A 56,302-nucleotide genomic window follows, 5' to 3' on the forward strand; every position below is an offset into this window, starting at 1 on the left:
CATCTTCACCCACAGGTAGCGCGGGTTCTCCAGGGGCCACTGCCCCGCGCCCAACTGGCGCACGAGGTTGGGGTGGTTCAGGCGCGCGCCCAGCGCCATCTCCCGCCAGGCGCGCTCGGCCCGCTCGGGGCCCTGGTCCAGGGGCAGCACCTTGAGGGCGGACACGTAGCCGCTTTGGCTGCGCACCCGGTACACCGTGGCGAAGCCGCCACGGCCCAGCACCCCCTCCACCACGTCTCCGCCAATGCGGGTGCCCACCGGCAGCGGCGGCGTGTCATCGGGCGGAAGCAGGGCGGCCACCACGCCGCGGACAATGGGGTGCTCGGGACTGGGGACGGGCGGATGTGTGGACACGCGGGGCTTACCTCGGAGGACCTCAACGTATCAGGTCACGCAGCCCGGCTGGGGCCCCGTCCTTTCCACCACTCGAGGATGGCCCTTCGTGCGTTTGCCGGCGGACTCAGGAGCGGTGGCGCTCGGCCTCGCGGTAGAGCTGGGTGAGGGAGTAATCCAGCAGCGACTGGCGGGAGCGCAGGTAGCGCCAGGCGCGCTTCATCGGCAACCAGACCCGGCCCCCGGCGAGCACCTGGGCCTCCATGAGCTTCTTGCGCGGAATCCACCGCCCGTCCAGGTGCTCCACCAACACCTCGCCCAGGTAGGCCCCCACGGCGGGCACCAGGTGCTCGTCGATGGCTTCCCTCGAGCGCCCCCGGGTGAAGTCGTCGCGCCAGAAGTAGGCGTCCACGTCCGTGAGCGACTCGGGGGTGGCCTTGAAGACGGAGGGCACCGGGGTGTGCAGCAGCGCCACCAGGTGCTCGGCGTGGAGGCGGTATTGCTCGAGCACGCGCTCCGGGTCCGCCACGTCCGGGGGCAGGGCGGCGTCCAGGGGCAGCCACTCCTCGGGCTCGGGCGGCCGCCAGGCGTTGAGCCCGGCGATGGTGCGCTGGCGCTCGTGGACGGCCGCCGCGTCCACCACGCGCGAGAGCAACGGAGCCAGGTCCGGAGGAAAGCGCGGCTCCACGGGGGCCAGCGTGGCACTGCGCTCGCGCAGGGTGCGCAGCACGGTGTCGAAGCCGAGGTCCGGCCGCAGGTGGGCATGTGCCCGGGCCTGGGCCATGCGGGCTTCCTCGCTGGCGAAGTCCGCCGCCGTGGGCCAGGTCACCAGCAGCACGCAACCATTGGGCAATTCCTCCACCCGCCATGCCGGCGTGGACAGCATGCGCTCGCGGCCCACCTCCTCCACCAGTCGGGGGCCGAAGACGTTCAGCCAGAACACCTCGTAGATTTTGTCGAAACCGTCTCGGAAGTAGGTCTGCTCATCACGGCCGAAGCGAGGATCTCCCGCCAGCACCCTGTCCGCATCGCTGTGGGCCACGGCATGGGAAACCGGGTAATGAGAGGCCCACGCACGCACCATCTCCACGAAGTGCAGGCAGCGCTGCTCATCCGCGAAGAAGGAGAGCGGCTGCACGCGGAGGAAGACCTCCAGTCCGGGAGGCTTGCGTGAGAGCCAGAGGTCGAAGCAACCGTCCAGGGCGGGCCACTCCGTGCGGTAGAGCCCGATGAACGTGTGGTTTCCCTCTCGCCGCTCTTCCAGGGCTTGGAAGAAGGAGGGACGGGAGTATTTTCGCTGCCGCTTGCCATTGACAACGTCCGGCATCCACCCCTCGGCGTTCTTCTCGAATGCATCCAGGAATGGCTCCAGCCTTTTCTTCAACGCGATCCGTGGCTTGCTGGCCCCTTCGAACGTGAGCAGCAGGCTGTCCTCCGGCTTCAAGTCATGCACGCTCAGCACCTTCATCGGAACAGCACCTCCACTCCTGGGACTGTCGCCTTGGTGGCGTGCAAGGCCTCCCTCATGATGCGCTCATCCCTGGGCTTGAGCGCGCCGCCCTCGTAGATGAGGCGGACCCGCCGCACCTTCACTCGGCCCTCGAGCCCAGGACGGCGGATGTTCAGCGTCTCGCCGTAGTACGCCAGGGCCGCCCTCGCGTCCGCGATCATCTGTGCTCGCACCGCGCCATAGTCCATCCCCGAGAAGTCGCGGCTCTTCTGGAGGCCGCGCGCATCGTGGCCCGGCACAGCCGCTCCCAGGTCACCATGTCGCGCACCGGGCCGGTCTCGGGCCCACACCCCCAGCAGCACCAGCGCCATCAGCGCCAGGAGCAACGAGCCCGCACCGCTGCCGACAGCGCTCCCACGGCTGGGAGGTACACGGCTCTTCACCATGAGGGCGTCCCCGGAAGACGAGTTGCCCAGAGGATACGAGTGCCCACTGAAGGAAAGGTGCCGACGCTTTGGACTGTGCACCGGCGCACGCCTTGGCGAGTCTTGGGCCCGTGAACACCCCGCCCGACACCCTGCCCGACCCCGACGCGCTCCAACCGCTGCTCTCCGCCGCGCTGGCCCTGCCCTCGCTGAAGCCCCAGGCGGCCCGGCTCGAGCGGCTGCGCCAGGACTACGCGCGCGGCCTGGAGCGCAAGGACGCGCCCCTCACCGTGGCCCTGGTGGGCGCCACCGGCGCGGGCAAGTCCACCCTGCTCAATGCCCTGGCCGGACAGGCGCTCGCGCGAGAAGGAGAGGACCGGCCCACCAGCACCGCCGCCACCGTCTTCGCCCCCGAGGGCGCCGGGCTGGAGGACCTGGCCCAGGTGGGCGCCCGGGTGGTGCGCTACACGCCGGGCCCGCGGGGCATGTGGAGCGGCCAGGTGTTCATCGACACGCCGGACCTCAACAGCGTGGCCACCGTGCACCGCGAGGTGGCGCGCGCGGCCCTGGAGCGCGCGGACGTGGCGCTGGTGGTGATGCACCGGGGCAGCGTGGCCGAGGCCACCCAGGCCGAGTTCCTCGCCGGCTTCGCCCGGCGCCGCGCGCTCGTGTTCCTCATCAACTTCGCGGACGAGCTGTCGGCCGACTCGCGCGAGGCCCTCAAGTCCCAGGCGCGCCGGCTGGCCGCGGAGCAGTACGGGCTGGCGCTGGAGTCGGTGCCCGTCTTCGCCATCAGCGGCCGGGCGGCGCAGCGGGGACAGGACCCCTCTGGCGAGTTCGGCGCCTTCCTCTTCCACCTCAAGTCCCTGGGCACGCAGGCGGTGGCCGAGCGGGTGCGGCGCTCCAACGCCCGGGGCGCGCTGGAGGAGCTGGCCTCACGGGTGGAGGCGGCACTGAAGGAGACGGAGGACACGCTGGCCCGGACGCGCACGGCGCTGGAGTCGGGCCTGGCGCGCACCTCGGAGGGACTGAGGACGGACTTCGAGGCGCGGCTGGAGCTGGCGCAGGGCCACCTGGCCTCGGAGGTGCGCACCCAGGCGGCGGGGCGCTTCTGGGGCCCGGCGGCATGGGGCATGCGGCTGTCGTACGTGGGGGCGGGAGGCCTGGGCGCGGCGACGCTGCTCGCGCGGCGCAGCCTGCCGGTGGGACTGGCGGTGGCGGCCACCTCCACGGTGCTGGACGCGGTGCGGGACAAGACGCGGGCCCGCGCGGCGGAGACGGCGGTGGTGGAGCCCTTCGAGGACGACATCGCGGTGGAGGCAGCGGCGCGCGCCGCGCTGACGGAGGCCCGGAGCCTCGCGCACGCGAGCGGCCTGTCCCCGGAGTCCCTGGGCCTGCCGGACGTGGACCTGGTGCTGGCGGAGCTGAAGTCCGCGCGGGCGAGCGCCTGGCGTTACACCGTCACCACGGCGGTGGGAGAGACGGTGGCCCGCTGGTGGCGCACGGCGCGCTGGCTGCTGCTGCCGCTCATCAACCTGCCCCTGCTCGCGCTGCTGGGGCACGTGGGCTACCGCGTGGTGCGCGCGTACGTCGAGGGCCCGCTGCTCGGCCTGGACTACTTCCTCAACGCGGGAGCCCTCTTCGCCCTGCTGGCGGGGGCCGGGGCGCTGCTGGCCTCGGCGAGCCTCGCGGGCACCACCCGGGGCGTGCGCCGCGCGGGCCTCGAGCACTTCCTCACGCGGCTGGGCGCGCTCGGCACCCGGCTGGGAGAGACGGTGCAGGACAGCCTGCGTCCCCCGCGCGAGGCCGCCCGCGCCCTGCTCGCCCTCACCCGGACGGCTCACACCGCCGTCCAGCCTCCGTCCACGTCGAGCACCATGCCGGTGGCGTAGTCGCACGTGGCCAGGAAGAAGGCCGCGTCGGCCATGTCGTGGGCCGTGCCCGGACGCTTCATGGGGATGTTGTTACGGTCAACACTGTTCCTGTACCGCGGACGGGGATAGGCGAGGAAGCAACCGTGCCCATCATGTCGGGAGTGTTGCCCCACAACGGACACGGAAGGCTCCCTGGGGTGCAGGTGGATGGGGATGGGCGGCTGGGAGGCCGGTAAAGCCAGAAGAGGGACATCCCATGTGCGAGCCCGCTGAAGCACGCCGCTCCCGCATTCACTGACAGCCCGGGCAGGAGCAGCATCCCCGGCACTCCATCTCACATTCAGGGCATCGGCCGGCACGAGGCCGATGCGGCAGGAAGCGTGCGTTCCCGTCTGGGAATGCCGCCTCGGGGGGTTGGCCAGACATGAGCAAGCACGCGAGCAGTGCCCTGCGCACCACGCGCACGGGCCTGGAGCCGGTGTCCCTGGAGGGGGGGCTCGCACCGGGCACGCGCATCCAGCATTACGAGCTCATCCGCGAGCTGGGCAGCGGCGGCATGGGCACCGTCTTCCTGGCGCGTGACACGCGGCTGGGCCGGCGCGTGGCCATCAAGTTCCTGCACACCGAGGACCCGGATCTCACCAAACGCTTCATCCTCGAGGCGCGGGCCACGGCGCGGTGCAGCCACGAGAACATCGTCATCATCTACGAGGTGGGCGAGCACCAGGGCAGCCCCTTCATGGTGCTGGAGTACCTCCAGGGCCAGCCGATGAAGAAGCTCATCGCCGGCCAGCGCCTGCCGCCCTCGCGCGCGGTGGAGTTGATGGTGCCGGTGGTGCGGGCGCTGGCGTGCGCCCACGAGCAGGGAATCGTCCACCGGGACCTCAAACCGGAGAACATCCTGGTGACGGACTCGGGCGCCATCAAGGTGCTGGACTTCGGCATCGCCAAGGTGCTCCAGGGCGAGGAGCCCTCGGTGGGGGCCGCCACGGACACCTTCGTGGGGCTCATCGAGGAGGATGGCGAGGAGCTCACCCGCCGCGGCGCCATCCTGGGGACCATGGCGTACATGTCCCCGGAGCAGTGGGGCAACGGGGTGGCCATCGATCACCGCACGGACATCTGGGCGGTGGGCATCATGCTGTTCCGGATGCTGGCGGCGCAGCACCCGCTGGGCAGCATGGGGGGACCGCAGCTGGCGGTGACGGCGCTGCTCGACGAGCCGATGCCGCGCCTGCGCGAGGTGATACCGGACGCTCCGCCGGAGCTGGCGGCCATCGTCGACCGGTGCCTGCTCAAGCACAAGGAGGAGCGCTTCCCGGATGCGCTGTCGCTGCTGCGCGCCCTGGAGCCCTTCCTGCCCGGCCGCTACAACCGCGAGCAGCGCATCGACGAGAGCCCGTACGCGGGCCTCAGCTCCTTCCAGGAGGCGGACGCGGACCGCTTCTTCGGCCGCACGCGGGAGATCGCCGCGCTGGTGAACCGCATCCACGACCGGCCGCTGCTGGCGGTGGTGGGACCCTCGGGAACGGGCAAGTCGTCGTTCGTGCGCGCGGGCCTGGTGCCTGTGCTCAAGCGCTCGGGGACACCGTGGGAGGCGCTGGTCATCCGGCCCGGCCGCAATCCGCTGTCGGCGCTGGCGAACATGATGGCGCCGCTGGTGAGCTCGTCGGACTCGGTGGAGCAGGACTTGAAGGAGCAGAAGCTCCTCATCGAGCACCTGCGCAACGAGCCCGGCTACGTAGGCAACGTGCTGCGCAGCCGGGCGAGGCGGACGCAGCACCACATCCTGCTGTTCGTGGACCAGTTCGAGGAACTGTACACGCTGGTGCCGGATGCGAAGGAGCGGCTGGCGTTCACGGCGTGCCTGTCGGGCATCGCGGATGACGCGACCTCGCCGATCCGGGTGGTGCTCTCCATCCGCTCGGACTTCCTGGACCGGGTGCCCGAGGACGAGGGCTTCATGGCGGAGCTGAGCCAGGGCCTCTACTTCCTCACGCCGCCGAACCGGGAGGGGTTGCGGGACGCACTGGTGCAACCGGCGGAGCGGGCGGGCTACCGGTTCGAGTCACCGGCGATGGTGGACAACATGCTGGAGCACCTGGAGTCGACCCAGGGCGCGCTGCCGCTGCTCCAGTTCGCCGCCACGCAGCTGTGGGAGTCGAGGGACCCGGCGCGCAAGCTGCTCACGACGAGCGCCTACGCGGCCATTGGAGGAATCGCGGGGGCGCTCGCGAGCCATGCCGACAGCGTGCTCACGGGGATGACCACGCAGGAGCGGACGCTGGTGCGCGCGCTCTTCCTGCGGCTGGTGACGCCCGAGCGCACCCGCGCGCTGGTGTCGGCGGACGAGCTGCGTGAGCTGACGAAGGACACGGGGGAGATGCAGCGGCTCATCGACCACCTGGTGCAGGCGCGCCTGCTGGTGGTGCAGACGGGAGGCGGGGCCACGGGCGCGACGGTGGAGCTCGTCCACGAGTCGCTCATCCACAGCTGGCCCACACTGAAGCGCTGGCTGGACGAGGGCCAGGAGGACGCGGGCTTCCTGGAGCAGCTGCGCAACGCGACCCGGCAATGGCAGGCGAAGAACTTCGACGGCAACCTGCTGTGGCGCGGCGAGATGGTGGAGGAGGCCCGGCGCTTCCAGCGCAGGTACAGGGGGGAGCTGCCGCAGTTGCAGCGAGACTTCCTCGAGGCGGTGTTCGCCCAGGAGGTCCGGTCCACGCGGCTGAAGCGGGCGCTGGTGGTTGGCTCCACGGTATTCCTGGTGCTGCTGGTCATCGCCGCGGCGGTGGCGCTGGTGATCATCCGCACCTCACAGCAGGAGGCCGAGCGCCAGGCGGAGGTAGCACAAGCAGCCGAGGCGGTGTCGCGCAAGGCGGAGATCATGGCGCGCGAGGCCGAGGCAACGGCACGCGAGGCCGAGTCGCAGGCCAAACAGCGTCTCGCCGAGGTCCAGACCAAGGAGCTGGAGCGCCTGAAGGCGCAGCAGGAGGCGGAGGAGTTCAGTGAACAGCTGGAGCGAGCCAACAAGAACCTGCTCGGGTCGAACAGCAAGCTGAAGTCAGCGCTGAGGAGCGCCAGGTTGGCTCAGCTGCGGGCCAAAGCCGCCAAGAAACGCGCCGAAGAGATGGCCCTGGAGGCGCGCCGGGCCAGGGATGAGGCCCAGAGGCTGCTGCAACGCGAAAAGAAACGCGTCGAAGAGCTGGAGCGGGACATCGGCGAGTTCATCAAGGAATTGAAGGACTGAATCGAGGGTGACCATGAGAAACCTCAGGAGAAAGACCAGACTTGGTCTTGGCATCGTGGTGACCGTGCTCGCGCTGTGGACAAATGGGGCGACCGCGCAGACCCAACAACTCGTGGGTGGGGCGAGCCACTGGGCCCAAGGTGTCAGTCAGGAGGACCAGAAGACCGCGCGCGAGCTGTTCTACGAGGGAAACGCCGCGCTGAGCGAGTCCATCTTCGCCGCAGCCACTGAAAAGTACGTCAAGGCCCTGCGTCACTGGAACCACCCGGCCATCCACTACAATCTCGCGCTGGCACTGATGAAGCTCAACCAGCCCATCGAGGCCCACGAGCACCTGACATCGGCGATGCACTACGGGCCGGAGCCTCTAGGGAAAGACAAGTTCGGGAGCGCCACCCAGTACAAGGAACTCCTGGATGCGCAGCTCGTACGGCTGACCCTCTCCTGCGATGAACCCGGAGCCCAGGTGACGTTGGATGGCCAGGTGCTCTTCGAAGCGCCTGGAAAGTACCAGGGACTGGTACGTGCCGGGGCCCACAGCATCCTCGCCTTCAAGAAGGGCTATATGACCTCGGACAAGAGCCGAGCATTGATGCCCGGGGAGAAGGTGACTCTCGAGCTGAAGCCGTACCTCATCGAGTACAAGAGGCGGTGGCCCGCTTGGATGCCCTGGGCCGTGATGGGTTCCGGCGTGGCCATGGCTGCGGGCGGTGGTCTTCTGCACCAGCAGACCAGCAAGGATTACAGCGTCTTTGATACCGGTATCCTGCAGTGCGGAGGCTGTGACCCAAAACCTGACGGTCTCGCGGCTACACGAGCGAGGGGAGACACCCTGCAGCGAACTGCGTTTGGCGCCTATGGCCTGGGTGGAGCAGCGCTCGTCACTGGCGCCGTGCTGCTCTACCTCAATCAGCCCCAGCCAATCTCCATGGACCCGGGCCAGAAAGAGGAGACGGTGAACCTCATTCCCCTCCTCGGCGGCACCAACGGCGTCCTGGCCATCTTCCGATTCTGAGGTGCACGATGCGACGAGAAAACCCCACCGCTGTTCGTCCTGGCCTCGTTCCCATCCTCGCGGTGGCATTCCTGGCCCTGCCACTCCAGTCCTGCCTCAAGCCTACGAGCGTGGATTGTGGACCCGACCTCGCATGCCCCGCCGGGTACAGATGCTCCGCCGACCACCAGATATGCATCAAGGGCAACTGCGGAGACGGCATCACCCAGAATGGAGAAGCATGTGACGACGGCAACCTGGATGATGGAGACGGTTGCAACAGCACCTGCGAGTCCAATGAGACGTGCGACAACGGATTCGTAGACACCATCAAGGGCGAGATCTGCGACGACGGCGACAATGCGGCACCAGGAGGATGCAGCATCGGATGCCGCTCCAAGGAGACCTGTGGCAACGGAGTCATCGATGCCGAGGAGAAGTGCGACGACGGCAACAACAGCAACGAGGACAACTGCCTCAACGACTGCATCCCAGCCCTCTGCGGTGATGGACATGTAGATCGCACGGAACCGCACGTCGAGGAGTGTGATCCCGGAGGAGAGACCCACGACTGTGACCTCGACTGCACGCGGCCCAGATGCGGCGACGGCATCGTCAATGTCAGCGCCGGAGAACAGTGCGACGATGGCAACGACAGTAATGAGGACAACTGCCTCAACAACTGCACGTCAGCCACCTGCGGTGATGGATACGAGGATCACGAGGCGCCGCGCATTGAAGCATGTGACCCTGGAAAGGAAACCGACGTTTGCGATCTCGACTGCACGCGGCCCGAATGCGGCGACGGCATCGTGAACGCCAGCGCTGGGGAACAGTGCGACGATGACAATGACAGCAATGAGGACAACTGCCTCAACAACTGCACGCTGGCCACCTGCGGCGATGGGCACGAGGATCACGAGGCGCCGCGCATTGAAACATGTGACCCTGGAAAGGAAACCGATGTCTGTGATCTCGACTGCACGCGGCCCGAATGCGGCGACGGCATCGTGAACGCCAGCGCTGGCGAGGAGTGTGACTTCCGTAGCGATCCCGAAAACTGCCTCACCACATGCAAGAAAAAGCCAATCATTTGCGGCGATGGCAACAAAGAAGGGGACGAGGCATGCGATGATGGCAACACGGACTCATGTGGCACATGCAATGCCACATGCACGCAAGCTCAAGACGCCGCCGTCGCCATTGGAGAAATCACCGCCATACGCGGCACTCTCATCAACGACGGCGAAATCCTTTCCATAAGCGACGGCTTCAAGCGATTGACTTTTGAATTCAACAGAGGCGACAAGCCAACCGTAGACTCTCGCCGCCAAATTTTTTTCCCCCCTGTCGACTTCGACTCAAAATCGGAAATGGCCTCCGAAATCACGGACGCCATCAATGCAAGCCGCGGTCCCCGAGGCTTCAAAATCACTGCGCATCACGATGGCGAGAAAGTCATACTCAAAAACGATGACAAAGGGGGCTATGGCAACAAGGCAATCATCTCATCGATAGAGTCAAGCGACTTCAAGCTAAAAGGAATGGACCAAGGCCGCGCCTATGACTGCCCAGTAGACATGGGCTGCACACGCGACAGGGATTGCGATATCAGCCTGGGCTTGAAATGTAAGAAAGATGGCGAGGTGCGAGGAACCTGCCAGAAGCCCTAGAAGCAGGCGCTCGAAAGAAAAGAACAGGCATCGTGGCATGATGCACGGCATCACAGGCTGAAGCGGAACAGCCAGGCTCCGTGTAGCTTCTCAGGGGAACCACCATGGACATCCAGCCTTCGTCTTCTCCCCATGCAACACCCGTCGACTACCCGCCCGCGCCGTGGACCCTGCGCGGGCAGGTGTACATGTCCGCCTGGAGCGTGCCCGTCCACCGGTGCTCGCTCCAGGTGGATCCGGTCTTCGAGCCCGTCGTCGTCGCGGGCCGCATGTTCGTCACCGGGGCCTTCGTGGACTACGAGCCCGGCGGCATGCTGACCTACGGCGAGCTGGCCATGGGCATCGTCGTGAAGCAGCGGGGCGCCCGGCGCTACGGCTCCGCCACGCCTCTCATCTGGGTGGACAGCGAGCAGTCCCTCCGCGGCGGACGCGCGCTGTGGAACCTGCCCAAGGAGATGGCTCGCTTCGAGCTCGACCGGAGTCCTCCCGGCGGCGGCTTCTCCGGCGCCGCGTGGGATGAGCGGGGGCGGCTCCTGGGGAAGGCTCGCTTCGAGCTCCTCCCCGGCCTGCCTCGCCGTGCCCGGCTGCCTTTCCTCCTGCCGGACCTCTATTCCATCCACGGTCAGGTCTGCGAGACGAAGGACTCCTTCTCCACCTCGCTCCGGCTGCTCCGGGGCTCCTGGTCCATCCCCGACAGCAGCCCCCTGGCCGCGCTCGGCCTCGCGGGGCAGCAGCCCCTGCTGAGCTTCTGGATGCGGGACTTCGCGCTCACGCTCCCCGCGGCCACGCCCGTGGCGGACCGCTGACGGAGCGCGCTAGCGGGAGCCGCCCGCACCGTCCGAGGCGCGCGCCTCGGGCTGCTGCTCGCGCTGACGGGCGCTCTCGGACGCCGTGCGCGAGACCTTCTCCAGGATGGAGCGGGCTCCGGACGGAATACCACCGGCGGCCTGCTCGCCCTCGCGCAGCACGTCCGTGGCGGGCGCGAGCGGCGCGTTGGCGCGCGGATCGTTCGCGGCCATCACCGGCATGTCCTGGTTCTTCCCACACGCGGGCGCGGCGATGAGCGTGTCGCGCACCGGATCCCCATACCCGGAGATGAGCGCGGGAATGGAGGGGTTGTTCCACCCGGTGCCCACCGCGCGGGCCACCTTGAAGTGCAGGTGCGGGCCGCAGGACCAGCCCGTGTTCCCCGAGTAGCCCAGGAGCTGTCCCTTGCGCACGCGCTCGCCGGGCTTCACCACCACGGCGCTGAAGTGCAGGTACTGCGTCTCCAGGCCGCCATCGTGGGCGACGACGACGTAGTTGGCGAACTGCGCCATCTTCGGGTCACACGCCCCCTGCGTGCTGTCCCCGCGCGCCATGCGCACCAGGCCGTCCTCGGCCGCCACCACGGGCGTGCCCACGGGCATGCGGAAATCCCAGGCGTACGTGTCGTTCTGCAGGTGGCTGCCCGTGTCGTGCCCCTGGCTCACCGGAAACACACGGCCGCAAGCGAAGGGAACGCCAATCTCGGGAGCCACGGTGTTGCGAGCGGGGGGAACTGCCGGAGCGGAAGCGAGAAGAAAGAGCGTGGGCAGGATCATGGGTAGGCCGCGCGAAAACGACGGAATCCCCTTGCACTATTCCAAATCATTTCCGGCCTCGCTGCTCGCCCGCTGGCACCGGGAACAAGCCAGCAGGCAGGCATGTTGGGGCCGCGCCCGGGCATCCCGGGACAGGGGGAGCACACGACATGCGGCGAGAGACATGGCGGCCACGCTCGGTGGCCATGGGCCTGGCGCTCTGGATGACAGGGTGCGGCATGGCCCACCCTTCCGTGAAGGCGGAGCCCCCGGCGAAGGACACGGTGGCCTTCGTGGACGTGAACGTGGTGCCCATGGACTCCGAGCGCCTGCTCGTCCACCAGACGGTGGTGGTGCGCGGAGCGCGCATCGTGGCCCTGGGCCCGGTGGACGCCACGCCCGTGCCCTCGGGCGCGGCGCGCGTGGAGGGCCGGGGCCGCTACCTGATGCCGGGGCTCGCCGACATGCACCTCCACCTGGTGCCGGGCACGGGCCAGCCGGAGGACCCCGCCGGACAGGTGCTCGCCCTGCTGCTGGCCAATGGCGTCACCTCGGCGCGGGCCCTGGGCGGCCCCAAGGACACCTCACGGGTGGTGAGGGACCGGGTGGCTCGGGGCGAGGTGCTCGGGCCCACGCTGCGCGTCGCCGCGCCGTCCCTGCACGGCAAGTCCGTGCAGGGCCCCGAGCAGGCACGCCAGCGGGTGCGCGAGTACAAGGCGGCCGGGTATGACCTGCTGAAGACGCACGGCTCGCTCGGCCGCGAGACGTACGACGCGATGATGGCCGAAGCGCGTGCGCAGGGGCTCGCGGTGAGCGGCCACGTGACGCCAGACGTGGGCCTCTTCCATGCCCTGGAGTCGGGGCAGCAGCTCGAGCACCTGGATGGGTACCTGAACGAGCTGCTGCCGGAGAACGACGGCGCGCGCATGGAGGTAGGCCAGGTGGAGGTGGGCGAGCCCCTGGCGCGGATGGAGCCAGCGCGCATCCCCGCGCTGGCGGAGGCCACGCGGAAGGCGGGCGTGTGGAGCTCGCCCACGCTGGCGCTCTTCGAGACGGTGACGAGCCCCGAGGGCGTGGAGGCCCTGCGCACGCGGCCGGAGCTGCGCTACGCGAAGCAGGCGTCCGTGGAGGCGTGGACGCAGATGCTGGCCAATGACTCGCAGATGACGGGCGCCCCGGCCGGGCGCAAGCGTCAGTTCGCCGAGCTGCGGCGGCAGGTGGCGCGGGAGCTGTACACGGCGGGGGCGAAGCTGCTGGTGGGCTCGGACTCGCCGCAGCTCTTCATGGTGGCGGGCTTCGCGGTGCACCGGGAGATGGAGGCGCTGGCGGCGGCGGGGATTCCGCCCTACGGCGTGCTGGAGGCGGCCACGCGCAACGCGGCGGAGTACCTCGGTGAAGCGGGCACCTGGGGCACGGTGGCCGAGGGCCGGCGCGCGGATCTGCTGCTGCTGGAGGCCAACCCGCTCCAGGACGTGAAGCACACGCGGGACATCGCCGGGGTGATGGTGCGCGGCCAGTGGCTGCCGAGGAGCGAGCTGGACGCGATGCTGGAGCACACGGCGGTGGTGGCCAACGCCCCGCCTCCGGTGAACAAGGGCGTGGTCACCGCGACGACATCGGCCCCATGATGGGGTGACACGGAGGACACGGCATGGCGCGCATGGACAGCTACGTGGAGTACACGCTGGAGTTGCTGGAGCCGCTGGGCCCCGTGCAGGCGCGCGCCATGTTCGGTGGGTGGGGCCTGTACCACGCCGGAAGGATGATGGGCCTCATCATCGAGGACCGGCTCTACCTCAAGACGGACGACACCACGCGCCCCGCCTTCGAGGCCGCGGGAAGCGAGCCCTTCGTCTACGACGCGGGTAAGGGCCGCAAGCCCGTCACCATGTCGTACTGGACGCCTCCGGCGGATGCGAGCGACGACGCGCACGCGCTGCTGCCCTGGGCCCGCCGTGCCGTGGAGGCCTCACTGCGCGCCGCGCAGAAGAAGCCGGCCGCGAAGAAGAAGTCCGCTCCCGCGGAGGCGAAGGCGAAGACGGCCACGCCGAAGCAGGCCCGAGCGAAAGAATCCGTGACGAAGAAACCCGCGGCGAAGAAGGCCTCGCGACGCGCGTGAAGAGGGCCGCTCGCCTCCACGACGGGCAGTGAAGCTGTCCGGAAATGGGATGGCCTCCCAGGAGCGGACACGACGCGCGGAGACGAGCGGACGGCGGCGGCGCGTGGCAGGCTACGGGCCCTCAACCAACCCGAGGGACTCGATGCAACAACGCCTCAAGCCGGCCATCGCCGCGCTGTCGCTGATGCTGCCGCTCACGTCGCTGGCCGGAGCCAAGGGGGCCGTGCCTCCGGCGCCCGTGGCCACGAAGAAGGCCGTGGCGGACACCTACCACGGCACGAAGGTGGACGACCCGTACCAGTGGATGGAGAAGAGCGACGACCCCGAGGTCCGCAAGTGGGTGGACGGGCAGACGGCGCACATGCGCGCGGTGCTGGACAAGCTGCCCTCGCGCGACGCCATCCGCGCGCGCATCACCTCGCTGCTCACCCACAAGTCGGCCGCCCACTTTGGAATGGTGCAGCGCGGTGGCGTGATGTTCGCCCTGAAGTTCCAGCCGCCCCGGCAGCAGTCCATGCTGGTGGTGCTGCCCTCGGTGGACGACACCTCCACCGCCCGCGTGCTGGTGGACCCGATGGAGTTGGATCCGAGCGGCCACACCACCATCGACTTCTTCGTGCCCTCGCTGGACGGGAAGAAGGTGGCGGTGTCGCTGTCGAAGGATGGCACGGAGAGCGGTGACGTCACCGTGTACGACGTGGCCACCGGCAAGGCGCTGCCCGGCGAGGTGGTGCCGCGGGTGAACGGCGGCACGGCGGGCGGCGGCCTCACGTGGAACGGAGACGGCACGGGCTTCTTCTACACGCGCTACCCGCGCGGCGAGGAGCGTCCGGCCGAGGACCGGGACTTCTACCAGCAGGTGTACTTCCACAAGCTCGGCACGCCCACGGACCAGGACACCTACGAGCTGGGCAAGGACGCGCCGCGCATCGCCAACTACCAGCTCGAGACGTCCGAGGACGGCAAGCACGTGCTGGCCATCCTGGGCAACGGCGACGGTGGCGAGTACGCGCTCTACCTGCGCGGGCCGCAGGGCACCTGGACGCAGCTGTCGAAGTTCGAGGACAAGCTCACCGACGCGACGTTCGGCAAGGAGGTGCTGTACGTGCTGGCGCGCAAGGACGCGCCGCGCGGCAAGCTGCTGAGCATCCCGCTCGCCACGCCCGCGCAGGACAAGGCCACGGTCCTCGTTCCCGAGGGCGAGGCCTCCCTCGTGGGCGTGCGCCCCACGGCCACCCGGCTCTACGTGGTGGAGCAGCTCGGCGGCCCCACGCGGATGCGCATTTTGGGCCTGGACGGCAAGGAGGTTGGCGTGGTGCCCACCCCGCCCGTCTCCTCCGTGGGCGGCACGGTGTACCTGGGCGGGGATGACCTGCTGTTCGGCACCAGCAGCTACACCGAGGCCTCCGCCGTGTACCGCTACTCGGCGAAGGACGGGAAGCTGGCGAAGACGGGGCTGGGCCGCACCTCGCCCGTGGACACCCGCAACGTGGTGGTGGACCGGGTGATGTGCACCTCGAAGGACGGCACCCAGGTGCCGCTCAACATCCTGCACGCCCAGGGCACGAAGCTGAACGGCAACAACCCCACCCTGCTCACGGGGTACGGCGGCTTCAACATCTCGCTGTCGCCGGGCTTCAGCCCGATGAACTTCGCCTTCATCGAGCAGGGCGGCGTGGTGGCCATCGCCAACCTGCGCGGCGGCGCGGAGTTCGGCGAGGAGTGGCACACCCACGGCTCGCTGACGAAGAAGCAGAACGTCTTCGACGACTTCTACGCGTGCGCGAAGCTGCTGGTGGACCAGAAGTGGACGAAGCCCGAGCGCCTGGCCATCCAGGGCGGCAGCAACGGTGGCCTGCTGATGGGCGCGGCGCTCACGCAGCACCCGGAGATGTACCGCACGGTGCTCGCGCACGTGGGCATCTACGACATGCTGCGCGTGGAGCTCACGCCCAACGGCCAGTTCAACATCCCCGAGTACGGCACGGTGAAGAACCCCGAGCAGTTCCAGGCGATGTATGGCTATTCGCCGTACCACCATGTGAAGAACGGGGTGAAGTACCCCTCGGTGCTCTTCACCTCGGGGGAGAATGATCCGCGCGTGGATCCATTCCACTCGAGGAAGATGGTGGCGCGGATGCAGGAGGCCACGGGCTCGAAGCGGCCGGTGCTGCTGCGCACCAACAACATGGGCCACGGCATGGGCACGCCGCTGGGCGAGAAGATCGAGGAGCTGGTGGACGTCTACTCGTTCCTCTTCAACGAGCTGGGCATGAAGTACAAGCCGGTGGACGGCAAGGTCACCGCCCCGGCCGCGAAGTAGACCCCAGCCCGGGGCCCCCGCCCCCGTCCCCCACCCTCGCCCCCTCTCCCTCTCCCCTCGGGAGAGGGTCGGGGTGAGGGTGCCGGGTTCACCTCCGCGGCTCCAACGTGCCCGCGCTCAGGTTCCCTGCGTCTTCTGCTTGCGCAGCTCGTCGTAGAGCGAGACGCGCCCGGCCACCGCGCCCGCCACCGCCTGCTCCAGTGGACGCAGCATCTCCGGCAGTGGCAGCACCGCCCTCATCCTCCGCCGCACCTCGTCCTCCACCAGTCCGCGCAGCACCTCGGACTGCACCCGCGCCATCGGCGGCGGCCACCACGTGGGTGCTCCCTCCACCGGCGCGTCCTCCGGCCTCACCACCTTCATGTGGTGCACCGCCAGGTCGTAGAAGCTCCGCCGCGCGAACTCGCTGTCCTCGAACGGGAACTCCCCTCCCAGCGCCCTGCCCACCGCCAGCCCCGACGTGAACGCCATCTCGTGCCCCGAGATGAACCCCACGTACTCTCCGCAGAAGTACGTCCGCCGCTTGCCCTGGATGCGGTGCAGCTCCGCCGAACGCACCGGATGCATCCCGTCACACACCAGGTGCTGCCAGCGCATCGTCTTCACCACTTTCGCCGGGTCGAGCAACCCCTCGGGCGGATTGCACGTGGCGAACAGGTCCTCCCCCACCCAGTCCTGCAACACCGGCAGGTAGTAGTTGTAGTGCGCCCGCGTGAAGGGCCCTCGCGCCTCGGGCGTCACGTACGTGTACGCCGCCCACAGGCTCCGGTCCTCCGGCATCACCCGAGGGTCCGTGTGCAGCACGATGCTCGCCGGCTCGTACTCCACCTCGCCCAGCAACACGGCCTCGTCCGGGCTCGGGTCCTCCAGCAGTTTCAACGCCGTGCCCGCCTCCGTGGCCAGCACCACCTGATCGAACCGGTGCACCCCGCCGTCCGCGCTCGTCACCGTCACCCCGTCCCGCTCGCGGCGGATGGAGCGCACGCCACAGCCCGTGCGCACACTCGAGGCGAAAGCCGCGGACAGCCGGCGCACGTACTCGCGCGAGCCCTGCTTCACCGTGCGCCACGGCGTGGGCCCCTCCAGCGCGTAGCCGCTCACCGGCCCGAAGGTGGCCGCCACCATGAACATCGACATCTGGAGCAGGCCGATGCGCGTGACGAAGAGCACCGACAGCAGCGGCGCCACCACCTTGTACTTGAAGTCCTCCGAGTATCCTTCCTGGTCCAGGTACTGCTCCACCGTCAGGGGCATGTACTTCTTCGGGTTGGAGACGATCTCCGGCACCGCGAGCTGGAAGCGGTCCACCTCGTGCCGCACGGACGCCCAGAACGCCGAGTCCCGCCCCGTGCGCCAGTGGCCCCCCTGGAAGTGGATGGACAGCTCGAGACCCGGCCGCAGCGGCTGCGTCTCCACGCCCAGCTTCCGGAAGAGCGCCGACAGGTTCGGGTACACCCACGGGTGGTAGATGAGGAAGCCGATGTCCACTGGCACCGGGCGGCCCCCGCGCGTCACCTCCGCGGTGTACGCATGGCCGCCCAGCGTGGGCGCCTCCTCGAAGAGCGTCACATCGTGCTGGCGGTGCAGGCTGTAGGCGGCGCCCATCCCCGCGATACCGCCCCCGACGATGGCGACCTTCATGCCGCCTGCTCCTCCGTCACCACCTGCAGGCCGCGCTCCAGGTACGCACGCTTCGCCGCCTGCCGCTGAATCTTCCCGCTGGACGTCTTGGGCACGCTGCCCGGCTTGAGGAACACCACCTCGTGCACCCGCAGCTGGTAGGCCTCGTTGATGGCCTGGCGCACCGTGGCCGCCGCCGCTGGGAGCTCCAGCGGCGCGCCCCCCTGCGGTTGCCGCGTGTCCACCTCGGCCACCACCACCAGCCGCTCCTCGCCCTCCACCTCCACCGAGAAGGCCGCGCCGCACCCCGGCCTCACCGCCGGCAGCGCCGCCTCCACCGTCCACTCGATGTCCTGCGGATAGTGGTTCTGCCCGCCGATGATGATGAGGTCCTTCCTGCGGCCGGTGATGTACAGCAGCCCGTCCTTCATGAAGCCCAGGTCCCCCGTGCGCAGCCAGGTGCGCGAGTCGTCCCCGCGGATGCGCGCGCGGAACGTCTCCTCGGACAGCTCCGGCTTGCGCCAGTACCCCTGCGCCACACTCGGGCCGTACACCCAGATCTCCCCCACGCGGCCGTCCGGCAAGCGCTCGCGGGACTCCGGCTCCACGATGGCCAGGCCGTAGCCCTCCTCGGACTCTCCACAGCAGACGAGCTCCGCGGCATTGGCATCCCCCACGGGCAGCGGCACCACGCGGTCCTCCTTGAGGGCCTCCTTGTCCACGCCCAGCGTCACCAGGCCGCGCCCCTGCGGGCCCGGGGCCTTGAGCGTCACCTCCGCCAGGCCGAACACCGGGAAGAGCGCCGAGGGGGAGAAGCCCCGGGGAGAGAACGTCTCGAGGAAGCGCCGCATGGTGCCCGCGCGCACCGGCTCGGCGCCACAGTACGCGCTGCGCCACGAGGACAGGTCCAACGCGGCCAGGGCCTCCGGCGTCGCCTTGCGCACGCACAGCTCGTAGCCGAAGTTGGGCCCGCCCGAGTGCGTCACCTTGAAGGCCGTCACCGCCTGCAGCCAGCGCAGCGGGTGCTTGAGGAAGTCCGCCGGGGACATCAGGTACACCGGGTAGCCCGAGTAGAAGCCCTCCATCAGTCCGTCCACCAGCCCCATGTCGTGGAAGGACGGCAGCCACGTCACCGAGCACGAGTCCTCGCCCAGCTTCACGCTGCCGCCGATGTGCGCGAGGTTCGCCAGCAGGTTGCCATGGCTCACCATCACCCCCTTGGGCGACGAGGTGGAGCCCGAGGTGTACTGGAGGAAGGCGAGCTGCTCGCTCCGGGCGCCGGCCGGAGACGCCAGCGGCGTCACGCCCAGGTCCTGCTGGTCGGTGGCCAGCCACGTCAGCTCGCCCAGCCCGGGCACCTGCTCGGCGAAGGCGGCCGCCATGGCGCAGATCTCCGCGGTGGACAGCACCACCTTGGGACGGCAATCCGCGATGATGCCGAGCAACCGGCCCAGGGTGCGCTCCAGGCGGGTGGGGTCCGGCGGATAGGCCGGCACCGCCACCGTGCCCGCGTAGAGGCAGCCCAGGAAGGCCTCCACGAACTCGGCGCCCTGGGGGTAGAGCAGCAGGGCGCGCTCGCCCCGCACGCCATGGGACTCGAGCAACGCGGCGATGGTGCGGGCCCGCTCATCCAGCCCGGCGAAGGAGTACGCCTTGCGCTCCTCGGTGCCGCGGGCAATGAAGGTGAGGGCCCTGCGCTCGGGATGACGCTCGGCGCGGCGGTGAAGGATGTGGGCGAGCGAGGTCGCGCCCGAGATGCAGTCAGAAGCCATGGGGGGTGCTCCAGGTCGGGGGGGGATAGGGGGTGACGCATGCACCCTCTCCCTCTGGGAGAGGGCGGGGGGTGAGGGTCGTCGCCCGGGTGAAGACCCTCACCCCAACCCTCTCCCAGAGGGAGAGGGAGTGGTGGATCAGTGACGCTGGGGGAGCGGAGTGCCGTCATTGCCATCCGCGATGCCGGTGGCGTTGGCGAACTCCTCGTCTCCCGCGATGGGGCGCACCGCCTTGCCAGTGGCGAGCTGCTGCCGGAAGCGAGGCACCGCGTCCACGTAGGAGGTGACCACGCCCAGCATGTGCAGCAGGCGGATGAAGAGGAAGGACATGTCCACCTGCGAGGGAACGAGCCGCAGGTTGGCCGAGCGGGGGAACTTGTGGTGGTTGTTGTGCCACTCGGAGGCGAAGACGCCGTAGAAGACCTGGTTGAGGGCCAGGGTCCGCTCGTCGAACTCCCAGCCTTCGATCTTCGCCCGTGGCCGCCGGCCACCGTGGCCGACGTAGTTGAAGTCGCGCACGAGGAGGATGACGACGGAGATCGCCGCGTACCAGGCCAGCACGCACGGCACGCCGCCCACCGCGTAGGCCACCGCGCTCCAGAACACCTGCGCGAAGACCATCCGCACCGCCATGTGTCCGGCGTGCTCCACCGTGCCCGTGCGCCGGAACTGCTCGTACGTGCTGATGGGGAAGCCGATGTGGCTCACCGTCTTCGCCACGTGCTCGTACTGCTCCGGAGTCATGTCGGTGTTGAACTTCGTCACCGACTCGATGGCCAGGTAGCTGGCGAGCCGCCCCAGGTGGGGGCCATACGGGTCCCCCACCCTGTCCGAGCGCTGGTGGTGCACCCGGTGGGGAATCGCATACGTGTCCTCGCGGATGGTCATGCCGTTGAGCCACAGGAAGACGCGCGCCAGCCAGGGGGAGCGGAAGTCGAAGGCCTTGTGCGAGCAGTAGCGGTGCAGCCACGCCGTGTGCGTCACCGTGGCCAGGAAGAAGGCGGACACGGAGAAGTACAGGGCGCTCCTCACCGACAGGTGCCAGCCCGCCCAGGCCACCAGACAGCCCAGCGTCGCCAGGTGGAAGGCCACGTGCAGCGCCGCCGGCAGGCGCCGCACGTCGGCGAAGACGTTCATCGCGTCCCACCACTCGCGCAACGCCTCGCCCACCGTGGGCTCCTTCGGCGTCCCCTCCGCGGTGGCCCATCCGAAGGTGGGCTCCCGCAGCACCCACCCCGCCTTGTTCCCCACGGGCGAGGCGGGCTCCTGCTCCTCGGGAACCAGCTTCCGGGCGGCCTCAGCCATTGGACCAGCCCTCGCGCCAGCTCACGATGCGGGCCCCGCACACCTTCTCGAACTTGCGCTTCATCTGCAGCACGGTGGTGAAGTCGTTCTCCACCGCCACCGGCAGCTCGCACACGTGCCAGCCGTAGTGCTTGAAGTTGCTCGCCGCGCGCAGCACCTCGGGCTTGAGCTCCGGCTGGCGCTCCAGCAGCTTGGTGAGAATCTGGTAGCCGCCTTCCGCGTGGCGGAACTCGTCCACGGAGATGAACCCCAGCAGCTTCGCCAGCACCTTGTCCTTGCACTGCGCGCCGAGCTGCCGGGCGAAGTAGCCCGCCGCGTGCTCGGACCAGATGAAGTTCACCAGCTCCTGGACGGTGTCCTCGGGCTTGTAGTTGACGTGCTCGATGTTGCGCCGGCGGATCTCCACCAGCTCCTCGTCGGTGATGCGCGGCGCGAAGCCCACCAGGTCCAGGTAGCGCCGCAGGCTCCAGAAGTGCCGGAAGCCCTCGAAGCACTCCACCTGGAACACCGAGGTGGCGTCCACGTCCTCGTGGAGCAGCTTGATGAGCGAGACGGTGCCCAGGGCGTGATAGGACTCGATGAGCGCCGTGCGCCGCACCTTGTCCAGGATGTCCGGCTGGCTCAGCGCGGCCTCCCGGTCGATCTCCCCCCAGGGGATGTCCTTCTCCACGTTCCAACGCGACTCCGACTTGGCGCCGAAGAAGTCGTAGTAGTAGCGCTCCGTCGTCTCCGTCGTCATAGGGCTCCTCGATCCGGTGTGGGTGCGAACTCCGAGGCGGGAATCACCTCGCGCCACGCGGAGGGGTCCACCCCGTGGTACGCGGTGAAGGCGGCTACCCAGCGCTCCAGGCCAAAGGCGATACAGCCCGTGCTGGCCTGCTGGCCGTCCGGCAGGCTGAGACCGAAGGTGCGGGAGAACGAGTCCCCGTGCAGGTTGAAGGACGCGATGGCCAGGTCCCCGCCCTTCTGCCCGGTGACGTCCACCAGCAGCTCGTACTTGAGCGACTGGGCCCGCTGCAGCAGCGTGCGCGCCCGGCCCTCCACCGCTCCGAAGAACGGGTCGGACGCCACGTCGATGCGCCCGGTGAGGCCGTGCGCCTTGGCGAACTGCACCACCTCCAGCAGCAGCTTCTCGCGCATGCTGGCGATGGGGGCCTCGGGCCCCAGCAGGACGATCTCCCGCATGGTGAACTCCCACTGCCGGCGCAGCGGGGCGAACTCCCCGTGCTCGTAGCGGAAGCACCGGCCCTGGGTGGTGAGCACCAGGGGCTCGCCGGTGATGGGGCGGCCCTGCAGCTCCGCGTAGCAGTGGTAGCAGACGGCGCCGGACAGCACCGCGCCCGCCGAGCGCACCCGCGAGGCCGCCCCCTCCTCCACGCGCTCGCCGCCCTTCACCGCGTCCACGAACTGGCGCAGGGACGTGCTGTCCCGGTCCAGGCACATGGCGAAGGTGGCGTGGTGCGGAAAGGACTTGAAGTAGTCCGTCCGCTCCATCACCGAAATGGGCATCAGCGTGGGGTACTGGCGCTCGGAGGCACCGTACCTGAACGCCAGCTCGAGGAACTTGCGCTCGAAATAGCGGAACAGCCACAGCGCGGGGCCGGACATGCCCAGCGTGCCGTTCTCATAGGAGCGCAGATCTCCCCGCTCCATCAACTGGCCGATGGCCTCGGGCCGGGGCGAGCGCCCGGAGCCGAAGGCCAGGCTCTTCGGGTCCACCGTCAGGGCGCTCATGCCTTCGCCTCTCCACCAGCGGGGCAGAACGTGTCGGCGATGACGCGCGGCGTGCGGAAGAAGTTCATCGTCAACTTGTCCTCGGGCACCTCGATGGAGAGCTCGCTCTCGATGAAGCCCATCAGGTCGATGATGCGCATGGAGTTGATGAGCCGGTTCTCGAACAACGCGGTGTCCCGGCCGATGTCCGCGGTGATGCCATTCTCCACGCACAGCTTGCGGATGAAGGTGAGCAGCCGCTCCTCGAACTGATTCCTGTCCATGATTCCGTTCCTCGTCAGATGCGGTTACGACCCCAATCGGTGGCCACGCAGTGCCGCAGCACGTCACGCAGCAACTGCTTCGCGGGCGGCGGCTTCACCCGCTCGCCGAGCAACGCGTGCACGGGCGCGGCGTCGAAAATCTGATTGGCCAGCAGGTGCCCGTACATGGTGTCCCCGAGGCGGATGACCTCGTGGGACTGCTTGTTCTGGGTCTGCAGCAGCGTGCGCCGCAGCAGCGTATAGGTGTCCTCGTCCACCACGTCCGGCGGGAGGAAGACGCCCTGGGCCCAGCGCCGCTCCGTCTCCGCGGACACCTCGGTCATGGTGTCGATGAAGTCCTGCAGCCGCAGGCCCGCGTCGCCATTGCCGATGTGGAAGGTGCGTCCCGGCTGGTAGTGCTGCAGGAAGAGCGTGAGCAGGGCGGCGGCCGCGTAGTCGTTGGAGGACAGGTCCATCCGCGAGTCCGGCGTGCCCGGGAAGGCACCCACGTGGCCCTGGTAGAAGAGCCGCATGAGCGAGTGCATGGAGTTGTAGCGCGTCACCTCGCCGTCATCCCGGCCGATGAGGTAGGCCAGCCGGTACATGGCGATGGGCAGCTGCTTCATCAGCCCGCGCACCAGGTGCTCCGCCTCGTACTTGCTCTGCTCGTACGGGTTGACGAAGTCCGACGCGTGCACCTCGTCCGTCTCCAGGAAGCGGCCCGGGCGCTTGCCCGCCACGAAGAGGGTGCTCACGTAGCCCACGCGCTCCAGCCGGCGCAAGGAGCGCACCACCTCGAAGACATGGCGCGTGCCGTCCACGTTGGCCGCGCGCGCCTCCGGCAGGGGCGCATCCAGCTCCACGTTGGCCGCCGAGTGGATGACGTGCGTCACCTCGCTGGCCAGCCGCGCCGCGTCCTCCGGTGACAGCCCCAGCCCGGGCTGGGAGATGTCGCCCAGCACGGGGATGAACTGGCCCTCGGGCGGACGTGCCGAGGCCTCGGGCCACAGCTTCGCCGCCAGCTTCGACCAGCGCGCCTTGAGCACCACGGGCGAGGGGGCACGAATGAGCGCATACACCCGCGCCTTCGGCGTGTTGCGGACAATCCAGCGCGCCATCTCCATACCGACGGCGCCGGTGACTCCGGTGAGAAACAAATGCATGCGGGGGGGACCTCTGGGGGGACTCCGGGGGGAGAGAGGTGGACCCGGGCGGAACTAGATCTGCACGATGCTGCAGCCCCAGTGGGCGCCGAGCCCGAAGGAGAACATCATCACGTGGTCGCCCTTCTTCACCAGACCCCGGTCGATGACGTCCTTGAGGTTGATCCAATTGTCCGCCGCCACCGAGTGGCCCTTGGGGCGGATGTTCTCCGTGTAGATCTTCTCCAGCGGGATGCCGGTGAACTTGCTGAGGATCTCCCAGCTTCGCAGGCTGACGTTGTGGGGGATGAGGAGCTTGATCTCCTCACGCGCCAGGCCGCTGGCCTTGAAGGTCTTCTCCAGCACGCGCTTGCCGGTGGGGAAGTAGGCGGCGAGCAGCTCGTTCTGGTGGCCGTCCGGATCCCAGTAATAGCCGCGGGTGAGCGTGTGGTACGTCTTGAGGCGCAGGCCCTCGGGGTCGCGCGACAGCAGCACCGCGCACGCCGAGTCGCTGCAGACGTTGTAGACGACCTCGCGCTTGATGCCGTCGGGGAAGACGTCCGCGTTGACGCACAGGGCGTACTTCAGGTCCTCCATCTCCATGACGGCGTGGGCCAGCCACACCGCATGGGACAGGGACACGCAGCCCAGCTCGCTCAACCCCACCGTGCGCGCGTTGGACAGACCCAGCTCGTCCTGGAGGCGCGTGCTGGAGAAGCGGAACAACCCCAGGTGCGCGTTGTCCCCGGTGGGGAACTCGGCGAGGGACTCCCCGCGCGGCACCATCGAGCTGGTGGGCAGCACGCTGGCGTTGATGAGCAGCCCCACCTCCAGGGGATCCACCCCGTGGCGCTCCAGCAGCGCCTTGAGGGTGGTGGAGGCGAGCTGCGTGGCCGGCACATGGGACACCCGGCAGTCGCCGAAGCCGAAGTCACGCATCGTCTCGGGCGTGCTGACGAGCCGCCCTTCCGCCGAGAGCTGCTCGAGGCCGACCTGCCGCTCGGGCAGCGTGTAGTGGATGCCGTGGATACGGATGGAGGAGGAGGGATTCATGAGTGCACGACGGCCAGCAGGTGATGACGCAGGGGCAGGAAGGTGAAGGACAGCTCCCCCTCGAAAGGAGGCGCGAGCCGGAGCACGCCCTCACCCAACTCGGGGACCAGGGAGCGCAGCGGAAGGGGCCGGGGCGGGCGGAGGGCCTTGTAGAGCGCCTCCTTGAGGACCCACAGCCGCAAGGCCAGCTCCGGCTCCCGCTCGCAGCGGGCCCGCTCCGCGGGTGAGAGGAAGAAGTGCCACAGACGCTCCTCCACGGGAACCAGGGGCTCCACGTCCACCCCCACCCGCCCGCGAGCCGTGACGGCCGCCACCGACAGGGTGCGCGCGTGACTGAGCGACACGTCCAGGGGCCCGGGCCCCTCCGGCAGGTGGAGCTGGGGCTCGCCCTGGGGACCCGGCAGCACCTCGACCCGGTGCATCATGAGCTCCGGGCCCAGCAGCTCCCGAACCACCTGCTTGCACACGTGACGCCCGCGCAACCACTCCGGCCGCCGTTGGGGCAGCACCCGCTCGTCGAGACACACCCGCTCCCCGGGCGACAGAAAGGATTGAAGGAGGGGGTCTTCCCGCCGCTCCGCCAACACGCCAACGCCCACACCACTCCACGCCAGGAACGTGAACCCCTCCGGATGAGTGCTTGCCGTACGCTGCATCACCCCAGAGTCCATACTTAGTGTGTAAAGTAGACCTGCCCGGTAAGCAAGGGAGCACCGACTTTTCAATCAATGGAGAGTGCAGAGTGGCTGAGAACAACATCTTCGCGCGCATCGTGCGCGGCGAGATTCCCTGTCACAAGGTCTGGGAAGACGAACGGCACCTGGCGTTCCTGGACATCCGTCCGGTGAGGCCGGGACACACGCTGGTGATTCCCAAGGCGGACGGAGACTACCTGTTCGACCTGGAGCCGCAGCGGTACACGGAGCTGATGCAGGCGGTGCGCACGGTGGCGCGGCTGCTCAAGGAGCGCACGGGGTGCGAGCGCGTGGTGGAGGTGGTGCTGGGTTACGAGGTACCCCATGCCCACGTGCACCTGATTCCCACCGACTCCATGGCGGACCTGCCTCCCATCGTGGGCACGCCGGCGGAGCAGCCGGAGCTGGCGGCCATGGCGGCGCGGCTGCGCCAGGGCCCGGTCTCGTGAGCGCGAGGAGCCCCGAGGACATCCAGCGCTGGCTGGTGGAGCGGGTGGCGGGCTTCCTGGAGCTGACGCCCGCGGACATCGACGTGCGCGCGCCCTTCCAGCACTACGGCCTGGACTCCATGGAGCAACTGCGCGTCATCGGCGAGCTGGAGACCTGGCTCCAGCGGGAGCTCGACGAGACGCTGCTGCGGCAGTACCCCACCATCGAGTCGGTGGCGGCCTTCCTGGCGAAGGCCGCCTGAGGCACGGAGGGCTCTGGCACCCGGGAAGTCACCCGGGTCCCGGAGCCCTCCCGGGCCAGGGGACTCAGGCCGCGCGCTCGCCGCTCTTCTCGGCCTCGCGGTACAGCTCCTCCACCGCCTCGCCGAACTTGTTGAGCACGTTGCGCCGCTTGAGCTTGAGCGAGGGCGTCAGCATGTCGTTGGCGGTGGTGAAGTCCTCGCTGATGAGCAGGAAGCGCTGGGGCTTCTCGTAGCCCTTGGCCTCCTTGCAGAACTGGTTGATCTGCTCCCGGTAGAGCTGCTGCACCTCCTCGCGCTTGAGCAGCTCGGGGATGGAGCTGATGTCGAGCCCCTTCTCGGTGGCCCACTTCTTCAGCGACTCCATGTCCGGGACGATGATGGCCACGTTGAAGGGCTTGTTCTGCCCGTGCAGCATCACGTTGACGATGTAGGGCGAGAGCTGCAGCGCCTGCTCGATGGGCACCGGCACCACGTACTTGCCGTTCTCCAGCTTGTACTGCTCCTTGATGCGGCCGGTGATCCACACGTAGCCGTCGTCATCGAGCACGCCCATGTCACCGGTCTTGAAGCCGCCGTCGGCGGTGAAGACCTTGGCGTTCTCGTCGGGCAGGTTGTAGTAGCCCATCATCACGTTGTGGCCGTAGACGACGATTTCCCCCTGCTTGGGGTCGCCCGTCTCGGAGCGGTCGATGACGACGCGCGTGCCGGGGACGGCCTTGCCCACCGAGCCGATCTTCCGGTTGTTGGGGTAGTTGGCGGTGGCGATGGGAGACGTCTCGGTGAGGCCATAGCCCTCGTAGACGGTGATGCCGAGGTTGTCGATGAACTCGGCCACCTCGCGGGAGATGGCGGCGGCGCCGCTGAAGGCGTACTTGAGGCGGCCACCGAAGCGGGCACGCACCTTGGAGAAGACGACCTTGTCGAAGAAGGCGTGCTGCAGGTCCAACAGGGTGCTGCTCTGGTTCTTCTCGGCCAGGGCCTTGCGCTCCTTGGCCACCGCGAGGCCGCGGTGGAAGAGCATGCGCTTGATGGGCGACTCCGCGGCCATGCGCTTCTGCAGACCGTCATAGATGCGGTTGAAGATGCGCGGCACCGAGAAGAGCAGCGTGGGCTGCACCTCGGAGAGGTTGTCGACGATCTTGTCCACGCCCTCGGCGATGCCCATGGCGGCGCCCATGGAGAACAGGCCGTTGAGCTCCACGTTCTGCCCGAAGGAGTGCGCCCACGGCAGGAACGACAGCGAGCGGTCCTCCTTGTTCATGGGGAAGAGCTCGTGCATGGCCTGCACGTTGCGCGCGAGGTTGGCGTGGCTGAGCATCACGCCCTTGGGGTTGCCGGTGGTGCCCGAGGTATAGATGAGGCCGGCCAGGTCCGAGGGCTTGGGCGTGGTGACGGGGCTGGGCGTATCCGCGCCGCGGCGCAGCAGGCACGCGAAGGTGTCCGCCTCGGTCGCGTTGCCGGTGAAGCGGAGGATGTGCTCCACCTTGGGCAGATCCGACTTGATCGCCTTGAGCTTGGCGGCGATGGAGTCGGTGGCGGCGAACACCACCTTGGCGCCACAGTCATTGAGGATGTAGGCCCACTCCTTGTCCAGCTGGGCCTCGTACATGGGGACGTAGGCGGCACCCAGCGTGTAACAGGCGTAGGCACCCACCGCCCACTCGTGGCGGTTGTTGGAGATGACGGCCACGCGGTCCCCGTGCCCCACCCCCAGCTGGGCCAGGCCTCCCCGCAGGTCATCCACCATCTGGCCGAACTGGATGTACGTCATCCACGACCACTGTCCGTTCTTCTTCTCGCCGAAGAGCGGCCGAGGGCCAAAGGAGGCAATGCTCTGCAGGAAGACATCGACCAGCGTCTCGAACTTGGGGCTCGTCATCGGGATTCGGGCTCCTGGGGTTCCGGAAAGTACGTAGAAGCTACTCCAAATCCGGGCCCTACTGGATGGGTCCAGAAGCGCTTTCGCTCATACTCCGGGTGGAAAACGCCGCCAGTCCTCGGAAGTAGAACCTCCACCCGGGGTTGACCCAGTGCGTCACGGCCTAGAAGACGCCGCTGTTGCAGACCTTGTTGGGCGTCTTGGTGTTGTTGTTGGGGCTGTTGGTGGTGAAGAGCACCGTGGTGGTGGCGCCGGGGCTCAGCAGGCTGGTGGGGTCGGAGGAGTTCCACTTCCCGGTGGTGCGGTTGGAGAAGTAGTCCCAGCGCACCCAGCCGCGGCCGCGGGCGAACCAGAAGCGCTCGGCCTCGGGGCTGTTGTAGTACTGGGCCGAGTTGGGGTCGTCGGAGATCCAGTGGTACCGGTCGATGATGACGACGTCGATGGTGCCGAGGCTGCCTCCCATGGCCATGGGACCCTGGTAGCGCAGGAAGTGCCGCCCGTACGCCCAGGGATCCTGCCGGCCGGTGTAGCGGCAGGTCGTCTTGTCGAACCACTTGATGGTGGTGCTGAAGGACGTCTCCTGGCCCACCGTCCAGGCGCGGGGCATCCACAGGCTGCCGTGCGGAGCGGCGTCGTAGGAGTTGTTGGGCGAGCCCGGAGGCGCGGTGGTGTCTCGCTCGAGCGCGATGGCGGTGTCGGAGATGCCGAAGCGCTCCCAGAACGTCGTGTTCGTCTGCTTGACGTAATAGAGCTTGTTGATCGGCGCGCTCTCGAAGAAGTCCTGCTGGATTTGATTGGGGTCGGCGGCGAAGTGCAGGGCATCGCCGTTGTTGAACATGTACTCGATGACCAGGTCATACACCTGGCCGGTGTCGGTGGTGGCCGGGGCGAAGCGGGTGCCGGCGTGCGCCGCGACGGGGTGCAGGGCCGTGCCGAGCAGGGCAGCCGCCAGCGTGGCGGCCATGCGCTTGAAGGAAACCTTCATGGGGATTTCTCCTGGAGGAGACAGGTTGGGGGGGAATGGACAAACTACATGACATCCAGAGGGGGAGGAAGCCGTAAGGCGCTGTAAGGCGTGTAAGGCGATGTTGGGCGTGTAAGGCGATGCTGGGGATGTCTGGGAATGATGTCTGTCATCAGGGGCCGAGCCACGGCTGGAGGATTGGACGGTGGCGGCGGCCTCATGACACGATGCGGCGCCACATGCATCGACGTGTGCCAGCACCATCGCCCATCTGGGTGGGCCGCCAGACGGAGCTCGGACGCCTCCAGGTGATGCTCGAGCAACTGCCGGTGGCGCTCGTGTACGGCGTGGGAGGCGTTGGCAAATCCACGCTCGTCTACGCGCTGGCGCAGGGCCGCGGAGGCCCCGTCATCTATGCCAGCGTGTCTCCCGGGGAGCCGCTCGCCGCGCTCGTCGATGACGTGCGCCGGCAGCTCGCGCGGGGCGCCGTCCCCGAGGCCCGGGATGATGACGAGCGGTTGGTGGACCTGGCCAGGCGGCTGGATGAGCAGGGGACGCTCTGGGTGCTCGATGATCTGCACCGGCTGGACGAGGCCTCGCGCACGCGCCTCGTGGACGTGCTGGGCCGGGAGCTGGGGAGCGGACGGCTGGTGGCCACCTCGCGCGAGCTCGTCCCGATGCTCGGGGGCACCGCGGACCGCTTCGAGCTGAAGCTGGGCGGGCTCGACGAGCAGAGCGCCTGGGCCCTCTGGGCGAACCTCGACGCGCTCTACGGCCCCTCCTCCGGCTTCCAGGTGGCGTGGACCCGCAGCCGGGGCAACCCCTTCCACCTGCGGCGCGCCCACGCGGGGGGAGTGCTCGAGGAGGACCCGAGCACCGCCGCCATCCGCACGCTCACCCCGGACCAGCGCCTCGTCGCCACCGTGCTCGCGCTCTCGGCGTTCGAGATGAACGTGAAGCGGGTGGAGCAGCTGCTGCCGGAGCCCCGGGCCCGTGCCGCGCTGCGCGGGCTCGTCGTCCAGCTGATTCTGGAGGTGGATGGCAGCGGGCGCTGCATGCTGCACGACATCCACCGGGATGCGCTCCTGGCCTCGCTGAGCCCCGAGGAGCTGCGGGACAACCACGCCCGGCTCGCCACGCTGCTGGCCAACGCCGACCTGGATCCCGTGGTGCGGGTGCGCGAGCGCTGCCGCCACCTGTGTGCCTGCGGGCGCTTCGAGGAGGCGGGACAGTTGCTGCTGGAGTCCGGCACGGAGTTCATCCGCCTGGGCGTGGCGAGCGAGCTCTTCCGGGGCTTCGAGGCCATTCCCCCCGAGCACCGCACACCGGAGATCATCCATGCGCGGGCGCGCACGCTCGCGCGCCTGCTGAACGTCCGCCGCGCCCACGAGGAGCTCCTCCGGCTGGACGTGAGCCGGGTCCGGGAGCCGCTCGACATCAAGGCCTCGCTGGCGCACGTGGCGATGCTCACGGGGGACCTGGTGGCCGCCGAGCGCGAGGCCCGCGCGGTGCTGGGGGATCCGCGCGCCACCGACGCGCTCCGGATGCGGACGGGGACGGTGTTCGCGCTCACCCGCACGTACCAGGGCTTCGGCGACGAGGCGCGCGCCTTCATCGACGCCGCCGAGCGCACGGCGGCCCTGCCGGCGCACCAGGGCTTCCTGCGCTTCACGCGCGCCTTCACCTTCTGGCTCGACGAGCGCAACACCGAGGCCGTGGAGGCCATGGAGAGCGCACGCGCCGTGTCCCGCGACGCGCCGCCCACGTTCCGCGCGAGCGTGCTCGGGCCCATGTTCTACGCGGGCCTGCTCTCGAGCACCGGACGCTTCGAGCGGGTCGAGGAGTTGCTGAAGCAGGCCGAGTCCCTGGTGCGCCACGAGCAGGATCCCCGCCTGCGCATCTCCTGGCACGCGATGCACGCGATGGTCCTGCACGATCGCGGAGAGCGCGAGGCGGCGCTGGGCGAGCTGCGGGTGCTCGAGAATGCCTTCCACCGCTCGGGAGAGCTGCTGGGGGAGCTGTGGGCGCGCGCGTGGATCGGCCGCGAGCTGATGCTCCTGGGGCAGTGCGCGGAGGCCGAGCGGCACCTGAAGGAGACGGACGCCCTGGCCCGGGAGCGCGGCATCCTCGGCATGTGCGCCGCCGTCGAGCGTTCCCGGCGCGAGGATCCGCTGGTGCGCCTGCGCGAGGAGCGTGTCGAGGCGCCCCACCCCGAGAAGCGGGGCGAGGTGACGCGGGCGCGGGCCCTCTCGGCGCTCCTGTCCGTGGCGGCGGGAGACACGGAAGCGGCGCGCGCGGCGATCGACTCGGTGCGCGCGACGGCGCTCGGCGCGGACTACGGGCTGGATCGCGCCATGGTGGCACTGGCGGAGTCACTGGCGGCGCGGCTGGCGGGCCATCCGGAGGCCGAGCGGGACGCGAGCCAGCGGGCCGAGGCCGAGGCGAGCGCGGCCTCCGTGGACCCGGGGCTGCTGGAGCGCCTCCGCGATGTGCTCGCTGTCACCCGGCGCGTCACCGCCCCCGGGCGCGCGATGCGGGCCGAGGTGCCGCGTGACGACGGGCCCGTCATCGTCGACGCGCGCAAGCACGAGCTGCGCTACCCGGGGCACGTCATCCCGCTCAAGCAGCGGCCCGTCCTGCGCAAGCTCCTCTACACCCTGGCGAACCGCCCCGGTGATGTCCTGCCCAAGGAACTGCTCGTGGAGCAGACGTGGAACAAGTCCTATGAGCCGCCCGTCCACGACAACCTGCTCTGGGTGAATGTGTGCCGGCTGCGTGAGCTGGTGAGCGGCTCGGGGATGACGCTGGAGCGGGAGGAGAGCGGCTACCTGCTCCAGGTCCCGGAGCGGTTCGTCTACATCGCGCCCGAGCGCGGCGACTAGGGGCGCTTTACCCCCGGGGGTCTCCAGGGTAGGAGGGGAGCCCGCACCATGATCGAGTCCGGCGCACGCATCGGGGATTATGAGATCTGGGGCCGTATTGGCGGCGGCGGGATGAGCGACGTGTGGCTCGCGCGGCATGTGCTGCTGGCGTCGCCGCTGGTGATCAAGACGCTCAAGCCCCACTTCCAGGCGGACCCCGAGGAGCGCTACCGGCGCATGCTCAACGAGGCCCGGCTGATGGCGCGCGTGCCCAGCCACCGCGTGGTGCGCGCCACGGACGTGCGCATCCACCAGGGAACGCCGCTGCTGGTGCAGGAGTACGTGGACGGCATCGACATGGACGAGGTGGACGTGCGCCGGCGCCGGGCCCTGGGGTACGGGCTGCCGCTGTGGTTCGTCTGCGAGGTGCTCGCCCAGGTGGCCGAGGGGCTCGCGGCCGCGCACCTCACCGGCATCCTGCACAGGGATCTCAAGCCGTCGAACATCCTGGACTCGCCGGAGCTGGGAACGAAGCTGGGGGACTTCGGCATCGCGGTGGCCAAGAGCGTGGGCGGAGCGAGCGGAGGGGAGATCTCGGGCACCGGGCCGTACATGGCTCCCGAGGTGCTGCGCGGAGAGGCATTCGACCGGCGCGCGGACGTGTTCGGGCTGGGCGCCACGGCCTATCACCTGCGCTATGGACGGCCGCCCTTCGATGGGATCGAGCCCCGCCTGCGAGGAGAGGCGCACCCCGTCTTCCCGAGCCCCAGTGGGCCCGAGGAGGCGTACTTCCAGCACGTGCTGGCGCGCATGCTCGCGCCGCACCCCGAGGCGCGTTTTCCCGATGTCACGCATGTGCGTCACTTGTTCGAGCGGCTGGCCAACGCCACGCGTCCGCCGGGCGCCGCCACGCGCCTGGAGGACGGCACGCTGACGCTCGGATCCACGCGGATCGTCTGTGAGACCGGAGACCTGGCCCTGGCGCAGGTGGAGGGTATCGTGAGCCCGGCGGTGCCCCGGTTGAACATGACGGGTGGGGCCGCGGCGGCCCTGCGAGCCCATGGCGGAGAGAGCATCCAGGAGGAGGCGCACCACTGGGGAGAGCAGCCGCTCGGGGCGTGTATCTCCACGGGGGCGGGGCGGCTCGCGTGCCAGCGGGTGCTGCACGCGGTGAGCGCGTGGGAGGAGGTCAGTTGCATCGGCCGGGCCATGCAACGGGCGCTGCTCACCGCGGAGGAAGAGGGGCTGAGCTCGCTCGCGGTGCCGGCGCTGGGCACGGGCGCGGGACGGGTCACCGTCGAGGCGAGTGCTCGCGCGGAGGCGTCGGCGTTGAGGTGGCACCTGTTGCTGGGCGGCAGCCGGCTGCGCGAGGTGCGCTTCGTGTTGTACGAGGAGTCCCTGCGCGAGCGCTTCCGGGAGGTGCTCGAGAGCGTGCTGCTCGACGCGGACGCGCCCACGCCCGAGGTGGGCAGGCCCGCGCAGATTTTGGAAGCCGCACCCGATGACAGGACGTTCGTGCCCGCGGTGGCGCGGCGCCTGGCCTGACCCGACGCATCCCCACTATCCCCTCTCCCCTCGGGAGAGGGGAAATTCAGCGCGGGGTTCCCGCGGAACCTCTTCGGACCTGGCTGGCCTCCCTCGGTGCGGACTGGAACACCCTCAACAGGAAGAACAGGGACGGGAGGATGAGCGCGGCGCCCACCGCGAGCGCCACCAGCAGGGCCCGCTGTGTAGCCACGGACGCCGCCGAGCCCTGAAGCGTGAAGTCCGGCACCACGAGGTACGGGTACTGCGAGGCCGCCCACCCCGCCACGATGAGGCCCACCTGCGCCGCCGCCGCCACACGCGCCGGCCAGAAGCGCCGCGCGAGCAGCAGCCCGAAGGCCAGCACCGCCGCCACCGCCGTCGCCGCGTGCAGCACCAGCGCGAAGGGCGAGCCCGTCAGCCCCTCCCACACCCGCGGCGCGCCTCCCCGAGCGAGCACCAGCACCCCCAGGGCCGCCAGGAACACCGCCACGCCCGCGCCCAGTGCCCGCCGCCGGAAGTCCTCCTGGAGCCCGGACTCGCGCGTCTCCGCGGTGAGGTACACCGCCGCCAGGAAGGCGAAGAGGCACAGGGCCAGCGCCCCCACCGCCAGCGCGAAGGGCGACAGCCACGCGGAGAAGAAGCCACTCACCACCGCGAGCCCCCGCACGCGGATGTCCCCGCTCACCACCGCGCCCACGCACATGCCCAGCAGCGCCGGGGACAGCACGCTCGCCACGCTGAAGACGAGCCCCCAGCGCCGCTGCACCGCGTCCCCGCGCGCGTCGTACGTGCGGAAGGTGAAGGCCGTGCCCCGGAAGACGATGCCCAGCAGCAGCAGCGTCAGCGGCACGTGCAGCGCCACCGACAGCGCCGCGAAGGCCCTCGGAAACGCCGAGAAGAGGATGACGACGCCGATGATGAGCCAGACGTGGTTCACCTCCCACACCGGCCCGAGCGCCTTCGCGATGAGCGCCCGCTGCTCCGCCTTGCGCGGCCCCGAGGCCAGCAGGTCCCACACGCCGCCCCCGAAGTCCGCGCCCCCGAAGAGCGCGTAGAGCACGAAGGCGCCCACCAGCGCTCCGCCCAGCCACAGCTCAGTGCTCATGGGCCACCTCCCCCGCCTGCGGCTCGTGGCCCGGCAGCGTGCCCGCCACCTGTCTCACCATGAGGAAGACGACCATCGCCCCCAGGAAGAGGTAGACGAGCGTGAACGTCCAGAAGGGCGCCGCCAGGTGCTGCACCGGTGTCACCGCCTCGCCCGTGCGCATCACCCCGCGGATGATCCACGGCTGGCGTCCCCACTCGGTGACGAGCCACCCCGCCTCCATCGCCACCACCCCGAGCGGCCCGCACAGCAGCCACCCCCACAGCACCCGCCGGTCCTCGGGCCACGCCTTGCGCCGCCAGCGCAGGAAGAGCGTCACCACCGACAGCAACGCCATCACGCCCCCCGTCCCCACCATCACCTGGAAGGCCACGTGCACCTTGGGCACCGGCGGCCACTCGTCGCGCGGGAACGCATCGAGCCCCTTCACCTCCGCGTCCGGATCCATGAAGGCCATGAGGGACAGCCCCCGGGGAATCTCCAGCGCGTAGCGCAGGGTGCCCGTCTCCATGTCCGGCAGCCCGCCCACGCTCAGTCCCGCGCCCCGCTGTGTCTGGAAGAGGCCCTCCGCCGCGGCCAGCTTCAGCGGCTGCGCGCGCGCCACGTGCTCCGCGGACTGGTGCCCCACCAGCGGCTGCACCAGCGCGGAGAGACACGCCAGCGGCAGTGCTATCGAGAGTGCCTTGCGGTGGAAGGCCGCCCCCGGGTGCCGCAGCAGCACGAAGGCGTGGATGCCCGCCATGGCGAAGGCGCTCGCCTGGTAGCACGCGAGCAGCGTGTGCGCCGTCTGATGCCGCCAGCCCGGGCTGAACATCGCCGCCACCGGGTCCACGTTCACCGGCCCGCCCGCCGTGAGCGTGAAGCCCGAGGGGTCGTTCATGAAGACGTTCACCAGCGTGACGAAGAAGGCGCTCGCCGCGCCGCTCAGCGCCACCATCACCCCCGAGAAGAGGTGCAGCCCCGCCGGTATCCGCTCCCGCCCGTACAGGTAGATGCCGAGGAACACCGCCTCGGTGAAGAAGGCCGTCCCCTCCAGCGCGAAGGGCAGGCCGATGACTTCTCCGTAGGTCCCCATGAAGGCGGGCCACAACAGCCCCAGCTCGAAGGAGAGCACCGTGCCGCTCACCGCGCCCACCGCGAAGAGGATGGCCGTCCCCTTCGCCAGCTTCCGGCTGAGCACCGCGTAGTCCGCGTCTCCCGTCCTCCGGGCCTTCAGGTCACTGAGCACCATCAGCAGCGGCAGCGCGATTCCCGCCGCCGCGAAGACGATGTGGAAGGCGAGGGACAGTCCCATCTGGGCACGCGCGTAGAGCAGGTCCATGGCGTGGATGAATCTGCTTTATGCGTGCATTCCACGCAATCAACAATTCTTATCCATGTGAAGACGAGAACGCGGCGCTCCCCGGTGACGGAGAGGGCCGCGTCCGTGGGTCCATGGTACCGGCTCGCTACGCGTGGGCCGGAGTCTGCAGGAAGCGCAGCCCGAGGCGCTTCCTGCCCTCCGGTGCCGGTGTCTGTTCGGCGGGCGGCAGCAACGACTGCACCGCGCGCCGGGCCATGGCCGAGGCCAGCGTGCTCACGAAGATGAAGACGAGCTTGCGGCCGAGCTCGATGGGCACGGGCCGATCCTCCGCACGAGAGGCCACCCGGTCCGGGTGCTCCCAGGCGCGCCGCACCGCCTCCGCGCGATGCTTCCACAGCAGCTCCTCGCGGTGACGCGCCCGCCACCACGAGTAGCCCATGCCCACCACGGCCAGCCCCAGCGCCACGCCGCCCGCTTGTATGAGCACGTCGCGGTTCTTCTCCACGGCCTTGCGCACCTGGAACTTCACGTCCAGGGCCCGCTCGCGGCGCCGATCCAGCTCCTCGAGGGTGAGCAGCAGCTCGTCGCGCAGCCGGTCCGCCGTCTTCTCCACCTGCTCGCGATCGCCCATGCCCGCGGTGATGTGCCCGCCGCTCTTGTTGTCCTGCTCGCTCATTGCAGTGTCTCCCGCGTGCGGGCGAGGTCCGTCTTCAGCCGCTCCTGCGTGTGGGGCAGGGGCTTCTTCGGCAGCCGCTTGACGCCCGCGAACGCCAGGCCACCCGACACCACCAGCAGGAAGACGCCCACCAGCAGCACGCCGAGCGTCTCGCTCAGCGGCAGTGCCAGCCCCAGCGCCACCAGGAGGGCCGCCAGGGCCATCAACCCCAGCACGCCTCCGGCTCCCAGGAGGATGCCCGAGGTGCGCGCCGCCTTCATCTCCTGCCGCAGCTCCTTCTTGGCGTGCAGCACCTCGGCCCGCGCCAGCAGCCGGGCCTCCTCGATGGCATGGCGGATGAGCTCCGCCGTGGACAAGGACTCCAGTTGCCTTCGCTCCAGACGCTCCGACTCGAGTTCCACGTCTCCGCCTCCCGGGGCATCCGGCGGGCCCCCCCGTGGTGCCGGGTGTGTCCCGCTCTCCCGCGGAAGGTGGGAGCGGGAACATTCCGCGGGAAGTCTGGACGCCGGGACGCGGCAACGCCCGGCTGCCTCCCCTCGGGCGGGCGGGCAAGCAGGGGCCCGGCTCCGTGCCGGCCGCTCAGCGGCGGCGCTTGGGGTGGTGCTGCTGGGCCAGGGCCGTGGCGAGCGTCTCGCGCACCTGCCGCGCCTGGAAGAGGCGGTCCGCCGTGTCCAGCAGCGTCTCCGCGTACAGCACGTGCTTGCGCAGCCGCGCCGGAATGGCCGCCGTGCCCAGGTGCGCGCCCACCAGGGCTCCCGTGCACGCCGCGGCCACGTCCGCCTCGCCTCCGCAGCGCAGCACCAGCTCCACCGCCTGGCGGAAGTCGTGCGGCACCTTCAGCGTGGCGTACAGCGCGGTGAGCAGCACCGGCACCACGTGCGGCGGCAGCCCGTCCACGCCCTTGAGCTGGCTGGGCGGCACGCTCACCTTGCGCAGCTGCGTCAGCGCTCGCGCCGGATCCCACGTCAGCAGCCGGGGCAGGTGCCGCAGCTCCTCGGCCAGCTCCTTGTCGTGCGCCGCCGCCGACAGCGCCAGCTCCTCGCAGAACTCCGCGGGCGTGAGCGGCTCGCTCGTCGTCAGCCCCAGGGCAATGGCCTGCGCGAACGCGGCCGCCGCCGCCGCGCACGTGGGATCCTTGTGCGTGAGCACCGTCAGCACGCCCGCGTCGTGGCGGATGCGCACCCGGCTCTTGCTCTCGAAGAGGCCCACCACCACCGCGCGGCTGAGCACCGAGGGGCACTTCACCCCCAGCGGCGCGCCCGCGCTCATCCACGGCGTACCCTGCGCCAGCTTCTGCAGCGCCTCGGCCAGCTGCTTGGGCGGCTGCAGGATGATGCCCTCCTGCCACAGCCACGCCAGGTGCGCCGCCGCGCTGCGCCCATCCACCTTGTTCTCGCGAATGACGCTCTCGGCCGCCGCCAGCATCAGCTGCGTGTCATCCGAGAACTGGCCCTTGGCGAACTTCCCCCGCGGCCGAGGCGCGAAGTCCTCCGCCAGTCCAGGCAGGCGTGTGAGGCTCGCGGGCGGAACGCCCCGCAGGGGAAACCCGAGGGCATCTCCGATGGCGAGTCCCAGGAACGCCGCGTGAAACCTGTCCTGGCGTTCGGCGGGGGTCAGCGACATGGGGAGCGGCAAGATAACCGAGCCGCGTTCCGTGACTAGCCCCGACTTTCATCTCTTCGTGAGTTCCCCGCATGCCGGCGCACAGCTTGGGTGAAGGTCGCTCTCCCACCACAAGGTGCTCCGGCCAACGCGCCACTGGCACGCGGCATGCCGGGTGCCTCAGCCGTCGCGGCCGAGGTTGACAACGGCCTGCAGTCTCGCCAGGACGGCCTGCGCCCCCTGGTGCAGATGCTCGCCGTCCCAGAGCGCCGGGGTGCTGTGTCCCCCGCGCTCCTTCCACGCCGCCTCCGCCTCCTCGAAGGCGACGTTGCGCAAGCTCACCCGGTCCTCCAGCGCGTAGTCCACCACGTAGCGGCGCGCCTCCGCCGAGCCCGGCTCGGCGATCCGGTGGAAGAGCTCCAGCACGCGCCCCACCATGCTCAGCTCGCCTCGGCGTCCGCCGCGGGCTTGAGGAAGTAGGCGGACAGCTTGCGCGGACTGCGCCGCACCAGATCTTCCAGCGTGTACTCGTCCAGCGTGCCCAGGAAGGCGCGCGTCGCCTCGTTGAGCACGCCGATGAGCCCGCAGGCCGGGGTGATGGGGCAGGTGTTCGTCTTCGGATCGAAACACTCCACGATGTGGAAGTCCGGCTCCATGCGGCGCACCACCTCGCCCACGGAGATCTCCGAGGGCGGCCGTGCCAGCACCACGCCGCCCGAGCGCCCCGGCCGCACCTCCACGAAGCCGTGGCGGCCCAGCCCCTGCACCACCCTCACGAGGTGGTGCTTGGAGATTCCATAGGCACCGCTCACCTCGCCCGTGGAGATCACCCGATCCGGGTTGACCGCGAGGTACAGCAGCACGCGCAGCGAGTAGTCAGCGTGAAGCGTCAGATGCACGGCTCGTCACCCCCGCCCCGTCCTGCGACGGAGGAGTGCTCGGGAGGAACGCATCCGCATGGAGGTCCTTGAGCGACAGTCCGGCGAGGAAGAGCTTCTTCCTCAGGGATAGCACCAGCGCCGGGTCGCCGCACAGATAAGCCCTCCAACCCGCCGGCCGGGGGCATTCTTCCTTGATGGCCGCGTCCAATGCCCCCACCGTCAGCCCCACTCTTTCCTGTCCCTTGAGAACACAGGGGCGGTACTGGAGCTGATTGTAACAGGATTGCAACGCGCGGAGCTCCTCCACGAGGTAGAGGCCGGAGGTCTCGAGCGCCCCATGGAAGAGCCAGATGGGCCCGGTGTGCCCTTGATTCAGCGCGTCCTGGAGGATGCCGTACAGCGGGGCCAGGCCCGTGCCCGTGCCCGCCAGCAGCAACGGCTGTTCGGGCCGCCCCGGCACGTAGAAGCACTCGCCCGCGGGGCCCTGCAGCTCCAGCGCGTCTCCGGGCCGGGCCTCGTCGAAGAGCCACCCACTCATGCGGCCTCCGGAGACACGCCGGACGTGCAGCTCCAGGGTGTCCTCGTGCGGCTGGCTCGCGAGCGAGTAGCTGCGCGCCAACCCGTCCGCCCGGAGGAGCGACACGTACTGGCCGGCCCGGTACTCGAAGGCCTTCTCCGGGCGCAGCCGCACGCACAGCACGCTGTCACTCAAGCGTTCGAGCGCGGTGATGCGCGCGGGCACCCGCAGCTCCGCGCCCGCCCCCGCCACCTCGAGCTCCCCCTCAGGGTGGCACGCACACGCGAGGAAGTAGCCCCGGGCCTTGAGCGTGTCCTTCAGGCCCACCTGGGCCTTCGCCGGCACCTCGCCGCGCTCGGCCCGCATCAGGCAGGACTGGCACGCCCCCGCCCGGCACGAGTGCGGTACCCGCACGCCCCCCCGCAGCAGTCCGTCGAGCACCGACTCGCCTTCGTCCAGCCCGTACCACTGGCCCTCGTGCTTCACCCTCGTCATGTGCACGCCCCCCTTCCGGCTCAGCGGTTGAGCACGTCCGCCCGCGCGCTCTCGGCGATGGCCAGCACCTGATCCACCAGCGGCTTCGCCACCCCCAGCTCCAGCAGCGTCGCCGACAGGTGCTCCGCCACCGCGTTGAAGTGCGTGTCATCCAGCCCGCGCTTCACCAGGTGCGTGTGCCCCTTGCGCATGTCCTTGCCCGAGTACGCGCTCGGCCCTCCGCACACCATCGTCAGGAACGCCTTCTGCTTCGCCGCCTGGCGCTCCATGTCCACGTCCTCGAAGAAGTGGCTGATGCGCTCGTCCGACAGGACCTTCCTGTAGAAGAGATCCACCGCCGCATCCATCGCCCCCTCCCCGCCAATCTGCTCGAACAGGCTGCTCTTCTTCTCCGCGACGTTGGTGCTCATGCGCTTGCTCCCCGGGCCTCTCGAGGCCCCCTGATTCGATGCATCTCGAATGCATCTTTAAAGATGTATCTTGAATGCTCCTTTTTTGACACGGCGTCAAGTGGTTTGCTCGCACGGACGGTGAAAAGGACTGGGAGGGTGCGTGGAAACGACGAAGCCCCCGATGCCTGACGCCCGGATTCGCGGGCATCGTGCACGGGGGCTCGGTTCGAGGCGTGGGGTGGGAACCCGGGGTCCGGATACCCTCACCCCGTCCCTCTCCCGAGGGGAGAGGGGTACTTCTCGCGGGGTAATTCTCTCAGGGTACTTCTCCTGATGGGGGACGGCTCAGCGCATCGTGGCGGCGTTCATGCGCGCCGTCTCGCGGCGCACCGTGGCCTGCTCGATGTCGAAGCGCACGTCGTCCGACGACATGCCGCGCAGACGCTCCTGCGCCTCCTGCATCCGCCGCTTCGCCGCCTCCACGTCGATGCCCGTCACCGACTCGGCCACGTCCGCCAGCACCAACACCTTGTCGTTGCTCACCTCGACGAAACCGCCCGCCACGAAGTAGTACTCGCGGCGCCCTCCGTCGATCAACGTCAGCGGCCCCGGCTCCATCAGCGACAGGAACGGCGTGTGGCCCGGCCGCACGCCGAACAGGCCCTTGCCGCCCGGAACGATCGCCTCGTCCGCCTGCACCGACAGGATGCGCTTCTCGGGGGTCACAATCTCGACCGTCAGCTTGGCCATGGGCTTCCGTGCTCCCTGCAGTACCGCTTTTTCAGAAGGTCAGCTGGTGGGACTTGCCGCCCACCGTCTCGAACTCGATGCGCCCTGCGTCCGTCAGGCGCGGGCCCTTGCCCGGAACCCCGAGCACGCCCTCCAACCACTTGAGGTGCTGTCCCAACTCCCGCACCTCCGACACCTCGCGCGGGCTCACGAAGCTCAGCAGGCGCCGCTCCTGCAAGCGCCCCTCGCGGCCATACTGCTCGGCCACCACCGTGTTGGCCCACGCGGGCACCTTCTTGTACTGCTTGCCCGTCAGCTTCACCGTCCCCTTGGGCGCCAGCGGGAAGAACACCCACACCCGCTCTCCATCGTTGGAGACGAAGTACAGGTCATCCACCCCGCCCACGCACTGCTTGAGCGTCCATACCGGCCCGCTCTCCTTCGCCACCTCCAGGGTGCACTTCCCCGGAGCCTGCTGCACCAGGCGCACGGTGAAGGTGCCGTTGGCACTCACCCGCGCACGGCTGGAGCGCTCCTGCCCGAGGGCCGGGAGCGCCACCAGCAACAGCATCAGCAAGAGGGTGGAACGCAGCACGTGGGCTCCCTCCCAGGCGGAGACGGCCGGCTCAGGCCGCCGCCATCTTGCGGGCCTTCTCCAGCGCCTCGTCGATGCCGCCCACCATGTAGAAGGCGGACTCGGGGATGTCGTCGTGCTTGCCGTCGGCGATCTCCTTGAAGCCCTGGATGGTGTCCTGGAGCTTCACGTACTTGCCCGGCGAGCCGGTGAAGATCTGCGCCACGAAGAACGGCTGCGACAGGAAGCGCTGGATCTTCCGGGCGCGCGCCACCACCAGCTTGTCATCCTCGGACAGCTCGTCCATGCCGAGGATGGCGATGATGTCCTGCAGCTCCTTGTAGCGCTGGAGGATGCCCTGGACCTTGCGGGCCACCGCGTAGTGCTCGGCGCCCACCACGTCCGGCGAGAGGATGCGGCTGGTGGAGTCGAGCGGATCCACGGCCGGGTAGATGCCCAGCTCGGAGATGGCGCGGTTGAGCACCGTGGTCGCGTCCAGGTGGGCGAACGTGGTGGCCGGCGCCGGGTCCGTCAGGTCGTCGGCGGGCACGTAGATGGCCTGCACCGAGGTGACCGAGCCCTTCGTCGTGGAGGTGATGCGCTCCTGCAGGCCGCCCATCTCCGTGGCCAGCGTGGGCTGGTAACCCACGGCGCTCGGGATGCGGCCCAGGAGGGCGGACACCTCGGAACCGGCCTGGGTGAACCGGAAGATGTTGTCGATGAAGAGGAGCACGTCGCGACCCTCGATGTCGCGGAAGTACTCGGCGATGGTGAGGGCCGTGAGGGCCACGCGGGCGCGGGCGCCGGGCGGCTCGTTCATCTGCCCGTACACCAGCACCACCTGGCTCTCCTCCAGGTTGTCGATCTTGATGACCTTGGAGTCCTGCATCTCGTGGTACAGGTCGTTGCCCTCGCGGGTGCGCTCACCCACGCCGGCGAACACCGAGAAACCACCACGCTCCACGGCCACGTTGCGGATGAGCTCCTGCAGGAGCACCGTCTTGCCCACGCCGGCGCCGCCGAACAGGCCAATCTTGCCGCCACGGGTGTAGGGGGCGAGCAGGTCGATGACCTTGATGCCGGTCTCGAACATCTGCACGCGCACGTCCTGCTCCGTGAACGGAGGAGGCTGGCGGTGGATGGGCCAGGACTCCTTGGCATTCACGGGGCCCTTCTCGTCCACCGGGTCGCCGGTGACGTTGAGGATGCGGCCCAGGGTGGCCTTGCCCACGGGGGCCTGGATGGGGGCGCCCGTGTTCTTCACCGGCACGCCGCGGGCCAGACCCTCGGTGGAGTCCATGGAGATGCAGCGCACGGTGTTCTCACCCAGGTGCTGCGCCACCTCGAGGGTGAGGTTGTCCGCCGCGTTGCTGATGTTGGCGTTGGTCACCTTGAGGGCGGTGTACACCTCCGGGAGACCCCCGGGCGGGAACTCCACGTCCACCACAGGTCCGAGAACCTGCGTCACCTTGCCTACCGTCGGAACTTGAGCGCTCATGGAATGTCTTCCGTCCCTCGTCGAAATTGTGGCCCGGGGGATGGGCGGGCCCCCTCTACAGGTGGCCTCCCCCAGGGGTCAAGCTTCGCGGCCCCAAGGCCAGAAGCGGAACTTCTACTTCAGAGACTCCGCGCCGGACACGATCTCCATCAGCTCCTTCGTGATGACCGCCTGGCGGGTGCGGTTGTACGTGAGCGACAGGCTGGCGATCATGTCCGAGGCGTTGCTGGTGGCGTTCTCCATGGCGCTCATGCGGGCGCCATGCTCGCTGGCGACGCTCTCCAGCAGGGAGCGGTACAGCTTGATGGCCACCGCCTGGGGCACCAACCGGTCGAGCACGTCCTGGCGGCCCGGCTCGTACTTGAAGTCCACCAGGGCGGGGGTGGGCGCGGCCACCGGGGCGCTCTGGCCGGCCTGGGCCGCCGTGGGGGCGCCCACCGAGAGCGTCTGCAGCGGCAGCAGCTGCGCCACGGACACCTTCTGGCTGATGGCGGAGAGGAACTCGTTGTAGACGACGTAGACGGCGTCCACCTCGCCCTTGAGGAAGCGCGCGCTCATCTCCTCGGCCACCTGCGAGGCGTGGGTGTAGTCCAGCCGCTGGAAGAGGTAGCCGAAGTCCTTGCGCATCTTCTGGCCGCGCTGCCGGAAGAAGTCGTTGCCCTTGCGGCCCACGGTGGAGATTTCGATCTCCACGCCGCTGTTCTCGTACAGGAAGCGGCTGGCGCGCCGGATGACGTTGGAGTTGAAGCCGCCCGCGAGGCCGCGGTCCGAGGTGAGCAGCAGCAGCTCCACCTTGCGCACCGGACGGGACGTCAGCAGCGGGTGGGCCAGCTCCTCACCGCCGGAGCGGGTGGCCAGGTCGGAGATGATCTGATCCAGCATCTGCGCGAAGGGACGCGCGGCGATGATGGCGTCCTGCGCCTTGCGCAGCTTCGCGGCGGAGACCATCTTCATGGCCTTGGTGATCTGCCGCGTGTTCTTCACCGAGCGGATGCGCTTGCGGATATCGCGAAGGGACGCCATGGGGCCACCAACTCCTCTGGAAACAGGCCTGAACGCGGCCCCCTATATAGGCGGTATGGCGGCCGGTCAACCGTGGCCTTGCAACTCGGGGCGCCCTCCCGGGATCAGGGCCGGGCGTCCAGGCGATTCCACCGGGGGTGCCACCCTGGACCTCCGGGCTTAGCCTTCGGGGGCAGGTTCACTCATCGGCGGAGCGCGGAACCATGGTTTCCCTGCGTGGCCCGGTATTGATCGTTGAGGACGACCCGGACATCCGGGAGTCGCTCCAACACTTCCTGGAGGCCCATGGCTACCCGGTGGTGGTGGCCAGCCATGGCAAGGAGGCGCTCGAGCACCTGGGACGCGCCCCCCGGCCCGCCCTGGTGGTGCTGGACATGAACCTGCCCGTCATGGACGGCAACCGGCTCCTCACGGCGCGCAAGGGGGATGAGCACCTGCGCGCCATCCCCGTGGTCATCCTCTCGGCGGCCCTGGCGGGGATGAGCACGAGGGACAGGGCCCTGTACGCCTCCACCTATGGGGTGGCCGCCCTGCTGGGCAAACCGGCGGACCCCCGGCAGGTCCTGGAGGCCGTGGAGCGGCACGGTTTGAGCGCCGAGGACACGAGCGCGGGTGTCCCCGTGTGAGCACCAGGCGAGAGAGCCTCTTCCTTCTGGGAATGAAGGGACGAGAATGAGGCTCCCGGCGGTTTGGCCGGGGACCATGGGGAGAGGCGGCAAAAGGGCGCGAGCCTTGCGCAGGTGGGTGCTGGGGCTGCTGGCCATGGGGCTGGCGGCGGTCCTGGGCGTGTGGGTCGTTTCCTTCTATGTGGAGAAGCGCTACGCGGACCGGATCATCCCGCGGGCCGAGGCCCCCCAGGCCCCGGTGGCGCTGGTGTACGGGGCGGGACTGGCCCCCGGAGGCGTGCCCTCGGCCGTGCTGGCCCAGCGGCTGGACGCCGCCATCGCCCTGTACCGCGCGGGCACGGTGGACTCGCTGCTGCTCAGCGGGGACAACTCGGACCCCTTCCACGACGAGACGCGTGCCATGGTGCGTTACGTCCTGGAACGGGGCGTCCCCGCCGAGGCCGTACAGGAGGACGACGCCGGGCTGTCCACCTACGACAGCTCCGTCCGGGCCCACACCGTCTTCGGGGTGCGCGAGGCGGTGCTCGTCACCCAACGTTTCCACCTGACGCGGGCGCTCTACATCGCCAACTCGGTGGGCATCGACGCCTGGGGAGTGGCCGCCGACGAGGGCCGGCCCCGCACCCGCCGCTACGCCGTGCGCGAGACGTTCTCCCGGGTGCTCGCCCTGGGCATGGTCCTGGCCAACGCGGAGCCCCGCTACCCCTCCGGCCGGACACTGGCCTCGCCGCGCTGAGCCACCTGACAGGCGGGCGTCCCCGCGCTGTTGCGTGGAATCCCTCGGGTTCGCACCGTTGGCTCGGGCAGCCAACCCGGCGTGCTCGGAGGAGACACCATGCGATTCAAGAAACTCGGTTCCGAGGACGTGGGTGAGTCCGAGTCCCTGCGCAACCGGGACCCCGTCACCGGACAGGAGCACATCAACTTCACGGATCAGGAGCTGACGGCCACCCCGCCCCTGGAAGAGGACCCGGACTACCGGGACATCCTCCCGGATCAGATCCACGAGTTCCGGCGGGGCGACGAGGAGGAGCAGGAGGAGGAGCTCACCGCTCGTCCCCGGGAGCCGCTGCGCCCCATGCCTCCCAATGATCTGCCGGAAGGCTAGACGAGGGGCGGGCCCTTGGAGACCCCCCGCCGGCCCCGCTCCCAGGTGACGCCCCGCACGGTGTGGACGGTGGCGCTGCACGTGCTGGCGCTGGTGGCCGTGCTGTGGCTGCTGGCCCGGGCGTGGACGGTGCTGTCCTGGGTGCTGGTGGCCCTGTTCCTCGCGCTGGCGGCGCATCCCCTGGTGCGCTGGATGGAGCGGCACCACGTACGCCGCGGCCTGGCGGTGTTCTCCGTGGCCCTGCTGGGGCTGGGCCTGCTCTCGGCGCTGTTGATGACCCTGGTGCCGATGCTCATCGAGCAGGGTCTCGCGCTGGTGCGGGCCGCGCCCGACTACGTCGACCAGCTCCAGCACCTCTCGTGGGTGGAGAAGCTGGACGAGCGCTATGACGTCATCGACCGGGTGGCCACGGAGCTGCGCCAACACATCCCCATGGCGCCCGGACCGTACATCGGAGTGGTGACGGACCTGCTGCAGCGGCTGGCGGCCGTGGTGACCATCTCCGTGTTGACGATCTTCTTCCTGCTGTTCGGCCCGGACCTGTTCGACAAGACCCTGCAGTGGGTGGAGCCGTCACGCCGCGAGCACTGGCGCGGCCTCGCGCACGAGATGCACCGCACCGTGGGCGGCTACGTGGCGGGAGCGTTCCTCATCTCGTTCATCGGCGGCGTGGTGACGGCGGTGTCCACGCTGCTGCTGGGCGTGCCCTACTTCATGGCCCTCGGCCTGGCCATGGCGGTGCTGGGACTCATCCCCTTCGTGGGCTCCACCCTGGGCCTCTTCCTGGTGGCCGGGACGACGTTCGCCTCGGTGGGGACGAAGGCGGGCTTCATCGCGGTGGCCATCTTCGTCGTCTACCAGCAGGTGGAGGGAAACCTGCTGCAGCCCCTCATCCAGCGCCGGACGCTGAAGATGAACCCGCTGCTCATCGCCCTGGTGATGCTGGTGGGCACCGCCCTGGCGGGCCTCCTCGGCGCGCTGCTGGCACTGCCCATCGCCGGCGCGGTGCAGGTGCTCCTCGAGGACCGGCTGGCGCGGATGCAGGAGCAGTGGCGCAACGGGAAGGACGGGGTGACCCGCGTCATCCTCGCCCCCGAGGACCGGGAAACCCGCCCCCGGCCTCCCGTCGAGCCTCCCGTGATTCAGCACTGATTCCACTCCCCCAGACGGGGAGAGTCCTGTCAGGGGGAGGCTCCGGCCGCGATGGGGAGCAACTGGTCCGATGGTCGGACCAGTCGGCACATCGCGCGGCCGGAAGGTGCCCCGTGCGTTTCCGCAGGAGCACCCCTGAAAGAACCTGCTTCCGCTGGCCTGGCGAGAAGACAGTCCAGACGAGCGGCGACGCGGCTCAGCGCCGGCCGCGCGCTGCGGCCTTCTTGGCCGGGGCCTTCTTCGCAGCTGCCTTCTTCGCCGCGGCCTTCTTGGCTGGGGCCTTCTTCGCAGCTGCCTTCTTCGCAGCTGCCTTCTTCGCTGCGGCCTTCTTCGCAGCGGCCTTCTTGGCGGGAGCCTTCGCGGCCGCCTTCTTCGCCGGAGCCTTCGCCGCAACCTTCTTGGCTGGGGCCTTCTTCGCGGCGGCCTTCTTCGCCGGGGTCTTCGCGGCAGGAGCCTCCGCAGCCGCCTTCTGGGCCGGCGCCTTCGCGGCGGACTTCCTGGCCGGAGCCTTCTCACCAGCCGTGGACGTGGTGTCGCCACCCGCCACCGTCGCGGCCACGTTCGCCACGGCGGCAGCCGTCTTCGCAGCACCCTGCGCGACGTCGGCAGCCGTCTTCACGGCGGAGGCGGCCTTCTTCACCGCATTCCGAATACGGGAAACGGGCGCGGGCTGCTCCTCGGCAACCACCTGCCGGAGCTGCACCACCCGGCGCTCGGCCGCCGCAACCACGGGCTTCTGCAATTCCTCGTCGGACTCCTCCTCGGCCTCTTCCTCTTCGCCGGCCTCTTCCTCCTCGCCCTCCTCGGCCGCTTCCTCCTCGCCCTCGCCGGCCTCTTCCTCAGCGGCCGCTTCCTCCTCCTCGCCCTCCTCGGCCGCTTCCTCCTCAGCCGCCTCTTCCTCCTCGCCCTCCTCCTCCTCTTCCTCTTCCTCCTCGGCCTCCGCCTTCGGCCGCGAGTCCTCGTCGTACTCCACGGACAGGTCGCTCAGCGCTCCCTGCACCGCCGACAGCGCGCGGGCGAACGTCCTGTCGCCGAACTCCTCCACCTCGGCCGGAGGCACCAACACCTCGAGCATCGTCTGCAGCGTCCGGTACAGCCGCAGCTCGCGCTTCTCCGTCTCCCAGGTGCCGTAGAGCCAATCATCCTCCGCCAGCGACTCCGCCCAGCCCGGCAGGGCACTATCGGCCTGCTCCACCATCGCCGACTTGCGCGCCGCGAAGAGCTGCCGGTGCGGCCCCTTCACCCCGATGCGCCACACCCCCGCGGCCGGCAGGCTCTCCAGCTTCAGCCGCGTCTTCTCCAACACGCTGGCCGTGCCCTCGGGACCATGCAGCGGAAACAGCGTCACCTCTCCCTGGAGCTCCCCACCGTTGAACGTCCGGTACAGCGAACCGAGCTCCTCGGGGAAGGGCACCCCGCACTCGGTCTCCGCCCTCCGGATGTCCTCGGCGCCCACTCCGGCGTCCGTCCGCTTCGCCGACTTCTGAAGTCCCTCCAGCCACTCGTACATGTCCCCTCCGTCGAGGGCCCCAACTTATGGCGCCCGGGGCCTGCTGCGCAGTGTGCCTCGTCGGATATTGTGCACCGCCACGGCCCGCGCGGGCAGCCTTTCCGCACTCCGCGCCCGCATCTCCCGTATGGATTCCCCCATGAATTCAACCCACGGGACTTCCCCCCTCCATCCCTCTCCTGGAGCCTCCATGCCCCTCCCGCGCGTCCTCCTGCTGCTCCCCCTCGCCCTGTCCCTGATCGCCTGCGGCCCCAGCCACGAGGGCACCGTGACGTACCAGGTGAGCCTCGAGCCCGGCGGCGTGATCGGCGGCACCATCGCCGACAGCCTCCGCGTGGAGCCCACGGATGCTCAGTGGACGGCCTTCCTCTCCCAGGCCCGCGCCGCCCTGGGCGAGGCCCCCTCCCGTTTCGAGGTCACCAGCGCGCGCATGCTCCTGGATGTCACGAAGTCGAAGAATGTGGGCACGCTCCAGGACGTGCTCTCCGGTGAGGTGACGCTCTTCCTGCGCGCCAGCGAGACCGGCACCCAGGTGGACATCGCCACCCTCGAGAACCCCCGGGGCAGCGCCCAGCTCGACATGGACACCACCCGCGACTCGCTGGAGTCCCTGAACGCCCACCTCGCCCGGGGCGACTTCCTCCTCGGCCTGCGCGGCGGCACCTCCCGGACCCCCTCCAGCGACTTCGAGGCCGTCATCACCCTCACCCTCGACATCACCGCCCGCTGACCTGCACTCCGGGGACCCCCCTCCCGGCCGCAAGGGCCTCGCCCGGCCGCCTGCCCTCCCCTGCCTCCCCGCCCCTCCCGAGCCCAGCTTCCCCGAAAAGGTTCGAAAGGAGTGGTTCACATGAAGCGCTCGTGGGGACGGTGGGCAGTGCTCGGCTCGATGGCGATGGCCCTGGGGATGGGGGGCCCGGCGATGGCACAGGCCAGCAAGACCGGGCACATGCCCCACAAGACGGGGGACATCAAGGCGGACGAGGCCCACCGCGTGGGCATGATGATGCTCGCCGATGGCGCGCCGGCCTTCCTCGCGCAGCTCCGGGCCATCAACGAGTCGGAGATCGCCCTCGGCGAGCTCACCGTGCAGAAGGCCGCCAGTCCCGCCGTGAAGCAGTACGGCGAGCACATGGTCAGCGACCACCGGACGGCCGACCAGCAGCTCCTGGACTTCGCCAAGCAGCGCAACCTCCAGCTCCCCGTCCGGCTCCAGCCCACCAACGACGTGCAGACCCGCCTCAGGAGCGCCAACGAGGCCACCAAGGCCAGGCTCACGGTGCTGGACGCTCCCCTCTATGACCAGGCCTACCTGGCCTCGCAGGTGGCCAACCATGACGAGGCCATCCAGCTCGTGACGCTCGGCCGACAGCAGTACCCCGAGCTCGCGCCCCTCCTGGACGGACTGCTCCCCAAGCTGCGTGAGCACCGGGACCAGGCCTACCGGCTGCTCGGCCAGTCCCAGCCCCAGGCCCAGGCCGCCCAGCCGCAGCCGGCCCAGCAGCCGGCACAGCCCGCGCAGCGTCAGGCCCGCCCGCCCTCTGGCGAGCGCCGCTGAACCACCCAGGCGCCCGCTTCCCCGGTTGAAGCGGGCGCCCGGCACCGTTACTCACGGGGCCATGTCACATCCCGTGAGCTACGACGCGACGGCGGAGAGCTTCGACGCGCTGGTGCTGGAGCCCAAGGACGAGCTGGTGGTGGTGGACTTCTGGGGACCCGGCTGCCCCAACTGCGACATCTACGCGGCCGCCGAGCCCTCCCTGCTCTCCGAGCTCGAGGGCGCCCGCATGCGCGTGGTGAAGGTGAACGCGTACGAGCACGAGGAGCTGGCCCGGCGCTTCGGCCTCTACGGCATCCCCACCTTCCTCCTGTTCCGCGATGGCAAGCTGCTCGGGAAGATGAGCCAGTACTACGGGCGCGAGTACTGGCTCGGCGTCATCCGCGACCACCTGCCCCGGGCCTGACTAGCGGCGCAGCTCGGGGAAGGGCGAGGTCGGCGAGCTGTAGCGCCCGGTCACCATCGACCAGCGCACGTTGCCGTGAATCCACGCCTTCATCCCCTCCACGTACGAGAGGACGCGCGGCTCCACCGGCCCCTGCTCCAGCAGCACCTCCTCGCACGCGAGGAACGCGTCCGTGTCCGCGTTGATGACGCCGATGGCCTCGTGGATGGCCGCCTCCAACCCCAGCCGCTGGTTGACCCGCAGCACGTGCACGAAGTTGTTGGGGTTGTGGTGCCAGAGGACCTCCTTCTCGAAGGAGAACAGGTCGTTGGTCAGCCCCACCACCCGCGTGCACAGGTGCCGCATCCGCTGCACGAGCGGCTGCTGGAAGAGCGCCTCGGGCAGCTCCTGCCCCTCGCGCGAGAACTCCACCAGGTCCAGCGCCGTGTACATGGCCGAGTCCATGGCACGCTGCGCGATGTAGGGCTCCAGCTCCGGAACCGTGCCCGCCGCCCAGTGGCGCGCCGCCGGCAGCGTGCCCCGGTACAGGTAGTCCTCCACGTCCCGGGTGAAGCGCTCCAACCACGCCTCGCTCGCCAGACGGCTCATGCGCCCGCGCAGGTGGTGGGTGAAGCGCTCCAGCGGCGTCGCCCGGGTGCGCGGCGGGCCTCCGCGCAGCACCTTCAGACAGGACTCCACGTACTCCTGGAGGTACTCCGGACGCTGGCCCACCTCCTCCTGCTCGTCGGCCTGGTCATCGAAGAGGAACAGCCACACGTGCCAGTCGTTGCAGACCTCCAGCCGCTCCCGCGTCCCGCTCGGGTAGGTGTAGGCCGTGAGCAGGCCGAACTGGCTCGCGTCGAAGCGCCTCACCACCGGCTGCACCTTCGGCAACAGCCTCACCGCCAACACCCGCGCCCGCGTGGCCCGGTCGATCGCCCTCGCATGCAGGCTCGGCTCCGAGTGCCAGGACGTGGGCAGCCTCAATGTCGAGAGGCTGGGTCCCCTGAGCAGCGGCTCCTCTGACGGCGGGGTGAACGCGGCGGAACCGGACGGGAGGACTGAAAGCATCGGAACCTCGAGCGAACGGGAACCCTGGGAGCGACCCTCGTTCTCGGCCAGTGACACTACAATAATGAACCACCACTGCAAAAGAGTTCCTCGTTCCTCGCGAAAATCCCGGATTTGGCCCGAGAGGAAGGGTACAGGAAACTCGCTTTCCCCCCATTGTACCACTTTGTCGCATTTTGTCGCTATTTGAGACTCTCATCCCCTCAATCACCGGGAGCGACAGAGAGGTGACGCCCGGTGCGGGTAGCGGCAACCCGGAGAGGCGGCGCGGGCCGCCCGCTGTCGGGCACCGGAAGGAAGGAGCGCCCGCTCAGTCCAGCAGGACGCGGCGCACCGGCGCGACACACCGCCCCTCACGCTCGGGGATGAAGCCGCCGGAGAAGCCCTCCTCCCCGTCCTCGCCCAGCAGCGACCAGCCGCCGTGCAGCCCCGGCTCCGGACTGGCCGCGTGCGTCAGCACCAGCACCGCCACCACCTCGACCCCCGCCGCGCGGAAGGCCCCGACGTGCATCAGCCCCCACTTCGTTCCGATGACGCCGATCCGCATGCCCTATCCGCCGCAGCCGATCCGCTGCGTCCCGATGATGACGTCGTCGTACCAGAGCTCATCCTGCTCGCTGTGGTACGTCTCGAAGCCGAACCACGCCTTCCCATACTGCGGCGACCAGGTGCTCAGGCTCTTGCCCCAGTTCGTCGTGTGCAGGCCCTCCACCTCGGTCCCGTCGAACCACACGCGCAGCTCGTGCTGGGCCCCGTTGAAGAACGCCTCCACGCAGTGCCACTTCCCCGCCTGGAGCTGCACGCCCTTGCTGGGCTCTCCCCACGGGCCCGAGAGCACCTCGTACTCCGTGCCCGGGTGGATGAGGTTCGCCTCGAGCACGTACTGGTGGAAACCGATGCGCACCATGCGCTGGTTGTCCGCCGAGCCTCCTCCGAAATACGTGCTGTGGCCCTGGCCCATGCCGTTCTTCGAGTGCAGGAAGACCCGCGCATAGAAGCTGTTGTACTGCGGCGGGAAGGGCTCCGTGGCCGTGAACAACACCGAGCGGTAGCTGCTCGTGCCCGTTCCATTCACATACACCGACTTCGAGCCCGAGTGCGCCTGCGTGCCGTCGATGGAGATGCTGCCCTTGTTCTCGAAAATCTGTACCTGCCACTTCGATGAATCGGGCGCTCCACCCACGGAGGCACCTTCGAAGTCGTCACAGAGCAGCACGCCGTCCACGCCACACGCGCGCACGCCCGGCCCCGTGCCGGGTGACGTGGTGTCGGGGGCATTCGGGTCGCAACTCCAGGACACTCCGAGGACACAGAGGAGCTTCAGCCACGCGCCACGTCGTTGATTCACGGTCACCACGCCTTTGGGGGTCAGGAGCGCTCAGCCTAGCGCCTCGTGTGCCCGGGTGGAGCGGAGACGTCCGCGGGTGGGAACCCGGAGGGCGAGGGGACATGCGCACAGTGCGGCCCCCTTTTCACCGGCTGCGACGTCCTCCTCCCAGGGCTACATTCCGCCCTCCGTTTCCCGCAGAAGGAGTCGTCTTGAGAATCGCCGCATTCACCCTCGCGGCCGCCCTGAGCGCGGCCGGTTGCTCCCACTCGCCCATGACGAAGCCCGAGCCCGAGCCCACCTCCTCCGTCCAGGCCGAAGCCCGCAAGCCCCTGCCTCCTCCCGAGGGCTCCAAGCTCCTCTCCGGCACGCTCGAGACCTTCAACGCCGCCTGCTCCGCCGACCTGGAGCGCGCCCGTGCCCGCATCGCCACCCTGAAGTCCCTCGAGGCCTCCGACGGCCACGCCGTCCTCGAGGCCTATGACGACGCCACCGCCGCCATCGGTGGCGCGCTCAGCCGCTCCAGCCTCACCCGCGAGGTCCATCCCCAGGCCGCCTTCCGCGACGCCGCCCGCGCGTGCGAGCAGCAGGCCGATGCCCTCAACGTCGAAATCTCCCAGGACCGCGGCGTCTATGACGCCCTGTCCGCCGTGGACCTCGCCCAGGCGGATGGCCCCACCCGCTACTGGATGGAGCGCACCCTGCTCGAGTTCCGCCGCGCGGGCGTGGATCGCGATGACGCCACCCGCGCCAAGGTGAAGGCCCTCAACGAGGAGATCCTCAAGCTCGGGCAGACCTTCACCCAGAACATCTCCGAGGACGTGCGCAAGGTGGAGCTGGACCCGAAGGAGCTCGCCGGCCTGCCGGAGGACTTCATCCAGGACCACGCGCCAGGCGCCAACGGGAAGGTGGTCATCACCTCCAACTACCCCGACTACTTCCCCTTCATGACGTACGCCCGCGATGGCAAGGCGCGCGAGAAGGTGTGGCGCGCCTACCACCAGCGTGCCCACCCGAAGAACCTGCCGGTGCTCGAGCAGCTCATCGCGAAGCGCCACGAGCTGGCCACGCTGCTGGGCTATTCCTCCTGGGCCGCCTTCGTCACCGAGACGAAGATGACGCGCACCCAGCAGGTGGCCGCGGACTTCATCGACAAGGTGGCCGCCACCGCCGAGCGGCGCGCGAAGCAGGAGTACGCGGACCTGCTCGCCCGCAAGCAGAAGGACGAGCCCAAGGCCACCACCGTGGAGCCCTGGGATCAGGACTCCTACGAGGACAAGCTCAAGGCGGAGAAGCTCGGCTTCGACTCACAGGCGATGCGGGCCTATTTCGAGTACGGGCGCGTGAAGCAGGGCGTGATGGACATCACCTCGCGCATGTGGGGCATCACCTACGTGCCGGTGAAGGACGCGGCGGTGTGGCACCCGGACGTCGAGGCCTATGACGTCATGGAGAACGGCACGCTGCTGGGCCGCATCTTCCTGGACATGCACCCGCGGGAGAACAAGTACAAGCACGCGGCCCAGTTCGACCTGGTGTCGGGCCAGGCCGGCAAGCGCTACCCGGAGGGCGCGCTGGTCTGCAACTTCCCGCGCACCGGCGCGCTGATGACGCAGGACGAGGTGGAGACGTTATTCCACGAGTTCGGCCACCTGCTGCACCACGTCTTCGGCGGCCGCCAGCAGTGGAAGGGGCTCTCGGGCATCGCCACCGAGTGGGACTTCGCGGAGACGCCCTCGATGCTGCTGCAGCAGTGGGCCACCCACCCCACCATCCTCCAGCAGTTCGCCCGCCACCACGAGACGGGCGAGGTGATTCCGGCCGCGCTGGTGGAGAAGCTCCGGGCCTCGAAGGAGTTCGGCAAGGGCCTGTGGACGCGCCGGCAGATGTTCCTGGCGGCGGTGTCGCTGGACTACTACTCGCACGCGCCGGGCTTCGACACCACCGGGGCGCTGAAGAAGCTGCAGGAGAAGTACAGCCCATTCCGCCACGAGTACCGCGACGGAACGTACTTCCAGCTCGCCTTCGGACACCTCGAGGGGTACTCGGCCGCGTACTACACGTACGTGTGGTCGCTCGTGATCGCCAAGGACCTGGAGACCGAGTTCCAGAAGAACGGCTACCTGGATACGGCCACCACGATGAAGTACCGCAAGACGGTGCTCGAGCCCGGTGGCTCCAAGCCCGCCGCGGAGCTGGTGAAGGACTTCCTCGGCCGGCCCTACGGCTTCGACGCCTACCGCGCGTATCTCGACGCGAAGTAGGCGTCTGGGGCGAAGCCCTATGCCACGGCTTCGCCCCAGCGCTGATGGGCCAGCTCCAACGTCCGGGCATTCTCGGGCACCTGGCGCAGGAAACGCTCGCGCGCCTCGGGCTCGGGGATGTCACTGGCACGGGCCCTCACGCACCGCAGGGCCTCGCGCAGGGCTTCTTCTCCCGCGCTCGCGTCTCCCTGCGCGAAGCAGGCTTCCGCCAACGCCAGACGCATGCCCACCGCGAACACGCCCTCACTGCCCATCCGCGCCAACTCGCTCACGCCCAGCTCCGCCACCTCCCGCGCCTCCACGGCCCGGCCCTGGGCACGCAGGATGCCACTGAGGACCGTGCGCGCGTACACCCGGTAGACCAGGAAGGGCACCAGCAGCTCACACGCCTTGCGTGCCAGGGACTCGGCTTCGCTCAGCGCGCCACCGTCCGCCGTCATCCGCGCCAACAGGGCATGGCTGACGCCTGGAATGAAGAGGTAGCCGCTCTCCCGCGCCATCAACTCGAGCAGCCCGGCATGTGCCTCCCGCCGGTCTTCCGCCTCGGGACGGTCGGCCAGCACCAGGCTCAAGTCCAACAGGGCAGTCTCCACCAGCAGATGCTGCTCCGTACGCCTGGCGGTCCCCAACGACTTGCGCAGCACCTCCACGGCCGACGGCCGCTCTCCCATCGCCCCCAGGCTGAACCCCAACAGGGTCTGCATCACAATCGTGTTGCGCTCCGAGCCCACCGCGCTGAAATCCCGCTCTCCCTGCTCGGCCAACTTGACGAGCCGCCAGGGACTGGACTCGAAGAAGCAGGAGGCGTGGCCCTTCAACAGGCTGGCGATTCCCCGTGCCAGGGGCGAGTGGGCCATCACGTCAGCACCCACTTCCATGAGCCGCCCCAGCATGGCTTCCACCTTCTGCCGCTCTCCGGAGATCATGAACCCAGCGCCCATCAAGGCGATGGCCTCGAGATAGGCCTCGACCGCCTTGGGCTCCGGCGTGGTACGCACCAGCAGCTCGCCCAGACTGG

General features: G+C 69.3%; 52 protein-coding genes and 1 pseudogene (1 of these 53 cut by a window edge). 20 read left to right on the top strand and 33 right to left on the bottom strand.

What is annotated here, in order from left to right:
• The 3 genes and pseudogenes from VFZ09_RS24315 to VFZ09_RS24325 form a co-directional block, all read right to left on the bottom strand.
• Positions 1-354, bottom strand: a pseudogene (locus VFZ09_RS24315) (hypothetical protein); the annotation flags it as partial.
• Positions 355-460: 106 nt separating this feature from the next.
• Entirely contained in the window at positions 461-1,801 is a 1,341-nt protein-coding gene (locus tag VFZ09_RS24320; protein ID WP_329730030.1) for a hypothetical protein, read from the bottom strand.
• Positions 1,798-2,229: a hypothetical protein gene (locus tag VFZ09_RS24325; RefSeq protein WP_329730031.1), complete on the bottom strand. Its 432-nt coding sequence runs from the start codon at positions 2,227-2,229 to the stop codon at positions 1,798-1,800. Before VFZ09_RS24325 ends, VFZ09_RS24320 begins: the two co-directional genes overlap by 4 nt.
• Positions 2,230-2,339: 110 nt before the next feature.
• On the opposite strand from VFZ09_RS24325, the gene VFZ09_RS24330 reads away from it, so the two are divergent.
• The 5 genes from VFZ09_RS24330 (at position 2,340) to VFZ09_RS24350 (ending at position 10,805) form a co-directional block, all read left to right on the top strand.
• Positions 2,340-4,100, top strand: a complete 1,761-nt coding sequence (locus tag VFZ09_RS24330; RefSeq protein ID WP_329730032.1) for a GTPase — start codon at positions 2,340-2,342, stop codon at positions 4,098-4,100.
• Positions 4,101-4,506: 406 nt separating this feature from the next.
• Entirely contained in the window at positions 4,507-7,332 is a 2,826-nt protein-coding gene (locus tag VFZ09_RS24335) for a serine/threonine-protein kinase (RefSeq protein ID WP_329730033.1), read from the top strand.
• Between the two features lie 13 nt (positions 7,333-7,345).
• A complete protein-coding gene (locus VFZ09_RS24340; protein ID WP_329730034.1) occupies positions 7,346-8,347 on the top strand; it encodes a hypothetical protein in 1,002 nt (333 codons plus the stop codon).
• An 8-nt stretch (positions 8,348-8,355) separates the two neighbouring features.
• On the top strand, positions 8,356-9,999 hold the full coding sequence (locus VFZ09_RS24345; protein ID WP_329730035.1) for a DUF4215 domain-containing protein: 1,644 nt from the start codon (positions 8,356-8,358) through the stop codon (positions 9,997-9,999).
• A gap of 104 nt (positions 10,000-10,103) precedes the next feature.
• Complete coding sequence (locus tag VFZ09_RS24350) at positions 10,104-10,805, top strand: acetoacetate decarboxylase family protein (protein WP_329730036.1); 702 nt, start codon at positions 10,104-10,106, stop codon at positions 10,803-10,805.
• A gap of 9 nt (positions 10,806-10,814) precedes the next feature.
• Here VFZ09_RS24350 and VFZ09_RS24355 read toward each other — a convergent pair whose 3' ends face one another.
• Entirely contained in the window at positions 10,815-11,471 is a 657-nt protein-coding gene (locus VFZ09_RS24355; protein ID WP_329730037.1) for a M23 family metallopeptidase, read from the bottom strand.
• A gap of 260 nt (positions 11,472-11,731) precedes the next feature.
• Between VFZ09_RS24355 and VFZ09_RS24360 the strand changes: the two genes are divergently transcribed.
• From VFZ09_RS24360 to VFZ09_RS24370, 3 genes are all read left to right on the top strand, one after another.
• Positions 11,732-13,189: an amidohydrolase family protein gene (locus VFZ09_RS24360; RefSeq protein ID WP_329730038.1), complete on the top strand. Its 1,458-nt coding sequence runs from the start codon at positions 11,732-11,734 to the stop codon at positions 13,187-13,189.
• 23 nt (positions 13,190-13,212) lie between these two features.
• Positions 13,213-13,680, top strand: a complete 468-nt coding sequence (locus VFZ09_RS24365) for a TfoX/Sxy family protein (protein WP_329730039.1) — start codon at positions 13,213-13,215, stop codon at positions 13,678-13,680.
• Between the two features lie 142 nt (positions 13,681-13,822).
• Positions 13,823-16,003: a prolyl oligopeptidase family serine peptidase gene (locus VFZ09_RS24370; RefSeq protein ID WP_329730040.1), complete on the top strand. Its 2,181-nt coding sequence runs from the start codon at positions 13,823-13,825 to the stop codon at positions 16,001-16,003.
• A 117-nt stretch (positions 16,004-16,120) separates the two neighbouring features.
• Here the strand turns inward: VFZ09_RS24370 and VFZ09_RS24375 are convergent, their stop codons facing one another.
• From VFZ09_RS24375 to VFZ09_RS24415, 9 genes are all read right to left on the bottom strand, one after another.
• Positions 16,121-17,644, bottom strand: a complete 1,524-nt coding sequence (locus VFZ09_RS24375) for an FAD-dependent oxidoreductase (protein ID WP_329730041.1) — start codon at positions 17,642-17,644, stop codon at positions 16,121-16,123.
• Positions 17,641-19,395 carry a fatty acyl-AMP ligase gene (locus VFZ09_RS24380; protein ID WP_329730042.1) on the bottom strand — a complete coding sequence of 585 codons (1,755 nt, stop codon included), beginning with the start codon at positions 19,393-19,395 and terminating at the stop codon, positions 17,641-17,643. Before VFZ09_RS24380 ends, VFZ09_RS24375 begins: the two co-directional genes overlap by 4 nt.
• A gap of 138 nt (positions 19,396-19,533) precedes the next feature.
• On the bottom strand, positions 19,534-20,700 hold the full coding sequence (locus VFZ09_RS24385; RefSeq protein WP_329730043.1) for a hypothetical protein: 1,167 nt from the start codon (positions 20,698-20,700) through the stop codon (positions 19,534-19,536).
• On the bottom strand, positions 20,693-21,439 hold the full coding sequence (locus VFZ09_RS24390; protein ID WP_329730044.1) for a hypothetical protein: 747 nt from the start codon (positions 21,437-21,439) through the stop codon (positions 20,693-20,695). The genes VFZ09_RS24385 and VFZ09_RS24390 overlap by 8 nt, the downstream gene beginning before the upstream one ends.
• Positions 21,436-22,434: a hypothetical protein gene (locus VFZ09_RS24395; RefSeq protein WP_329730045.1), complete on the bottom strand. Its 999-nt coding sequence runs from the start codon at positions 22,432-22,434 to the stop codon at positions 21,436-21,438. Before VFZ09_RS24395 ends, VFZ09_RS24390 begins: the two co-directional genes overlap by 4 nt.
• Positions 22,431-22,697 (bottom strand): hypothetical protein, encoded by a 267-nt coding sequence (locus VFZ09_RS24400; protein WP_329730046.1) that lies wholly within the window; start codon positions 22,695-22,697, stop codon positions 22,431-22,433. Before VFZ09_RS24400 ends, VFZ09_RS24395 begins: the two co-directional genes overlap by 4 nt.
• 14 nt (positions 22,698-22,711) lie before the next feature.
• On the bottom strand, positions 22,712-23,839 hold the full coding sequence (locus tag VFZ09_RS24405) for an SDR family oxidoreductase (RefSeq protein WP_329730047.1): 1,128 nt from the start codon (positions 23,837-23,839) through the stop codon (positions 22,712-22,714).
• Between the two features lie 54 nt (positions 23,840-23,893).
• A complete protein-coding gene (locus tag VFZ09_RS24410) occupies positions 23,894-24,871 on the bottom strand; it encodes a 3-oxoacyl-ACP synthase III family protein (protein WP_329730048.1) in 978 nt (325 codons plus the stop codon).
• A complete protein-coding gene (locus VFZ09_RS24415) occupies positions 24,868-25,527 on the bottom strand; it encodes a 4'-phosphopantetheinyl transferase family protein (RefSeq protein ID WP_329730049.1) in 660 nt (219 codons plus the stop codon). The genes VFZ09_RS24410 and VFZ09_RS24415 overlap by 4 nt, the downstream gene beginning before the upstream one ends.
• Before the next feature lie 86 nt (positions 25,528-25,613).
• Here VFZ09_RS24415 and VFZ09_RS24420 point away from each other — a divergent pair, with 86 nt between their 5' ends.
• Positions 25,614-26,015, top strand: a complete 402-nt coding sequence (locus tag VFZ09_RS24420; protein ID WP_329730050.1) for an HIT family protein — start codon at positions 25,614-25,616, stop codon at positions 26,013-26,015.
• Positions 26,012-26,257, top strand: coding sequence for an acyl carrier protein (locus tag VFZ09_RS24425; protein ID WP_329730051.1), 246 nt, complete (start codon positions 26,012-26,014; stop codon positions 26,255-26,257). The genes VFZ09_RS24420 and VFZ09_RS24425 overlap by 4 nt, the downstream gene beginning before the upstream one ends.
• 64 nt (positions 26,258-26,321) lie before the next feature.
• Here the strand turns inward: VFZ09_RS24425 and VFZ09_RS24430 are convergent, their stop codons facing one another.
• On the bottom strand, positions 26,322-28,136 hold the full coding sequence (locus VFZ09_RS24430) for a long-chain fatty acid--CoA ligase (protein WP_329730052.1): 1,815 nt from the start codon (positions 28,134-28,136) through the stop codon (positions 26,322-26,324).
• A 163-nt stretch (positions 28,137-28,299) separates the two neighbouring features.
• Positions 28,300-29,121: a hypothetical protein gene (locus tag VFZ09_RS24435; RefSeq protein ID WP_329730053.1), complete on the bottom strand. Its 822-nt coding sequence runs from the start codon at positions 29,119-29,121 to the stop codon at positions 28,300-28,302.
• Between the two features lie 218 nt (positions 29,122-29,339).
• Between VFZ09_RS24435 and VFZ09_RS24440 the strand changes: the two genes are divergently transcribed.
• Positions 29,340-31,982: an AAA family ATPase gene (locus tag VFZ09_RS24440; RefSeq protein ID WP_329730054.1), complete on the top strand. Its 2,643-nt coding sequence runs from the start codon at positions 29,340-29,342 to the stop codon at positions 31,980-31,982.
• 48 nt (positions 31,983-32,030) lie between these two features.
• Positions 32,031-33,506, top strand: coding sequence for a serine/threonine-protein kinase (locus VFZ09_RS24445; RefSeq protein ID WP_329730055.1), 1,476 nt, complete (start codon positions 32,031-32,033; stop codon positions 33,504-33,506).
• A gap of 46 nt (positions 33,507-33,552) precedes the next feature.
• On the opposite strand, the gene VFZ09_RS24450 is transcribed toward VFZ09_RS24445, so the two are convergent.
• The 13 genes from VFZ09_RS24450 to atpG form a co-directional block, all read right to left on the bottom strand.
• Positions 33,553-34,593, bottom strand: coding sequence for a cytochrome d ubiquinol oxidase subunit II (locus VFZ09_RS24450; RefSeq protein ID WP_329730056.1), 1,041 nt, complete (start codon positions 34,591-34,593; stop codon positions 33,553-33,555).
• Positions 34,583-35,914: a cytochrome ubiquinol oxidase subunit I gene (locus VFZ09_RS24455; protein ID WP_329730057.1), complete on the bottom strand. Its 1,332-nt coding sequence runs from the start codon at positions 35,912-35,914 to the stop codon at positions 34,583-34,585. Before VFZ09_RS24455 ends, VFZ09_RS24450 begins: the two co-directional genes overlap by 11 nt.
• Positions 35,915-36,041: 127 nt before the next feature.
• Positions 36,042-36,572, bottom strand: a complete 531-nt coding sequence (locus VFZ09_RS24460; RefSeq protein ID WP_329730058.1) for a hypothetical protein — start codon at positions 36,570-36,572, stop codon at positions 36,042-36,044.
• The gene (locus VFZ09_RS24465) at positions 36,569-36,973 is read right to left on the bottom strand and encodes a phage holin family protein (RefSeq protein ID WP_329730059.1); all 405 of its coding nucleotides are present in this window, start codon (positions 36,971-36,973) and stop codon (positions 36,569-36,571) included. The genes VFZ09_RS24460 and VFZ09_RS24465 overlap by 4 nt, the downstream gene beginning before the upstream one ends.
• 178 nt (positions 36,974-37,151) lie before the next feature.
• Positions 37,152-38,195 (bottom strand): ADP-ribosylglycohydrolase family protein, encoded by a 1,044-nt coding sequence (locus VFZ09_RS24470; protein WP_329730060.1) that lies wholly within the window; start codon positions 38,193-38,195, stop codon positions 37,152-37,154.
• A 159-nt stretch (positions 38,196-38,354) separates the two neighbouring features.
• Positions 38,355-38,612 carry a hypothetical protein gene (locus tag VFZ09_RS24475; RefSeq protein WP_329730061.1) on the bottom strand — a complete coding sequence of 86 codons (258 nt, stop codon included), beginning with the start codon at positions 38,610-38,612 and terminating at the stop codon, positions 38,355-38,357.
• A gap of 2 nt (positions 38,613-38,614) precedes the next feature.
• Positions 38,615-39,073, bottom strand: a complete 459-nt coding sequence (locus tag VFZ09_RS24480) for an Rrf2 family transcriptional regulator (protein WP_329730062.1) — start codon at positions 39,071-39,073, stop codon at positions 38,615-38,617.
• On the bottom strand, positions 39,051-40,067 hold the full coding sequence (locus VFZ09_RS24485; protein WP_329730063.1) for a 2Fe-2S iron-sulfur cluster-binding protein: 1,017 nt from the start codon (positions 40,065-40,067) through the stop codon (positions 39,051-39,053). The genes VFZ09_RS24480 and VFZ09_RS24485 overlap by 23 nt, the downstream gene beginning before the upstream one ends.
• Before the next feature lie 20 nt (positions 40,068-40,087).
• On the bottom strand, positions 40,088-40,477 hold the full coding sequence (locus tag VFZ09_RS24490; protein ID WP_329730064.1) for a group 1 truncated hemoglobin: 390 nt from the start codon (positions 40,475-40,477) through the stop codon (positions 40,088-40,090).
• A gap of 327 nt (positions 40,478-40,804) precedes the next feature.
• Entirely contained in the window at positions 40,805-41,209 is a 405-nt protein-coding gene (locus tag VFZ09_RS24495; protein WP_329730065.1) for a F0F1 ATP synthase subunit epsilon, read from the bottom strand.
• A 31-nt stretch (positions 41,210-41,240) separates the two neighbouring features.
• Positions 41,241-41,783: a hypothetical protein gene (locus VFZ09_RS24500; protein ID WP_329730066.1), complete on the bottom strand. Its 543-nt coding sequence runs from the start codon at positions 41,781-41,783 to the stop codon at positions 41,241-41,243.
• A gap of 31 nt (positions 41,784-41,814) precedes the next feature.
• A complete protein-coding gene (atpD, locus tag VFZ09_RS24505; RefSeq protein WP_329730067.1) occupies positions 41,815-43,260 on the bottom strand; it encodes a F0F1 ATP synthase subunit beta in 1,446 nt (481 codons plus the stop codon).
• A gap of 114 nt (positions 43,261-43,374) precedes the next feature.
• On the bottom strand, positions 43,375-44,283 hold the full coding sequence (gene atpG / locus VFZ09_RS24510; RefSeq protein ID WP_329730068.1) for an ATP synthase F1 subunit gamma: 909 nt from the start codon (positions 44,281-44,283) through the stop codon (positions 43,375-43,377).
• 203 nt (positions 44,284-44,486) lie between these two features.
• Between atpG and VFZ09_RS24515 the strand changes: the two genes are divergently transcribed.
• From VFZ09_RS24515 to VFZ09_RS24530, 4 genes are all read left to right on the top strand, one after another.
• The gene (locus VFZ09_RS24515; RefSeq protein ID WP_329730069.1) at positions 44,487-44,909 is read left to right on the top strand and encodes a response regulator; all 423 of its coding nucleotides are present in this window, start codon (positions 44,487-44,489) and stop codon (positions 44,907-44,909) included.
• 106 nt (positions 44,910-45,015) lie between these two features.
• Positions 45,016-45,645: a SanA/YdcF family protein gene (locus VFZ09_RS24520; RefSeq protein WP_329730070.1), complete on the top strand. Its 630-nt coding sequence runs from the start codon at positions 45,016-45,018 to the stop codon at positions 45,643-45,645.
• A gap of 99 nt (positions 45,646-45,744) precedes the next feature.
• On the top strand, positions 45,745-46,017 hold the full coding sequence (locus VFZ09_RS24525) for a hypothetical protein (RefSeq protein ID WP_043412227.1): 273 nt from the start codon (positions 45,745-45,747) through the stop codon (positions 46,015-46,017).
• Positions 46,018-46,032: 15 nt separating this feature from the next.
• Positions 46,033-47,169 (top strand): AI-2E family transporter, encoded by a 1,137-nt coding sequence (locus VFZ09_RS24530; RefSeq protein ID WP_329730071.1) that lies wholly within the window; start codon positions 46,033-46,035, stop codon positions 47,167-47,169.
• Between the two features lie 196 nt (positions 47,170-47,365).
• Here VFZ09_RS24530 and VFZ09_RS24535 read toward each other — a convergent pair whose 3' ends face one another.
• Entirely contained in the window at positions 47,366-48,679 is a 1,314-nt protein-coding gene (locus VFZ09_RS24535) for an SMI1/KNR4 family protein (protein ID WP_329730072.1), read from the bottom strand.
• 190 nt (positions 48,680-48,869) lie between these two features.
• Here VFZ09_RS24535 and VFZ09_RS24540 point away from each other — a divergent pair, with 190 nt between their 5' ends.
• The 3 genes from VFZ09_RS24540 (at position 48,870) to VFZ09_RS24550 (ending at position 50,643) form a co-directional block, all read left to right on the top strand.
• Positions 48,870-49,409, top strand: coding sequence for a hypothetical protein (locus VFZ09_RS24540; RefSeq protein WP_329730073.1), 540 nt, complete (start codon positions 48,870-48,872; stop codon positions 49,407-49,409).
• 120 nt (positions 49,410-49,529) lie between these two features.
• Positions 49,530-50,237, top strand: coding sequence for a DUF4142 domain-containing protein (locus tag VFZ09_RS24545; RefSeq protein WP_329730074.1), 708 nt, complete (start codon positions 49,530-49,532; stop codon positions 50,235-50,237).
• 61 nt (positions 50,238-50,298) lie between these two features.
• A complete protein-coding gene (locus tag VFZ09_RS24550) occupies positions 50,299-50,643 on the top strand; it encodes a thioredoxin family protein (protein ID WP_329730075.1) in 345 nt (114 codons plus the stop codon).
• Here the strand turns inward: VFZ09_RS24550 and VFZ09_RS24555 are convergent, their stop codons facing one another.
• From VFZ09_RS24555 to VFZ09_RS24565, 3 genes are all read right to left on the bottom strand, one after another.
• Positions 50,644-51,693, bottom strand: a complete 1,050-nt coding sequence (locus VFZ09_RS24555; protein ID WP_329730076.1) for a terpene synthase family protein — start codon at positions 51,691-51,693, stop codon at positions 50,644-50,646. It lies immediately after the preceding gene.
• 310 nt (positions 51,694-52,003) lie between these two features.
• A complete protein-coding gene (locus VFZ09_RS24560) occupies positions 52,004-52,240 on the bottom strand; it encodes a hypothetical protein (RefSeq protein WP_329730077.1) in 237 nt (78 codons plus the stop codon).
• Between the two features lie 3 nt (positions 52,241-52,243).
• The gene (locus VFZ09_RS24565; RefSeq protein ID WP_329730078.1) at positions 52,244-53,041 is read right to left on the bottom strand and encodes a hypothetical protein; all 798 of its coding nucleotides are present in this window, start codon (positions 53,039-53,041) and stop codon (positions 52,244-52,246) included.
• Positions 53,042-53,232: 191 nt separating this feature from the next.
• Between VFZ09_RS24565 and VFZ09_RS24570 the strand changes: the two genes are divergently transcribed.
• Positions 53,233-55,284, top strand: coding sequence for a M3 family metallopeptidase (locus tag VFZ09_RS24570; RefSeq protein ID WP_329730079.1), 2,052 nt, complete (start codon positions 53,233-53,235; stop codon positions 55,282-55,284).
• Positions 55,285-55,301: 17 nt separating this feature from the next.
• Here VFZ09_RS24570 and VFZ09_RS24575 read toward each other — a convergent pair whose 3' ends face one another.
• On the bottom strand, positions 55,302-56,302 hold the end of the coding sequence (locus tag VFZ09_RS24575) for a protein kinase domain-containing protein (RefSeq protein ID WP_329730080.1). Its footprint extends 2,950 nt past the window's final position; 1,001 of the gene's 3,951 nt are visible here — the last part of the coding sequence; its start codon lies off the right edge, out of view — the gene reads right to left on this strand; it ends in the stop codon at positions 55,302-55,304.

It is taken from the genome of Archangium sp. (genome assembly GCF_036277355.1).
Taxonomy (GTDB): Bacteria; Myxococcota; Myxococcia; order Myxococcales; family Myxococcaceae; genus Archangium.

Excerpts from the sequence above, each read along its gene's own strand:
- VFZ09_RS24320 (WP_329730030.1), bottom strand. The coding sequence starts at position 1,801 with ATGAAGGTGCTGAGCGTGCATGACTTGAAGCCGGAGGACAGCCTGCTG.
- VFZ09_RS24325 (WP_329730031.1), bottom strand. The coding sequence starts at position 2,229 with ATGGTGAAGAGCCGTGTACCTCCCAGCCGTGGGAGCGCTGTCGGCAGC.
- VFZ09_RS24335 (WP_329730033.1), top strand. The coding sequence starts at position 4,507 with ATGAGCAAGCACGCGAGCAGTGCCCTGCGCACCACGCGCACGGGCCTG.
- VFZ09_RS24340 (WP_329730034.1), top strand. The coding sequence starts at position 7,346 with ATGAGAAACCTCAGGAGAAAGACCAGACTTGGTCTTGGCATCGTGGTG.
- VFZ09_RS24345 (WP_329730035.1), top strand. The coding sequence starts at position 8,356 with ATGCGACGAGAAAACCCCACCGCTGTTCGTCCTGGCCTCGTTCCCATC.
- VFZ09_RS24350 (WP_329730036.1), top strand. The coding sequence starts at position 10,104 with ATGGACATCCAGCCTTCGTCTTCTCCCCATGCAACACCCGTCGACTAC.
- VFZ09_RS24360 (WP_329730038.1), top strand. The coding sequence starts at position 11,732 with ATGCGGCGAGAGACATGGCGGCCACGCTCGGTGGCCATGGGCCTGGCG.
- VFZ09_RS24365 (WP_329730039.1), top strand. The coding sequence starts at position 13,213 with ATGGCGCGCATGGACAGCTACGTGGAGTACACGCTGGAGTTGCTGGAG.
- VFZ09_RS24370 (WP_329730040.1), top strand. The coding sequence starts at position 13,823 with ATGCAACAACGCCTCAAGCCGGCCATCGCCGCGCTGTCGCTGATGCTG.
- VFZ09_RS24375 (WP_329730041.1), bottom strand. The coding sequence starts at position 17,644 with ATGAAGGTCGCCATCGTCGGGGGCGGTATCGCGGGGATGGGCGCCGCC.
- VFZ09_RS24380 (WP_329730042.1), bottom strand. The coding sequence starts at position 19,395 with ATGGCTTCTGACTGCATCTCGGGCGCGACCTCGCTCGCCCACATCCTT.
- VFZ09_RS24385 (WP_329730043.1), bottom strand. The coding sequence starts at position 20,700 with ATGGCTGAGGCCGCCCGGAAGCTGGTTCCCGAGGAGCAGGAGCCCGCC.
- VFZ09_RS24390 (WP_329730044.1), bottom strand. The coding sequence starts at position 21,439 with ATGACGACGGAGACGACGGAGCGCTACTACTACGACTTCTTCGGCGCC.
- VFZ09_RS24395 (WP_329730045.1), bottom strand. The coding sequence starts at position 22,434 with ATGAGCGCCCTGACGGTGGACCCGAAGAGCCTGGCCTTCGGCTCCGGG.
- VFZ09_RS24400 (WP_329730046.1), bottom strand. The coding sequence starts at position 22,697 with ATGGACAGGAATCAGTTCGAGGAGCGGCTGCTCACCTTCATCCGCAAG.
- VFZ09_RS24405 (WP_329730047.1), bottom strand. The coding sequence starts at position 23,839 with ATGCATTTGTTTCTCACCGGAGTCACCGGCGCCGTCGGTATGGAGATG.
- VFZ09_RS24410 (WP_329730048.1), bottom strand. The coding sequence starts at position 24,871 with ATGAATCCCTCCTCCTCCATCCGTATCCACGGCATCCACTACACGCTG.
- VFZ09_RS24415 (WP_329730049.1), bottom strand. The coding sequence starts at position 25,527 with ATGCAGCGTACGGCAAGCACTCATCCGGAGGGGTTCACGTTCCTGGCG.
- VFZ09_RS24430 (WP_329730052.1), bottom strand. The coding sequence starts at position 28,136 with ATGACGAGCCCCAAGTTCGAGACGCTGGTCGATGTCTTCCTGCAGAGC.
- VFZ09_RS24435 (WP_329730053.1), bottom strand. The coding sequence starts at position 29,121 with ATGAAGGTTTCCTTCAAGCGCATGGCCGCCACGCTGGCGGCTGCCCTG.
- VFZ09_RS24440 (WP_329730054.1), top strand. The coding sequence starts at position 29,340 with ATGCATCGACGTGTGCCAGCACCATCGCCCATCTGGGTGGGCCGCCAG.
- VFZ09_RS24445 (WP_329730055.1), top strand. The coding sequence starts at position 32,031 with ATGATCGAGTCCGGCGCACGCATCGGGGATTATGAGATCTGGGGCCGT.
- VFZ09_RS24450 (WP_329730056.1), bottom strand. The coding sequence starts at position 34,593 with ATGAGCACTGAGCTGTGGCTGGGCGGAGCGCTGGTGGGCGCCTTCGTG.
- VFZ09_RS24455 (WP_329730057.1), bottom strand. The coding sequence starts at position 35,914 with ATGGACCTGCTCTACGCGCGTGCCCAGATGGGACTGTCCCTCGCCTTC.
- VFZ09_RS24460 (WP_329730058.1), bottom strand. The coding sequence starts at position 36,572 with ATGAGCGAGCAGGACAACAAGAGCGGCGGGCACATCACCGCGGGCATG.
- VFZ09_RS24470 (WP_329730060.1), bottom strand. The coding sequence starts at position 38,195 with ATGTCGCTGACCCCCGCCGAACGCCAGGACAGGTTTCACGCGGCGTTC.
- VFZ09_RS24475 (WP_329730061.1), bottom strand. The coding sequence starts at position 38,612 with ATGGTGGGGCGCGTGCTGGAGCTCTTCCACCGGATCGCCGAGCCGGGC.
- VFZ09_RS24485 (WP_329730063.1), bottom strand. The coding sequence starts at position 40,067 with ATGACGAGGGTGAAGCACGAGGGCCAGTGGTACGGGCTGGACGAAGGC.
- VFZ09_RS24490 (WP_329730064.1), bottom strand. The coding sequence starts at position 40,477 with ATGAGCACCAACGTCGCGGAGAAGAAGAGCAGCCTGTTCGAGCAGATT.
- VFZ09_RS24495 (WP_329730065.1), bottom strand. The coding sequence starts at position 41,209 with ATGGCCAAGCTGACGGTCGAGATTGTGACCCCCGAGAAGCGCATCCTG.
- atpD (WP_329730067.1), bottom strand. The coding sequence starts at position 43,260 with ATGAGCGCTCAAGTTCCGACGGTAGGCAAGGTGACGCAGGTTCTCGGA.
- atpG (WP_329730068.1), bottom strand. The coding sequence starts at position 44,283 with ATGGCGTCCCTTCGCGATATCCGCAAGCGCATCCGCTCGGTGAAGAAC.
- VFZ09_RS24515 (WP_329730069.1), top strand. The coding sequence starts at position 44,487 with ATGGTTTCCCTGCGTGGCCCGGTATTGATCGTTGAGGACGACCCGGAC.
- VFZ09_RS24525 (WP_043412227.1), top strand. The coding sequence starts at position 45,745 with ATGCGATTCAAGAAACTCGGTTCCGAGGACGTGGGTGAGTCCGAGTCC.
- VFZ09_RS24535 (WP_329730072.1), bottom strand. The coding sequence starts at position 48,679 with ATGTACGAGTGGCTGGAGGGACTTCAGAAGTCGGCGAAGCGGACGGAC.
- VFZ09_RS24540 (WP_329730073.1), top strand. The coding sequence starts at position 48,870 with ATGCCCCTCCCGCGCGTCCTCCTGCTGCTCCCCCTCGCCCTGTCCCTG.
- VFZ09_RS24545 (WP_329730074.1), top strand. The coding sequence starts at position 49,530 with ATGAAGCGCTCGTGGGGACGGTGGGCAGTGCTCGGCTCGATGGCGATG.
- VFZ09_RS24550 (WP_329730075.1), top strand. The coding sequence starts at position 50,299 with ATGTCACATCCCGTGAGCTACGACGCGACGGCGGAGAGCTTCGACGCG.
- VFZ09_RS24555 (WP_329730076.1), bottom strand. The coding sequence starts at position 51,693 with ATGCTTTCAGTCCTCCCGTCCGGTTCCGCCGCGTTCACCCCGCCGTCA.
- VFZ09_RS24560 (WP_329730077.1), bottom strand. The coding sequence starts at position 52,240 with ATGCGGATCGGCGTCATCGGAACGAAGTGGGGGCTGATGCACGTCGGG.